Annotated in this window: 38 protein-coding genes and 1 pseudogene; 26 read left to right on the top strand and 13 right to left on the bottom strand. The window is 66.8% G+C overall.

Features of this window, described 5'->3' with window-relative positions; translation table 11 throughout:
- A partial coding sequence (locus tag E6J58_22855; GenBank protein ID TMB32423.1) for a hypothetical protein occupies positions 1–210 on the bottom strand: 210 nt, incomplete at its 3' end.
- Between the two features lie 172 nt (positions 211–382).
- On the opposite strand from E6J58_22855, the pseudogene E6J58_22860 reads away from it, so the two are divergent.
- The 18 genes and pseudogenes from E6J58_22860 to E6J58_22945 all read left to right on the top strand — a co-directional run bounded on the left by E6J58_22860 (position 383) and on the right by E6J58_22945 (position 18,330).
- Positions 383–2,313: pseudogene (locus E6J58_22860) on the top strand (cytochrome c oxidase subunit I).
- Complete coding sequence (locus tag E6J58_22865; GenBank protein TMB32424.1) at positions 2,310–2,909, top strand: heme-copper oxidase subunit III; 600 nt, start codon at positions 2,310–2,312, stop codon at positions 2,907–2,909. The pseudogene E6J58_22860 and the gene E6J58_22865 overlap by 4 nt, the downstream one beginning before the upstream one ends.
- A complete protein-coding gene (locus tag E6J58_22870; protein TMB32425.1) occupies positions 2,906–3,256 on the top strand; it encodes a hypothetical protein in 351 nt (116 codons plus the stop codon). Before E6J58_22865 ends, E6J58_22870 begins: the two co-directional genes overlap by 4 nt.
- On the top strand, positions 3,253–3,618 hold the full coding sequence (locus E6J58_22875; GenBank protein ID TMB32426.1) for a c-type cytochrome: 366 nt from the start codon (positions 3,253–3,255) through the stop codon (positions 3,616–3,618). Before E6J58_22870 ends, E6J58_22875 begins: the two co-directional genes overlap by 4 nt.
- A gap of 10 nt (positions 3,619–3,628) precedes the next feature.
- Entirely contained in the window at positions 3,629–5,470 is a 1,842-nt protein-coding gene (locus tag E6J58_22880) for a PQQ-dependent dehydrogenase, methanol/ethanol family (protein TMB32427.1), read from the top strand.
- Positions 5,467–5,904: a c-type cytochrome gene (locus E6J58_22885; GenBank protein ID TMB32428.1), complete on the top strand. Its 438-nt coding sequence runs from the start codon at positions 5,467–5,469 to the stop codon at positions 5,902–5,904. The genes E6J58_22880 and E6J58_22885 overlap by 4 nt, the downstream gene beginning before the upstream one ends.
- Positions 5,901–6,893, top strand: coding sequence for a cytochrome c oxidase subunit II (gene coxB, locus E6J58_22890; protein TMB32429.1), 993 nt, complete (start codon positions 5,901–5,903; stop codon positions 6,891–6,893). The genes E6J58_22885 and coxB overlap by 4 nt, the downstream gene beginning before the upstream one ends.
- Positions 6,890–7,666 carry a heme-binding protein gene (locus E6J58_22895; protein TMB32430.1) on the top strand — a complete coding sequence of 259 codons (777 nt, stop codon included), beginning with the start codon at positions 6,890–6,892 and terminating at the stop codon, positions 7,664–7,666. The genes coxB and E6J58_22895 overlap by 4 nt, the downstream gene beginning before the upstream one ends.
- A 1-nt stretch (position 7,667) precedes the next feature.
- Positions 7,668–8,411, top strand: coding sequence for a quinoprotein dehydrogenase-associated putative ABC transporter substrate-binding protein (locus E6J58_22900; protein TMB32431.1), 744 nt, complete (start codon positions 7,668–7,670; stop codon positions 8,409–8,411).
- Between the two features lie 156 nt (positions 8,412–8,567).
- Positions 8,568–9,587 (top strand): hypothetical protein, encoded by a 1,020-nt coding sequence (locus tag E6J58_22905; GenBank protein ID TMB32432.1) that lies wholly within the window; start codon positions 8,568–8,570, stop codon positions 9,585–9,587.
- Positions 9,588–9,698: 111 nt separating this feature from the next.
- On the top strand, positions 9,699–10,421 hold the full coding sequence (locus E6J58_22910; protein TMB32433.1) for a FadR family transcriptional regulator: 723 nt from the start codon (positions 9,699–9,701) through the stop codon (positions 10,419–10,421).
- Entirely contained in the window at positions 10,421–11,599 is a 1,179-nt protein-coding gene (locus E6J58_22915; GenBank protein ID TMB32434.1) for a (4Fe-4S)-binding protein, read from the top strand. Before E6J58_22910 ends, E6J58_22915 begins: the two co-directional genes overlap by 1 nt.
- A gap of 12 nt (positions 11,600–11,611) precedes the next feature.
- The gene (locus E6J58_22920) at positions 11,612–12,844 is read left to right on the top strand and encodes a pyruvate ferredoxin oxidoreductase (protein ID TMB32435.1); all 1,233 of its coding nucleotides are present in this window, start codon (positions 11,612–11,614) and stop codon (positions 12,842–12,844) included.
- Between the two features lie 104 nt (positions 12,845–12,948).
- Positions 12,949–13,845, top strand: a complete 897-nt coding sequence (locus E6J58_22925; protein ID TMB32436.1) for a pyruvate synthase — start codon at positions 12,949–12,951, stop codon at positions 13,843–13,845.
- Positions 13,846–14,027: 182 nt separating this feature from the next.
- Entirely contained in the window at positions 14,028–15,008 is a 981-nt protein-coding gene (locus E6J58_22930) for a tripartite tricarboxylate transporter substrate binding protein (GenBank protein ID TMB32437.1), read from the top strand.
- 17 nt (positions 15,009–15,025) lie between these two features.
- Positions 15,026–15,493, top strand: a complete 468-nt coding sequence (locus tag E6J58_22935; protein TMB32438.1) for a tripartite tricarboxylate transporter TctB family protein — start codon at positions 15,026–15,028, stop codon at positions 15,491–15,493.
- Positions 15,494–15,523: 30 nt separating this feature from the next.
- Positions 15,524–17,107 (top strand): tripartite tricarboxylate transporter permease, encoded by a 1,584-nt coding sequence (locus E6J58_22940; protein TMB32457.1) that lies wholly within the window; start codon positions 15,524–15,526, stop codon positions 17,105–17,107.
- Positions 17,104–18,330 (top strand): sodium:calcium antiporter, encoded by a 1,227-nt coding sequence (locus E6J58_22945; protein ID TMB32439.1) that lies wholly within the window; start codon positions 17,104–17,106, stop codon positions 18,328–18,330. The genes E6J58_22940 and E6J58_22945 overlap by 4 nt, the downstream gene beginning before the upstream one ends.
- Before the next feature lie 2 nt (positions 18,331–18,332).
- Here E6J58_22945 and E6J58_22950 read toward each other — a convergent pair whose 3' ends face one another.
- On the bottom strand, positions 18,333–19,658 hold the full coding sequence (locus E6J58_22950) for a sodium:proton antiporter (protein ID TMB32440.1): 1,326 nt from the start codon (positions 19,656–19,658) through the stop codon (positions 18,333–18,335).
- Positions 19,659–19,751: 93 nt separating this feature from the next.
- On the opposite strand from E6J58_22950, the gene E6J58_22955 reads away from it, so the two are divergent.
- The 3 genes from E6J58_22955 to E6J58_22965 are packed head-to-tail and all read left to right on the top strand — an operon-like array spanning position 19,752 to position 25,033.
- On the top strand, positions 19,752–21,788 hold the full coding sequence (locus E6J58_22955) for a M13 family metallopeptidase (protein ID TMB32441.1): 2,037 nt from the start codon (positions 19,752–19,754) through the stop codon (positions 21,786–21,788).
- Between the two features lie 40 nt (positions 21,789–21,828).
- Positions 21,829–23,727 carry a hypothetical protein gene (locus E6J58_22960; protein ID TMB32442.1) on the top strand — a complete coding sequence of 633 codons (1,899 nt, stop codon included), beginning with the start codon at positions 21,829–21,831 and terminating at the stop codon, positions 23,725–23,727.
- Between the two features lie 13 nt (positions 23,728–23,740).
- Complete coding sequence (locus E6J58_22965; protein ID TMB32443.1) at positions 23,741–25,033, top strand: M48 family metallopeptidase; 1,293 nt, start codon at positions 23,741–23,743, stop codon at positions 25,031–25,033.
- On the opposite strand, the gene E6J58_22970 is transcribed toward E6J58_22965, so the two are convergent.
- The 10 genes from E6J58_22970 to E6J58_23015 form a co-directional block, all read right to left on the bottom strand.
- Entirely contained in the window at positions 25,011–27,404 is a 2,394-nt protein-coding gene (locus E6J58_22970) for a hypothetical protein (GenBank protein TMB32444.1), read from the bottom strand. The two genes, E6J58_22965 and E6J58_22970, sit on opposite strands and share 23 nt — an antisense overlap.
- A gap of 278 nt (positions 27,405–27,682) precedes the next feature.
- Positions 27,683–28,387: an ABC transporter ATP-binding protein gene (locus tag E6J58_22975; protein ID TMB32458.1), complete on the bottom strand. Its 705-nt coding sequence runs from the start codon at positions 28,385–28,387 to the stop codon at positions 27,683–27,685.
- A 5-nt stretch (positions 28,388–28,392) separates the two neighbouring features.
- On the bottom strand, positions 28,393–29,115 hold the full coding sequence (locus E6J58_22980) for an ABC transporter ATP-binding protein (protein ID TMB32459.1): 723 nt from the start codon (positions 29,113–29,115) through the stop codon (positions 28,393–28,395).
- A 5-nt stretch (positions 29,116–29,120) separates the two neighbouring features.
- Positions 29,121–30,080, bottom strand: a complete 960-nt coding sequence (locus E6J58_22985) for a branched-chain amino acid ABC transporter permease (GenBank protein TMB32445.1) — start codon at positions 30,078–30,080, stop codon at positions 29,121–29,123.
- On the bottom strand, positions 30,077–30,943 hold the full coding sequence (locus E6J58_22990; protein ID TMB32446.1) for a branched-chain amino acid ABC transporter permease: 867 nt from the start codon (positions 30,941–30,943) through the stop codon (positions 30,077–30,079). Before E6J58_22990 ends, E6J58_22985 begins: the two co-directional genes overlap by 4 nt.
- Positions 30,944–31,981 carry a DUF561 domain-containing protein gene (locus E6J58_22995; GenBank protein TMB32460.1) on the bottom strand — a complete coding sequence of 346 codons (1,038 nt, stop codon included), beginning with the start codon at positions 31,979–31,981 and terminating at the stop codon, positions 30,944–30,946. It abuts the gene before it with no gap.
- A gap of 37 nt (positions 31,982–32,018) precedes the next feature.
- Positions 32,019–33,647, bottom strand: coding sequence for an MFS transporter (locus tag E6J58_23000; GenBank protein TMB32447.1), 1,629 nt, complete (start codon positions 33,645–33,647; stop codon positions 32,019–32,021).
- 150 nt (positions 33,648–33,797) lie between these two features.
- Entirely contained in the window at positions 33,798–34,562 is a 765-nt protein-coding gene (locus E6J58_23005; protein TMB32448.1) for an ABC transporter ATP-binding protein, read from the bottom strand.
- Positions 34,555–35,310: an ABC transporter permease gene (locus E6J58_23010; protein TMB32449.1), complete on the bottom strand. Its 756-nt coding sequence runs from the start codon at positions 35,308–35,310 to the stop codon at positions 34,555–34,557. The genes E6J58_23005 and E6J58_23010 overlap by 8 nt, the downstream gene beginning before the upstream one ends.
- The gene (locus E6J58_23015; GenBank protein TMB32450.1) at positions 35,307–36,257 is read right to left on the bottom strand and encodes a transporter substrate-binding domain-containing protein; all 951 of its coding nucleotides are present in this window, start codon (positions 36,255–36,257) and stop codon (positions 35,307–35,309) included. The genes E6J58_23010 and E6J58_23015 overlap by 4 nt, the downstream gene beginning before the upstream one ends.
- Before the next feature lie 73 nt (positions 36,258–36,330).
- On the opposite strand from E6J58_23015, the gene E6J58_23020 reads away from it, so the two are divergent.
- From E6J58_23020 to E6J58_23040, 5 genes are read left to right on the top strand one after another with little or no spacing between them, the layout of a single operon-like run.
- Complete coding sequence (locus tag E6J58_23020; GenBank protein ID TMB32451.1) at positions 36,331–37,605, top strand: hypothetical protein; 1,275 nt, start codon at positions 36,331–36,333, stop codon at positions 37,603–37,605.
- Complete coding sequence (locus tag E6J58_23025) at positions 37,605–38,480, top strand: branched-chain amino acid ABC transporter permease (GenBank protein TMB32452.1); 876 nt, start codon at positions 37,605–37,607, stop codon at positions 38,478–38,480. Before E6J58_23020 ends, E6J58_23025 begins: the two co-directional genes overlap by 1 nt.
- Positions 38,477–39,502: a branched-chain amino acid ABC transporter permease gene (locus tag E6J58_23030; GenBank protein ID TMB32453.1), complete on the top strand. Its 1,026-nt coding sequence runs from the start codon at positions 38,477–38,479 to the stop codon at positions 39,500–39,502. Before E6J58_23025 ends, E6J58_23030 begins: the two co-directional genes overlap by 4 nt.
- Entirely contained in the window at positions 39,499–40,227 is a 729-nt protein-coding gene (locus E6J58_23035; GenBank protein ID TMB32454.1) for an ABC transporter ATP-binding protein, read from the top strand. Before E6J58_23030 ends, E6J58_23035 begins: the two co-directional genes overlap by 4 nt.
- Positions 40,220–40,924: an ABC transporter ATP-binding protein gene (locus E6J58_23040; protein TMB32455.1), complete on the top strand. Its 705-nt coding sequence runs from the start codon at positions 40,220–40,222 to the stop codon at positions 40,922–40,924. The genes E6J58_23035 and E6J58_23040 overlap by 8 nt, the downstream gene beginning before the upstream one ends.
- Here E6J58_23040 and E6J58_23045 read toward each other — a convergent pair.
- Positions 40,909–41,325, bottom strand: a complete 417-nt coding sequence (locus tag E6J58_23045) for a tetratricopeptide repeat protein (protein TMB32456.1) — start codon at positions 41,323–41,325, stop codon at positions 40,909–40,911. The genes E6J58_23040 and E6J58_23045 overlap by 16 nt on opposite strands.
- Positions 41,326–41,402: the final 77 nt, after the last annotated feature.

The following is a 41,402-nucleotide window of genomic DNA, read 5'->3' on the forward strand; positions in this document are numbered from 1 at the left end:
CCGGACGTCCAGCCCCTCGCCCCCGCGGAACACCGCGGGTCCCATCTGATCGAAGAAGATGAAGGGACCGACCATGCGCCGCCGCATCGAGGGGAGCGCCCGCCGGACCGTGAAGCCGCCCAGATCTCGCGTGCGCGGAAGGATCACCGTCTCGACCGGCGAGGCGGCATCGCGATCCACAAACGGTTCGTCGGGCATCGTCCAGCTCATCGAAAGCCTCCCCCGCAACGATGCCGATGCGCCCGCGGCGTTGCTGTCGGCGTTCTGGCCACTGCCTACGTATTCTGACGCAGGTAGCGGCCCGCGGAGAATGTTTGAGCACAAACGATCTGCGCGATCTGTCGCTTGTGGCGTGCGAGTTGCCATTGCTCTCCTCGGGCGCATGAGCCGACCCGCGCGACGGCAGGAGGCCTTGCCGGCCGAAGGCAGCCCGAAAAGCTCGGACGAGGAGCTGGAAGCGAGCCTCGAGAAGATCTGGGAAGCGCCGCATACGCTGTTCGGATGGCTGGGGACCGTCGACCACAAGCGGATCGGCATGCGGTACCTCGTCACCGCCATGGTCTTCCTGGTCGTCGGCGGCGTCGAAGCGCTGGTGATGCGCATCCAGCTGTCTGGTCCCGAGCGCGACGTGCTCTCGCCGGAGGCATACGGCCAGTACTTCACCATGCACGGCGCGACGATGCTCCTCTGGTATGCCGCGCCCGTTCTCTCCGGTTTCGGCAACTATCTCGTGCCGCTCCTGATCGGCTCGCGGGACATGTCGTTCCCCAGGCTGAACGCCTTCAGCTACTGGGCGTTCCTGCTCTCCGGGCTGCTGCTCTACGCCAGCGTCTTCATCGGGCAGGCGCCCGACACAGGGTGGTTCTCCTACGTTCCGCTCAGCAACCGGCGCTACGATCCCTCGTACAACCTGGACTTGCCATCAACTTCGTAACCACCATCTTCAAGCATCGGGCGCCGGGGATGAGCATCTCGCGCATGCCGCTGTTTCTGTACAGCACGGGGACGACGGCGTTTCTCTCCATCCTCGCCATGCCGGCCTTGGCGGTGGCGTGCGTATTTCTCGAGCTCGACCGGCAGTGGAACTTCCATTTCTTCGACGTGCGCGCCGGCGGCGATACCGTCCTCTGGCAGCACCTCTTCTGGTTCTTCGGCCATCCCTGGGTCTACATCGTCTTCCTCCCCTCTACGGGGATGATCTCGATGGTGCTGCCGGTCTTCGCCCGCCGTCCCATCGTCGCCTATCCCTGGGTCGCGGCTTCCACCGTGCTCACCGGCATCGTGGGGATGGGCGTCTGGGTCCACCACATGTTCGCCATCGGAATGAACCAGATGGCGATGAGCTTCTTCGCCGCCGCCAGCATGACCATCTCGCTTTTCTCCACCATCCAGATCTTCGCCTGGATCGCCACGCTCTGGGCCGGACGGCCGGTGCGCACAACCTCGCTGCTGTTCGCGCTCGGGTTCATCGCCACGTTCGTGATGGGCGGACTCTCCGGAGTGGTCACCGCGGTGATCCCGTTGGACTGGCAGGTGCACGACACCTACTTCGTCGTCGCGCACCTCCATTACGTGTTGATCGGCGCGAACGTCTTTCCGGTCTTCGCCGCCTTCTACTACTGGCTACCGAAGATCACCGGCCGGATGCTCGGCGAGCGCTTGGGCAAATGGAGCTTCTGGGTGATGTTCGCCGGGTTCAACGTCGGATTCTTCCCCATGCACATGAGCGGCCTGCTCGGGATGCGGCGTCGCATGTACACGTTCGAGGCGGCCGATGGGATCACCGGCCTCAATGCCGTCACCACCGCAGGCGCATTCGTGCTCGGGCTGGGAATCCTCCTCAGCTTGATCAACTTCTTCCTCTCGCTGCGCGGCGGCCGGACTGCGGGAAACAATCCCTGGAACGCGGACTCGCTGGAGTGGGCGACGACCTCTCCGCCGAAGGCGCACGCGTTCACGCATCTGCCGACCGTCGCGACACTGCATCCGCTTTGGGACGATCACGACGAGTTCCACGACCCGGAGGGTGCGCGCGTCCTCGATCACGGGCGCCAGACGCTCTCCACCACCCCGTTCGAGGCGGAGGCCGAGTCGGTGTCGAGCGGCGAGCCGGAGAGCGTGATGCCGCTCTTGATGGCGCTGGCGCTGACTGCGACGCTTCTGGCGGTGCTCGCCCAGTCGCTGCGTCTGGCCGGTGCGTTCACCACCGTCGCAACGGTGGTCGCCGCGCTCTGGATGTGGCCGCGCCACGCGGAGACCGCCGAGCATCCGGACACCCACGAACAGCGACGCAAGGTGGAGCAGGCGAGATGAGCACTACTGCTTTGCGTGCGCATGCGCTGCCGCTCGACGACAGCCGCGGCACGCTGGGAATGTGGCTATTCATCGCCAGCGAAGCGCTGGTATTTGTCTGCCTCTTCTTCGCCTACTTCTACGTCGGGCACCGGCATCCCGAGTGGCCACTCGAGCCTCCCAAGCTGATGAAGGCGATGGTGATGCTCGTCATCCTGCTGGCGAGCAGCGCGGTCCTCTATGCGGCCGAGCACCGGCTGAAGAAGGGCGACGCCGCTTCTACGCGTGGGCTGCTCGCGGTCACCATCGTGCTGGGGTTCGTCTTCGTCGGCGTGCAGGTCAGCGAATACCGCGAGCGCCTGCAGGAGCTAAGCCCGGTGCAGAACGCGTACGGCTCCGTCTTCTACACGCTGACCAGCTTCCACGGCGCGCATCTGGCGATCGGGCTCTCGATGCTGCTCTTCGCGCTGCTGCTGCCCAGGCTCGACCCCCGGGAGCACACGCCGCACCGGCCACTGCACAACGTGGCGCTCTACTGGCATTTCGTCGACGTGGTGTGGGTCCTCATCGTGGCGCTCATCTACGTGCTTCCTCATTTCACCCGGTCGATCCGATGACGACCCGCACCCGCCTCACGCTCGCTGTCGCGCTGCCGCCTCTTGTCTGGGCGGCGCAGGGGCTCTTCGGCTGGTTCGCCGCCTCCCACGCGTGTCCCGGCACGGCACAGCCGTGGTCGCTGTCCACCGCGCGCTGGACGGTCGCATTCGCCACGCTGATCGCGCTGGCGGTGAGCGTACCGGGGTTGACCGTCGCGGTCCGGCGGCGGCATGGCGGCAACGGAGATCCGGAGCGCATCCATTACCTGTCGATGGTCGGGCTCGTAGTCGGCTCGACCCTCATCCTGGGCGTGCTCCTCGCCGGGCTGCCGGCGCTGATGCTAAGCGCTTGCGGAGAAATGCGATGAAGCGCGCGGCGCTCTTGCTGCTGGTTGCCGGCGGCTGCCGGGGCAGCTTCGGTACTCCGCCGTACGCGCCAGTCGAAACCGGTGGCGATCCGCAACGCGGCGAACAGGCCATCGTCGATCGACACTGCGGCGCCTGCCACGCCATTCCCGGAATCCGCGGCGCAAGGGGAGTGGTGGCGGCGCCGCTGACGCAGTTTGCCCTGCGCACGTACATCGCCGGCCAGGTTCCGAATACGCCGGACAACCTCGTCCGCTGGATCCGGAACCCACACCAGATCGACCCGGGCAACGCGATGCCCGCGCTGGGGCTCGACGAGAACGAGGCGCGCGACGTGGCGGCGTACCTCTACACGCTGCGGTAACGGAGGACCGATGCGCATCCGATGTGTGCTGCTGCTCGCGCTGCTCGCGCTTGGATGTCGCAAGGAGGAGAAATCCCTGCGTACCGAGCGGGAAGGGCCGGTGACGACGCTCTCGGTGCAGGGTGCGAAGCCGAACGTCCGGCTGATCGCCCCGCTGGCGAACGGCGAGTGGCGGATTCCCGCCGGCGACTACGCGCATACGCGCTTCAGTCCCCTCGCGCAGATCGATGCCGGGAACGTCGGCAACCTCAAGATGATCACCGCGCTGCAGACCGGAGTGCCGCGCGGCCACGAAGGATCGCCGCTGGTGGTCGGGCACACGATGTACGCGGTCACGCCGTTCCCCAACAACCTGATCGCCGTGGATCTGACGAAGCCGGGCGGCCAGCTCAAATTCCTCTACGAGCCGCACCCTGATCCGCGGGCGGTGGGTATCGCCTGCTGCGACCTCGTCAACCGTGGGGCGTCGTACGGCGAGGGAAAGATCGTCTACAATCTGCTCGACGCGACGACGGTGGCGGTCGATGCGCAGACGGGCAAGGAAGTCTGGCGCACGCGGGTGGGCAACATCGACATCGGCGAGACCACCACCATGGCGGCGCTGGTGGTCAAGGACAAGGTGCTGGTCGGGTCCAGCGGCGGCGAGCTGGGCGTGCGCGGATGGATTGCTGCGCTCGACCTGAAGACGGGGAAGGAGCGCTGGCGCGCCTACAATACCGGCCCCGACAAGGACGTCCTCATCGGCGCAAGCTTCAAGCCGTTTTACGCCAAGGACCGGGGCAATGACCTGGGCGCGACTTCCTGGACCGGCGACCAGTGGAAGCTCGGCGGAAGCAACGTCTGGGGATGGATCTCCTACGATCCGGAGCTGAACCTGATCTTCTACGGCACCGGGAATCCCGGCGTCTGGAACCCGGACCTGCGACCCGGCGACAACAAGTGGTCCTGCACGCTTTTCGCCCGCAATCCCGACACCGGCGAGGCGCGCTGGGCATACCAGGTCACCGCGCACGATCACTGGGACTACGACGAGATCATGGAGAGCGTCCTCGTCGACCTGGAATGGCGCGGGAAGATGCGCAAGCTGGTGCTGTATCCTGGACGCACCGGATACATGTACGTGCTCGACCGCGAGACCGGCGAGTTGCTCTCGGCGGAGCCGTTCCAGCCGGTGAACTGGGCCACCGGCTACGATCTTTCGACCGGCAAAGCGCGCGAGGTCGAGTCGAAGCACACGAAGATGGGAGAGGTGGTGGAGGACATCTGCCCGTCCTCGACCGGCGGCAAGGAATTCATTCCTTCGGCGTTCTCGCCACGCACGGGCCTGCTCTACATCCCGGCGCACAACACCTGCATGAACTACGAAGGGGTCGAGGCGAATTACATCGCCGGCACGCCGTATCTGGGCGCGAGCGTGAAGATGTATCCCGGTCCGGGCGGGTATCAAGGCGAGCTCGTCGCCTGGGATCCGCTGAAGGCCAGGAAGATCTGGGGGATCCGCGACGAGAAGCTGCCCATCTACAGCGGCGTGCTGGCGACGGGCGGCGATCTCGTCTTCTTCGGGACGATGGACGGCTGGTTCGAGGCCGCCGACGCGCGCACCGGCACCGTCCTCTGGAAGCAGCAGACCGGCTCCGGGATCGTCGGCAACCCGATGACGTACGTCGGTCCGGACAAGAAGCAGTACGTCGCCGTCTATTCCGGCGTCGGCGGCTGGATGGGAGCGGTGGCGCAGCCGGACATCTCGGCGGACGACCCCTACGCCGCGCTCGGCGTCGTCGGGGCGATGAAGGAGATCAAGAAGATGACCGCGCCGGGCGGGACCCTTTACGTGTTCGGGCTGTCACCATGAAGTCGGCGCTGCGCGCGTGGATGGTTGTGGCGGCGTCGTGCGCCTGCGCCAGGCCGCCCGACACGGCCCCGGACGGGCAGCGGTCCGTCGTACGTCAGGCAGTCGGACCCATTCCTGGCGTGGGCGATCTTCCGGTGGCGAAAAACCCGCGCGGCATGGATCGCAACGTGCTTCAGGAAGGCCGGCGGCTCTTCCGCCAGTACAACTGCGAGGGGTGCCACGGCGGCCACGCCGGCGGCGGCATGGGTCCGAGCCTGCGTGACGAGATCTGGCTGTATGGGAACACGCCCGGGAAGATCTTCAACTCCATCGCCGAGGGGCGTGCGCACGGGATGCCGGCTTGGGGGACGCGGCTTCCCGACCGCGACATCTGGGCGCTCACCTCGTACATCCAGTCGCTGCGCACGCGCGACGAGCCGGAGCCGCCGAGATGAGACGCGCTCCGTTCCTGGTGGTGCTCGCAAGCGGCTGCGCGTCGGACCTCGACGCCCTTTCGCCGGCCGGACCGGCGGCGCGGAAGCTCGCGGACCTGGGCTCGCCGGTGCTCGTGTTCTTCATCATCATCTCGGCGGTGATGTGGGCCCTCCTCATCTGGGTGGCCCTTCGCAAGACCGGGACGCTGGCCGAGCACGCCGCGCCCGACGCGGGCGGGGGCAAAGGCTGGGTCGCATATGGCGGCTTCGTCGTCCCTGGCGCCGCCTTCACGGCGGTATTCATCGCAACGCTTCGGACGATGAACGCCTTTCCCGTCGATCATCAGCAGCATGCGGCGCCCGAGATCCGGGTCGTGGGGCATCAGTGGTGGTGGGAGATGCACTACCTCTCGAAAGACCTGAACCAGGTGTTCGTCACCGCCAACGAGATCCATATCCCCGCCGGCCGGCCGGTGGATCTCGAGCTGCTCTCGTACGACGTCATCCACTCGCTCTGGGCGCCGCGTCTGCACGGGAAGGTCGATCTGATTCCGGGGATGCGAAATTTCATCCGGCTCCAGGCGGACCAGCCGGGGCGCTATGCCGGAGCGTGCGCCGAGTTCTGCGGCTTGCAGCACGCGCACATGAAGTTCGTGGTGGTGGCGGACGCGCCGGAGGACTACGGCAAATGGCTCGCGCAGCAGCGCAAGCCCGCGCGGCAGCCGGATACGGAAGAGACGCGCAGGGGAAAGCAGATCTTCCTCGGCGGTCCCTGCGTGCTCTGCCATACCGTCCGCGGCACGGACGCGCGGGGAACGGTGGGACCCGACCTGACCCACCTGGCGACCCGGTCGACGATCGCAGCCTGGTTGCCGCGCGATCTGGCGAATCTGCACGCCTGGGTCGTCAATGCTCCCTCGCTGAAGCCGGGTGCGCAGATGCCGCCGCTCAACCAGTTCAGCGGACAGGAGCTGCACGACCTCGTGGCGTACCTCCAGATGCTCAAATGAGGAAAGGACGACCCATGATTTCCATTGTCGCGGCGCTGCTGATCGCGCAGGCAGGCGTTCCCCGGACGACAGAGGGCGCGGCGAAGGAAAAGCAGGATGTACCGGGGGAGCGCAGGGGAGGCGGATGCGCGGACGTTCCTTCGGCGGATGATCTGCGCAAGCTGCTCAAGGACGCACCCGCACAGGCGGAGGTGGGCGGAATGGCGTCGGGGAAGTTCGAGTGGGCGGCCGTCGTCGATCGGTCGGGTCAGGTCTGCGCGGTGGTCGTCTCCACCGACGATCCGACCGCCGCCTGGCCAGGAAGCCAGGCCATCGCCATCGCCAAGGCGTATACGGCCAACGCGTTCAGCACCGACTCGGTGCCGATGTCGACCGCGCGGCTGTACACCATGAGCCTGCCCGGCCATTCGCTGTGGGGTGCCGCGAACGGAAACCCGCTCAATTCCGAATGCCTGGTCAAGCCGGAGGATCACGGCAAGCAGAAGGGCAAGGTCTGCGGCGGCACCATTGCCTTCGGCGGCGGCGTTCCTCTCTACAAGGGCAACACCAAGGTCGGCGGCCTGGGCGCGAGCGGCGACACTCCCTGCGCCGATCACGAGATCGCCAAGCGCATCCGCGACAAGGCCGGTTTCAACCCCGCAGGCGGCGCCTTCGCCGACGACATCCAGTACACCAAGGCCGACAAGGAGAGCGTCTTCACTCACCCGCTCTGCATGCACACCTGGCGCAACGGAAAGAAGATCGGCGAGGAGCCTCCCGCGAAAGGCTACTGAGATGGCGCTCTTGCTCGCGCTGGTCCTGCGCGTCTGCGCGGACCCGAACAACATGCCTTTCTCCAACCGCGCCGGCGAGGGCTTCGAGAACGCGATGGCGCGGATGATGGCGCGGGAGCTGGGCGCGGAGCTTCGGTACACCTGGCTGCCGCAGCGGCGCGGCTTCGTCCGCAACACCATGGGCGCGGACAAGTGCGATGTGATGATGGAGGTTCCGGCGGGTTACGGGCGGACCCTGTCGACGAGGCCCTGGTACCGGTCGAGCTACGTGTTCGTGTACCGGAAGGATCGGGGGATCTCGCTGCACTCTTTCGACGACGAGTCGCTGCGCGCGCTCCGCATCGGGGTGCAGATGGTCGGCGATGACTACGCGAACACGCCACCTGCGCATGCGCTTGGCAAGCGGGGGCTGGCCAGGAACGTGGTCGGTTTCTCCGTCTATGGCGACTATTCGCAGCCGGCGCCGCTGACGCCCATCCTGGACGCGGTGCGTAAAGGCGACGTGGACGTGGCGGTGGTCTGGGGTCCGCTCGGTGGATGGTACGCGCGGACTGCGGACGTGCCGTTGGAGGTCGTGCCCGTATCGCCGGCGGATGATCCGCCCGTATCGTTTGTGTTCGACATCGCTGTCGGCGTGAAGAGGGGGGACGATCGGCTCCGCCGCCTCCTCGATGCGGCGCTTTCGCGTCGCAAACAAGAAATCGACGCAATTCTCGCGCGGTACGGGATCCCTCGCGTGCCCTGACCGGACCGACTCGCCCCGGGGTGAGTTGGGTTGGTGGACACTTGAACTCGCCCGGGGGCGAGTTGCGTAGTGAGCACTCGGACTCCCCCCGGGCGAGTTGGCCAAGGGCGTGGTTGGGAACAGAGGCCGCAAGTCCGAGGTTAAAGTGAACCCCGTGTGAACCCCGTGCCGCTCAAAACGATTGCGCTGCTCACCCTGCTCGTGTTCGGTTGCGCGACCGTGCGCGTTCCGGCCACTGCGCCCGCGGAGCCCGCGGACAGCGCCGGCGTGATCGCGCCGCCGATCGTCGACCTCTTTATCGAGAGCTCCGATCCGGTCCCGCCGGAGCTGGCGGCGAGCCTCGATGCGCAGGCCCGTGGGGCCTTGGCGACGGCGCTCTCCGCCAGGGAGATTGCCTCCGATGCCGCGGGGGCGACCGACGCGGTGCTGTTCGTCCGCGAGCGCGCCGTTGCGCTCACCGAGGCGCGTCACAGCCAGCAGACGTGGGCGAAAGTCGGCATCGTCGCCGGATTCGTAGTGGTCGTCGCCGCGGTGGTCATCCTTGCCGTGAGCGGGAGCAAGGGCTCGTCGTCGGTCGGCAAGGGCGCGAAGGCGCCGACGCCGAAGGCGGCGCCGGTCGCCGTGAAGCCCCGCGTCGTTCCGGTGTCGTCACCCAAGGTCGCGCCTCAGGTCGCGCGGGTGACGCCGCTGCCCAGGTCCCCGATGCCGAGGTATCCCGCGCCAGGCTACCCCGTGGCGAGGTACTACCGGCCTTCGCCGGTGTTCATCGGCTTCTACTTCGATTTCTGGATCCCTCCGCGGCCTCTCGTCCTTGCGCCGGAGCCCGTCGAAGACGCGTGGTATGCGGCCGACGCTCCGCCACCCCTCTCGCCGGATGCCCCATTTGACGACCCTGCGGATCTCTCCGAGCCGCCGCCGCCCGAGACCGAACCCCTCGCCGGCGTCGCCCTGCAGCTCCCTCCGCTCGCGCAAGCGGTGAACTTCCCGGTCGAGGATCGTGGGTTCTTCGAAGGTCCGAAGACGTCCGTGCAGCTCGACCTGCTCGACCGGGCCACCGGTCGGCTGCTCTGGTCGAAAGCAGTGACCGCCGACGAGGATCCCGCAGACGTGAAGGCCGTGGCGAAGCTGCTCGACAATGCGTTCGCGGGACAGACCTGGGCGCGCCGCAGCCGCTGACTGAGCCGCATCGGTGAATTGAGACGAAGGGCCGCCCCCTTCGCTTTTGCCGCGATTCGTCTTGACAAGGCTCCAATGGTCTGATGATCAGACCCCCTGAAGGTCAGACCAATGCCTCCGCCCCGTGACTCCTCCAGCGCGCACCAGTTCGAGACGGTCCGCAAGGTCCGCCGCTACGAGCAGGTGGCCGAGCAGATCCGCCGGCTGATCTCGGAGGGTGCGCTGAAGCCCGGCGATCTGCTCCCGCCGGAGCGCGACCTGGCCGTCCGCCTCGGCGTAGGGCGCAGCTCGGTCCGGGACGCGGTGCGGACGCTGGAGGTGATGGGCATCCTCGAACCGCGGCAGGGCCACGGCACGGTGGTGCGCGATCTCTCCACCGACTCGCTGGTGGTGCCTCTCGCCAGCGTCCTCACCCGCAAGCGCGAGATGGTCGCGGAGCTCCTCGACGTCCGGCGAATCATCGAGCCGGCGCTGGCTGCGCGCGCCGCCCGCAACGCCAGCGAGGACGAGGTCGAGGAGCTGGCGGAGATCCTCCGCCGCCAGGAGGAGAAGATGCGCCGCGGCGAGCCCGCCATGGAGGAGGACTCGCAGTTCCACTACGCGCTGGCGCTCGCCGCCCGCAACAGCGTCCTGCACCGCGTCCTCGACGTGCTGATGGACCTCTTGCGCGAGAGCCGCGCCCGGTCGCTGCAGGTCCCCGGGCGCCTCGAACGCTCGTACGCGGGCCACCGGCGCATCCTGCGCGCCATCAAGCGCCGAGATCCGGCGGCGGCGGAGAAGGCAGTCAAGCAGCACTTGAGCGAGATCGAGGCAATCCTGATGCGTCAGATTTGATGGAGGTGGAGATGGGCCGTCTTTTCGCAGTGGAGATCGTCTACCGGGGCATCTTCCAGAAGAAGCTCGCCGCGAACATCAGCCGCGCCATCGTGCTCGCGGCGCACAAGGAAGGAAAGCCGGGCATCTCGTTCGGGCGCTACGGCGACAGCCCCGAGCGCAACGGAATCCCCGCCAAGTATTTCGCCATCGTGGCCAGCGACGAGCTCACGCTGGAGGAGGGCAAGGCGAAATACGAGCCGAAGGAGGTGGACATCAGCATTTGCGTCGATGACACCCTCTTCAAGGGCGTGGAGTCGTGGGCCTGGTACGGTCTGCAGCCCATCAACAAGCTGCTCAAGCCCGGCGGGACGCTGATCGTCACCTCGCTCAAGGAACCGGAGCAGCTGATCCCGCTCGCCCACCGCAAGGAGACCCCGTACAACCTCGCCGTCCTCAAGGGTACGCCGAGCTTCTCCGGGCTCTGGGTCTACAAGGACGACCACACCGACGTGCGCGTCCTCGGCGTGATGGCCCGGGTGCTTCCGGAGCTGTTCAGCCTCGGTTCGGTGCAGGAGACCATCCGCGAGGAATGGAAGAACGAGCTGAAGGCCACCTCCGCGCTTCGCGCCTTCGAGCGCGTCAGCACCGTCACGGTCAACCCCAACCAGGGCAACCCGGAGGAACCCTACAAGTTCGACATGCCGAAATGGACCGAGATGCGCGAGGGAATCGCCATTCCCGGAATCCCCCTCGGCGGCCAGATGAAGGATCCGGTCACGGGCGAGGAAGGCGGGTGGCGTCCCGGCCGCAACACCACCTTCAAGAAGTGGGCGACCCGCACCATGCGTCCGGTGGTCGACTTCGAGAAGTGCATCAAGTGCACGCTGTGCTGGTTGCAGTGCCCGGACAGCGTCTTCGACGTCACCCCCGACGGGCTCTATGACGCGAACCTCGAAGCCTGCTGCGGCTGCGGCGTCTGCGAGGCGGTCTGCCCGGTAGAGAAGTGCGTCACGATGGTGAACGAGACGCAATTCACGGACAACGCCAGCCAGTGGGAGGCGTGGCGCACTGACAAGCCCGCCTACGAAGCGCACCTCGCCGAGTGGATCAAGGATCGGCCGGAACGGTCGCACGGCTTCCGCTTCCGCGGCCAGTACCAGCAAGAACTTCCCAACGAGTTCGCCCGGCAGGGCTGAGAGAGGGCTGCCATGGCTGAAGTGATTGCCCATACCCCCGAGCAGAAGCCCGCAACGGACCAGACCTCGCTGATCACCGGCAGCGAGGCGATCGCCGTCGCCTGCAAGCTGGCTGACGTCGACGTGATCACCGGATATCCGATCCGGCCCTACGACACCGTGATGCAGTACATCGCCAAGCTCGTCTCCAACGGCGAGATGGACTGCGAGTACATCATCGCCGAGGGCGAGCACTCGCAGTTCGAGATCGTCAAGCACGCCAGCGCCTGCGGCGCGCGCGTGTTCTGCGGCTCGTCGGGCGTGGGCTGGATGTACGCGATGGAGGCGCTCACCGTCACGCCGGCCTTGCGCATCCCGATGGTGGCGATGGTCGGCAACCGCGCCCTCGACGATCCCGGCGCCTTCGGCGTCGAACACAACGACGCCCTCGCCGTCCGCGACCTGGGCTGGCAACTGGTCTGGGTGGACAACGCGCAGGAGGCGCTGGACACGGCCTTGATCGCCTACAAGGTGGCCGAGGACCGCCGCGTCTTCCTCCCCTGCGCCATCTCCTGCGACGGCGCCTTCCTCACCCACTCGCAGGCGATCGTGAAGATTCCCTCGCAGGCGAAGGTTGACCAGTTCCTGCCAAGATACGATCGCGGTGACCTGCTCTTGCATCCGGACAATCCGATCACCGTCGCGCCGCAGGCCAACGAGGACTGGCTGATGGAGATCCGGCGCCAGACGGCGGCGGGGATGGAGCGCTCTCCGCAAGTCATCCGCGAAGCGTACACGCAGTTCACGAAGATCTTCGGGCGCGACTACGGCAATCCGTTCTTCGAGGAGTACATGACCGACGACGCCGACGTGGTGATCGTCGGGATGGGCACCTTGTCGAACCCGGTGCGCGTCGCGATCCGCGAGATGCGGAAAGACGGCAAGAAGGTCGGCTTCGTCCGCGTCCGCTGGTTCCGCCCCTTCCCCGCCGAGGAGCTGGCGAAGTCGCTAACGCGGTTCAAGGCGGTGGGGATCATCGACCGCGACTTCTCGCTCGGCGCGCCGCACTCCAGCGGCGTGCTGGCGACGGAAGTGCGCGCCGCGCTGTACCCGGTGGCGAACCGCCCGCCGCTGCTCGCGTTCATCTGCGGCCTGGGAGGCCGCGAGGTGACGCTGCCCGACGTGAAGAACATGACCGACAAAGTCTACGCCGCCGCGGCCGGCAAGCCGCAGCCCTTGACGCAGTGGATCGGCCTGCGGGAGTGACGGGAGAAAACCATGGCCATCAATGAGCGCGAGCTTGCGGACCTCGTCAACCTGCGCCCCACCCAACACACCGGACCTGTCAGGGGTGCGAGTCGGCGCTGGTGATGAAGATGATGGTGAAGGCGGCGGGCCCGCGCACCATCGTGCTCGGCAGCACCGGATGCATGTACGTCGCCAACACCACCTACTACTCGACGAGCTGGGTGGTGCCCTGGATGCACACGCAGCTCGGCTCCAGCGGCTCCGCCGCGCTCGGCGCCGCCGCGGCGCTGAAGGCGCTGATGCGCAAGGGCAAGATGAAGGAGGAGCCCATCAACGTCATCGCCTTCTGTGGCGACGGCGGCGGAGCGGACATGGGCCTTGCCGCCATCTCCGCCACGCTCACGCATCCCGACTACAACTGCCTGATCCTCATGTACGACAACGAGTCGTACGCCAACACGGACATCCAGCTTAGCGGCTCGACTCCCTGGGGCGCGCACACCACCTTCAGCCCGCCGGGCACCAAGAAGCGGATCATGCACCACCGCTGGAAGAAGAACATGGCGGGGATGATGGCGGCCGGCCACCCGGAGTGCCGCTACGTGGCGACGGTGGACATGTCCTATCCCGTGCTGGCGATGAACTCGGTGCGCAAGGCGCTCTCCATCGGTGGACCGACCTTCATCCACTCGCTCGATCCGTGCCCCAAGGGCTGGGACTACGATCCGATGCAGTCGCACGAGCTGGGTGAGCTGGCCGTGCTGAGCGGCGTGTGGCCGCTCTACGAGGTGGAGAACGGCGTGCTGCGGCTCGTGGGCAAGACGCGCGACCTCGCCGACGGAAGGCTGAAGCGCGTGCCGGTACGCGACTACCTGAACCGGCAAGGGCGCTTCGCGCACTTCACCGACGACGACATCGAGTACTTCCAGTCCAAGATCGACCAGATGTGGACCAAGTGGCTCGTGCCCGGAGTGATTCCCTTCCGCATGCAGGTGGAAGAGGATCGTCCGCCAGCCTGACCTTCAGGAAACGGGTCGTCGGTCGGAAGAGTCCGGCCGGCGACCCGCCGTCGGGGTGAAACCCCCTCCGACTTGACCGCGACCTTCGGCTTGTGCCTCCAATAGGACCATCGTCCGTCAGGACCATCGTCCCTCAGACGCTGGTCGCGCGCGTCCTGCAGAAAAAATCCGGGGAGGACACCATGAGGCAGCTGGGCTGGATGGGAAGGTCTCTCTTTCTCCTCGCCGTGGCGGTGGTGCTCGTTCCCCGGAGGGCTGCCGCCGCATGGCAGCCGACGAAACCGGTCGAGTTCGTCATCCCCGCGGGCACCGGGGGAGGGGCCGATCTGATGGCCCGGTTCGTCACCGCCATCATCCAGAAGGAGAATCTCGCCCCAGTGACCTTTCTCCCCACGAACAAGTCCGGAGGCGCGGGCGCGGAAGCTTTCCTCTACGTGAAGGAGAGCAAGGGCAATCCGCACGTCATCGTCATCACCCTCTCCAACCTCTTCACCACGCCGCTGCACACCGGGGTCCCATTCAACTGGAAGGACCTGACGCCGGTCTCCATGCTGGCGCTCGATTACTTCATCCTCTGGGTGAACGGCGAGACGCCGTACAAGACCGCGACGGACTACATCAACGCGGCGAAGGCCGGACAATTCAAGATGGGCGGCACGGGGGCGGCCCAGGAGGACCAGATCCTCACCATCCAGCTGGAGCAGAATTTCGGAATCAAGCTGATCTATGTGCCGTTCAAGGGCGGCGGCGAGGTCTGCACCAACCTGGTCGGCAAGCACGTCGACTCCACCGTCAACAACCCCTCCGAGTGCGTCGGCAACTGGAAAGCGAACCGCGTGCGCCCGCTGGCGGTGCTGGACAGCTCGCGGATCAAGCTTCCCGATTGGGACAAGATCCCCACCATGAAGGAAGCTACGGGCAAGGACGTCGCGTATCTCATGTTGCGCGGGATCTTCACCGCGCCCGGCGTCTCCAAAGACGTGCAGGACTACTACGTCGGACTGATGAAGAAGGTGACCCAGTCGGCGGACTGGAAGAAATACATTTCCGACAACGCCTTGAAGGACGACTTCATGTCCGGCCCCGAGTTCGTCAAGTGGCTCGAGCAAGCCGAGATCCTGCACAAGGATCTGATGAGCAAGGGCGGCCTGCTGAAAAAATAGCCGGGGAGGTCCTCGCCATGCGGACGGGACAGATCCTGATGGCGCTTGGCATCATCGCCTTCGCCGTCGCGGTGATGGTGCAGGCGGTCGATGTCGGATCGAGGTGGGTCGACGGTCAGGCAGGGGCGGGGTTCTTCCCCTTCTGGCTGGGAGTGCTGCTCGCGGTCTGCGGCGTGATCGCGCTCGTCCAGGCGGTGCGGACGTCGCCGGGAGCGGCGAAGTTCTTCCACGACCGGACCGGCGTGATGTCGGTGGTGAAGGTAACGGTGACCGCCGCCGGCATGCTCGTCCTCACCTACCTGGTCGGCTTCCGCCTGGCGTCGATCGCCTACCTCTTCGTGTACCTCCGCTTCATCGGCAAGCACCGCTGGCCGGCGGTCATCGCGATGAGCCTGCTCATCCCCATCAGCGGCTACTATCTCTTCGAGCGCGTTCTCCAGGTCGCTCTTCCCCGTGGGATCATCGAGATCCCCTACCTCGACTGAGAGTGGACCGTGGGGACGACCCTTCATGATTTGAGCTACGGCCTCGGGGTTGCAGTACACCCGGTCAACCTGCTCGCCGGCGCGCTGGGAGTGATCGTCGGGACCACTATCGGCGTGATCCCCGCGCTGGGCCCCACGCAAGGGGCGGCGCTGCTCCTGCCCATCGTCTTCCGCCTTCCACCCGCCACCGGGTTGATCTTTCTCTCCGGCCTCTACATGGGGGCGATCTACGGCGGCTCGGTGACCTCCATCCTCTTCAACATCCCCGGCACCCCGATGTCGGTCGCCAGCGCCTTCGACGGGTATCCGATGGCGCTGAAAGGGCACGGCTCCCGCGCTCTCGCCGGGTCGGCGTTGTCCGCGTTCATCGCCGGAACGGCGTGCATCGTCCTCTTCACCTTCTTCGCCCGGCCGCTGGCCGAATACGCCCTTACCTGGGGACCCCCGGAATACTTCTCGGTGATGCTCCTCGCCTATGCCGCGTTGGCCGGGCTCGAAGGCGGGAGCCTGGTCAAGAGCAGCATTTCCGTGCTCATCGGACTGATCCTCACCGGCGTCGGCGTCGACATCATCACCGGCATGCCGCGCATCACCTTCGGGTCCACCAACCTGCTGGCGGGCGTGAAGTTCCTGGTGGTGGTGGTGGGCATGTTCGGCATCGGCGAGCTCCTCCGCGCGGCGGAGGAGAACATCATGACGAAGTCGGCGGTGAAGGCGAAGGTCCGGATTGCGGACATCGTCGGCGCCCTGAGGGAGATGGCGGGGTACTGGAAGACGTTCCTCCGCTCCACGCTGATTGGGTTCTGGATCGGCGTCCTTCCCGGCACCGGCGCTACCCCGGCCTCGTTCGTCGGCTACGGGCTGGCGAAGCGCTTTTCGAAGAACCCGGAGAAGTTCGGCACCGGCGCGCTGGAGGGCGTGGTCGCGCCCGAGTCAGCCGCGTCTTCCGCTGAGGTAGGCTCGTTGCTCCCGCTGGTGACCCTCGGCATTCCCGGCTCGCCGACGGCGGCGGTGATCCTCGGCGCGCTGATGATCTGGGGCCTGCAGCCCGGGCCTTTGCTGATGATCGATCACCCGGAGATCGTCTGGGGCTTCATCGCCAGCATGTACATCGCGGCGACGCTCTCGATGATCCTCAACCTGTTCGCAATCCCGCTCTGGACCCAGATCCTCAAGATCCCTTTCACCGTCCAGGTCCCGCTGATCGTGTTCCTCTGTTACATCGGCGGGTACACCGAGAACAACACGCTCTTCACCATGTGGATGGTGCTGGTCTTCGGCGTGATCGGATTCCTGTTCAAGAAGTTCGGATACCCCCTCTCGCCGCTGGTGGTCGCCATCGTGCTGGGCGACGACACAGAGTCTTCGTTCCGCCGCAGCCTGATCCTCTCCAGCGGAAACCCGTCCATTTTCTTCACCCGACCCGTATCGCTCGTTCTGCTGCTGCTCGCGCTCGCGCTCTTCCTCTTCCCGCTCGTCTCGCCGGCGATGAAGAAATTCCGCAAGCGGCCGGCCGCGAGCGCGCGCATCGCGAAAGAAAGCGAGGCGGCGTCACCGGCGCCGCCGCTGCCTGAAAACGTCCAGGTCGACGGGTCCAAGGTGGAAGGAGGATGAGCTTTGCCAGGCGCACGAGACACATCCTCTGGCTCCTCGCAGCCAGTCTTGTCGCCCTGCAATGGATCGTCGTGCGGCTTGCCGGCGTGCAACTCCCGCATCTCTGGGTAGCGATTCTCTCCGGCGTCGGCATCTTCGGGGCAGCGGTCCTCCTCTCCTGGGCAGCGGAGGTCGCGCAGGTCGACATCCCGCAGAGCCTGGCGCTCGCGTTCCTGGCGCTGATTGCCGTGCTGCCCGAGTACGCGGTCGACATGTATTTCGCCTGGCAAGCGGGAAAGGACCCCACGTACACGCAGTACGCCACCGCAAACATGACCGGCGCGAACCGGCTGCTGATCGGCTTCGGCTGGGCGGCAGTGGTGGTGTGCTACTGGCTCAAGACTCGAAAGAAAGCGGTGGAGCTGGAGCCGTCGCATTCCATGGAGATTTCGTACCTGACGCTGGCGACGGCGTACTCCTTCGTCATCCCGCTCAAGGGCACGCTCTCCCTGATCGACACGGCGGTGCTGCTCGCCATCTTCGGGTTCTACGTCGTCTCCGCGTCCCGCGCGGGAATGTCGGAGCCCGAGCTGGGAGGGCCGTCCGAGCTGCTGGGCGAGCTACCCAAGTTCCAACGCCGGTCCGCGACGGTCGCCTTGTTCGCGATCGCGGGTTTGACCATCGGCCTGGCCGCAGAGCCGTTCGCGGAGAGTCTCCTGGCGACGGGCCGGGCCTACGGGGTGGAGGAGTTCATCCTCGTCCAGTGGATCGCTCCCCTGGCTTCCGAATCGCCGGAGTTCATCGTCGCCATTCTCTTTGCGCTGCGCGGCAATCCAGGCGCGAGCATCGGTACGTTGATCTCCTCGAAGGTGAACCAGTGGACGCTGCTCATCGGAATGCTTCCCCTTGCATACTCCGCCTCCTCCGGCCAAGCCACGGCGATGTCCCTCGATCGCCGGCAGGTCGAGGAGGTCCTCCTCACCGCGGCGCAGTCGCTGTTCGGCGTGGCGGTGATCGCGAATTTGCGCTTCTCGCTGATCGAGGCGCTGGTGATCGCGGTCCTCTTCGGAAGCCAGCTCTTCTTTCCCTCGCCCGCCGTGCGGTACGTCTATTCGTTCGGATATATCGCCCTCACCCTGATGTTCCTGATCACGAACCGGGATAACCGCCGCGGGTTCTTCGACGTCCGTCGCCTCCGTCCTGGTCATGCGACGAATGGCCCTGCGCTGACCTCGCGCTCCTGACCTCAGAGCAGGAACACCCAGGTCAAGACGACGAACAGCGGAATCAGGATGGCCACGCTGTAGGCCATGTATCCGAAGAAGCCCGGCATCCGGACCCCGCCCTGCTCGGCGATGGCCTTGACCATGAAGTTCGGGCCGTTGCCGATGTACGTGTTGGCGCCCATGAAGACCGAGCCGATGGAGATGGCCTCGAGCAGCGCGGCGCCGCGCTCGCTGAGCAGCAGCTCGCCCAGGTTTTCCGAGTTGGTGCCTACGGTGCCGCTCGCCGCGGAAGCGAAGGTCAGATAGGTAGGCGCATTGTCGAGAAAGGAGGAGAGCGTGCCGCTGGCCCAGAAATACTGCCAGGGGTGCTGGAGCCCGAGCTCGCTGCCTCTGGCGTTGAGGATGGCGAGAGCGGGGATCATGGTGGCGAAGATGCCCGCGAACAGCGCCGCCACTTCCAGGATGGGGCCCCAGGCGAAGCCGTTCTCGCCGCGCAGGCCTTTGGGGGTGGTCCACAGGGAGAGCGCCGCCATGGCCAGCATGCCCGCGTCCTGGAACAACGGGTGCAAGCGCAGGGTGCCGGACGCCAGCAGCACCGCCGCTACGCCTCCCAGATAGAGCAGGTTTCTCTTCCCGGCGATGCTCAGGGGAACCTGGTGCTTGACTGCGATCCGATCCAGGTCGCCGGGCCGGGCAAGGTCCTCCTGGCGGAAGATCGTCGAGTCCACGATGTAGAAGAGGACGAGCAGGATGCCGTTGACGAACATCCATTCCCGCCAGAGCCGCAACGTCCAGGTGAAGGGAACGCCGCGGAGGAAGCCGAGGAAGAGCGGAGGGTCGCCCATCGGCGTCAGCAAGCCGCCGCCGTTCGCGACCACGAAGATGAAGAAGACGAAGACGTGCGCCTTCCGCAGGCGGATGGAGTTGGCGCGCAACAGCGGCCGGATGAGCAGCATCGACGCGCCCGTCGTCCCGATCACCGAGGCGAGCACGGCTCCGATGGCGATCAGCACGGCGTTGAGGCCTGGAGTTCCGGCGAGGGTGCCCCGGACGACGATCCCTCCGGAGATGACGAAGAGGGCTCCGAGCAGGACGATGAAGGCCACGTACTCGCTGGCGGCATGCACCACTGCCGTGGGGTCGAGCGTGGCCGTCCAGATCGCCACGGGCACGCCGAGCACGGCGCTGAGGACCGCCTTGTTGAGGTTGGACTCCCAGAGCTTCCCGGCCGCCAGCGGCAGCACCGCGATGCAAACGAGCATGGCAGCGAAAGGGACCACGCTCCAGAGCGGAAGGAGGGTCCCGAGGTGCGGTGCGTTGGGGGTCGCTGCCAGGAGGCCGTGCACCGGGGCAACCTAGACGGCGCTTTCGCTGCAGTCCACAGCAGCTCCAGCGGTTCTCGTATTGAAATCTTCCGCTGCGAGGAGCGTATTGGGGCAATGAGTCCTGCCCGCGTTGCGCTGCTCGCGGCGGCCGCGGCCGCCTGCGCTAGCCAGAAGGGTCCGACGGCGCCACCTCCGGCGCAGCAGCACGGCGTGGAGCTCTCGGACATCGACCGCGGCGCCAACCCCTGTACGGACTTCTTCCAGTTCGCCAATGGGGCCTGGCGCAAGGCGAATCCGATTCCTGCCTCGATGCAGCGCTGGAGCCGCCGCTGGCAGGCGGGCGAGAAGAACAAGGAGCGTCTCAAGGACATCCTCGAGGAGATCTCGAGGCGGTCCGACTGGCCAGGCGGAAGCGTCGAGCGGATCGTCGGCGACGATTACGCCTCCTGCATGGACGAGGCGCGCGCGGAAGCATCGGGGATTGCCCCCTTGGCCCCGATGCTTGCGGAGATCGACGGAATCCGGTCGCAGGCGGATCTGCAGCGCGCGATCCGCCACCTGCAAACCGCGCTGGTCTTCGCGCCCTTCGCGCTCGGCGCGCAGCCCGACCAGCACGACCCGACGCGGACGACCGCGGACATTGGAGCGGCCGGGCTTGGCTTGCCCGATCGCGACTACTATCTGAAGCCTGAGCCGCGCTTCGCGGACGCGCGCGAGAAGTACCGCCTGCACGTGCAGCGCATGTTCGAGCTGGCGGGGGCGGCCGGAGCGAAGGAAGCCGCGGACGTCGTCTTCGCCTTCGAGAAACGGCTGGCGGAAGCCTCGCTGGACAACGTCGCGCTCCGCGATCCGAACAACCTCGATCATCCGACCTCGTTCGAGAAGCTCCGCGCCCTGACCCCGCACTTCGACTGGTCGGCGCTGTACGACGAGGCGAAGCTGCCGCAGGGAGAGCTGAACGTGGAGCAGCCGGCTTTCCTTGCCCAGTTCGAGAAGGAGCTGGCGCAGACGCCGCTGCCGGCCTGGCGCACCTATCTGCGCTGGCAGCTGCTCGCTTCGGCCGCGCCGTGGCTCTCGAAGGCTTTCGTCGAGGAGTCGTTCGCGTTCGATCAGAAGTACCTCGCTGGCGTGGCCGAGCTGAAGCCGCGCTGGAAGCGGTGCGCCGAATCCGCGGACTTCCGGCTCGGGGAGGCGCTGGGACGCAAATACGTCGAGCGCTACTTTCCTCCCGCGGCCAAGGGCAGGGTGCAGGAGCTGGTGCGCAACGAGCTCGCGGCGATGAAGGACATCATCGAGGGCCTGGGCTGGATGGGGCCGGAGACGAAACGGCGGGCGCTGGAGAAGCTCGCCACCTTCAACCCGAAGATCGGATATCCGGACAAGTGGAAGGACTATTCGGGCGTGCGCATCCGCCGTGATGCGCCAGTCTGGGAGAACGTGCTGGAGGGTCGGAAGTTCGTCGTCGACGACTTCCGCTCGACCATCGGGAAGCCCACGGATCGAGGGCGCTGGGGCATGACTCCGCCCACCTCCGATGCGTACTACAACCCGCTGCTCAACGAGATCGTCTTTCCGGCGGGCATCCTCCAGCCGCCGGCCTTCGATCTCGAGGCTACCGACGCCGTCAACTATGGCGCCATCGGCGTCGTGATCGGCCACGAGATCAGCCATGGTTTCGACGATCAGGGGGCGCAGTTCGACGCCTCCGGGCGGCTGCACAACTGGTGGACCGCGGCGGATCTCGAGTCCTTCCGCCAGCGCGGCCAGTGCGTGGTGAACCAGTTCGAGGGCTTCTACATCGAGCCTGCCATCCATCACAACGGGCGCCTGGTCCTTGGCGAATCGATCGGCGATCTCGCCGGCGCGCGCATCGCGTTCGCCGCGTTCCAGAAGGCGCTGGGCCAGCATCCGCAACCGGTCCGCGACGGGTTCACGCCCGAGCAGCAGTTCTTCATCGCCTGGGGACAATTCCGCGGCGACGAGACGCGGCCCGAGACGCAGCGCTTGATGGTCCAGGGCGATCCGCACCCCATCGCCAAATACCGGGTGATCGGACCTCTCTCGAATCTGCCGTCGTTCCAGCAGGCCTTTTCTTGCCGTTCGGGCGACGCCATGGTGCGGCCGGCAGCGGAGCGCTGCGAAGTCTGGTGAGTTGCGGGAAGTCGCGGCGGGTCCCATTTGAACTGGCAAGGTGCGAGCCGTCCGCGATCGAAGCCCCCGCTCGCTTGCCTTCGGAGCGGCGCGCGGAGTCGTCCTGGCGCTCGCCTGCGCATGGGGTTTGTGGCTGCTCGCTGCGCAGGTGTTCCTCTGGACGCCGCTCCTCCGCCACCTGATCAATGCGCACACGCCGAAGGTCCACCTCGAGTACCGGTCGGCATGGTCCTGGTGGCCCGGGAGCGTGCATGCGCGCGGCCTGGTGCTGACCGGGCAGGACCGTGCGGTGCAGTGGCGTCTTGCTCTCGATGAGGTGACGAGCTCGATCGCCATCGGGCAGCTTCAGTCGCGGCTCTTTCATGCCACCGCCGTGCACGTTCGCGGGGTCGAGTTCGCACTCCGGCGCCGTCTGCGTCCCGTCGAGATGACGCTGGGTCGCCTGCGCGGCCTTCCGGTGATCGCCGGTCTCGAGGAGCTGCCGCTCCGCGAAGAGGGACCCAACGACGAGCTTCCCGACTGGCGTTACCGGTTGTTCACCGTCTGGCTGGAGGACATCGCGGCTTCCGAAGTGCGCCAGATCTGGATCGATCAATGGCGCGTAGACGGAGCAGCGGAGCTCGCCGGTGCCTTCTACCTGAAACCGCTCCGGGAGGTCCTCGTCGCTCCCGGCGAGGCGCGCCTGCACGGCGTCGCGGTCAGCGGCGCGGGAGCTCCGGTCGCCGGACGAGTCGAGGGGAAGCTGCTGGTGACCCTCAGCAAGTTCGATCCACGGCAGCTGACGATGGAGCGGTTCTTTCACGCCGCCAATGCGGACGCGGATCTGCGGGGGCGGATCGCCGGCATCGATGTTCTCGGCGGCATCGGCGGCGCCGGTCCGGCGCACTTGTCCGCGCGCATGCGGAAGGGGCGGATCGAGACGGGGGATGCGTCGTTCGATGCCGGTCCTCTGGCTGTTCGCGGTGTACGCGCCGCGGGCGCGACGGTGCGATTCGCTTCCGGTGACCGGATGCGCGCAACGCTCTCCGTACAGCGCGCGCGGCTGCAACAGCGGATCCTCCGGGCGCGGACCGTGGAGACCACGGTCGCCGGCGCTCCGATTGATTTCGCCGCGCTCAGGCCTCCGGGTTGGTTCGCGTTCGACGTCCGCGGAGGACGTGTCGACGATGCCCGCCGCCTCGGAGGCCGGCTGTTCGGAAACGAGCGGGTCAGGGCAGGGAGAGGATCGTTCTCCGCACACCTCGCGGGTCCGCTCCATCGGCTCGCCGGACACGCGCGCGTGGCGCTCTCGCAACTCCAGATTTCCGCCCGCGGCCTGCAGATCCGGGGAGAGTCACGGGCCGACCTGCGCATCGCAGGTCTGGACCCCTGGCGCGGCGCCGATCTCGCGGGCACGCGCGTGTCCGTGGACGCTGGCCGCCTCGTTCCCGACGAGGAGATCGGACCCGGATGGTGGGGCCGGGCCGTGCTCACGACGGCGCGGCTGCGCTTCCACCCCTTGCGCGTCGATGCGGCAGTGGAGGCGCAATGCCGCGACGCGCGCCCCATCGTCGGCGTTTACGCGCATCTGAAGGATCTGCCTGGGTTCCTCAACAGCCTGTTCGGAATGGACGGCCTGTCCGTGCGCGCGTCAGCGCAGGGCGGGCGGGGCTGGTTCCTGCTGCCGCTGCTCGCCGCGGAGGGCAATGGTGCGTCGATCCGGGCCACGTTGCGCCAGGACGTGAGAGGGCAGCGTGGGGCGGCGCTGCTCACCGCGCACGGCATTCCCGTCGCCCTCGATCTCGACGGCGGAGGCAGCAGTCTGCACCTCTTCGGTCCGGGCGACTTCTTCGCCGACCGCGAGCGGGAGCTGCGCGCCGAGCCCGTCGTCCGGCCCGCGCCGCGGCTGGCTCGGCGCGCCACTCCTTTGGCCCGACGCCCGCTACCGCGCCCGCGCTGATACTGTTTGCCCGATGACGCCACTTCTCCTCGCCGCGATGCTGGCGGCCGCGCCCGCCGAGCTCGTCCCGCCCTCGCCTCCGCCCGCAGCGGCGAGCGGCGCTTCCGGGTCCATCGATCCCGCCGCCGCGACGCGGGCGTATCTCGACGAGCTACCGCCCGATCAGCGCGCCCGTTCCGACGCCTACTTCGAGGGCGGTTATTGGCTTCACCTGTGGACCTTTCTCTGGGCAGCCGCCATCTTCGTCGTGCTCCTTCATACCGGGCTCTCGGCGAAAATGCGGGATCTGGCTGTGCGGGCGACGAGGATTCGTGCGCTGCAGACGGCGCTCTACTGGACGCAGTTCGTCATCGCGGTGGCCGTCCTCTCCTTCCCTCTTTCGGTCTACAGCGATTTCGTCCGCGAGCACCGATACGGGCTCTCGAATCTGTCGTTCGCGGCGTGGATGGGTGAGGAGCTGAAGGGCCTGGCGATATCGATCGTGCTCGGGGGATTCGCCATGATGGCGCTCTACGCGATCGTGCGGAGGCTGCCGCGGACCTGGTGGATCTGGGGCGCCGCGGTCACCATCGCCTTCGCCGCGTTCGGCGCGCTGATCGCGCCCGTGCTGATCGTGCCGTTGTTCAACAATCCGAAGAAGCTGCAGGACGCGCGCGTGGTCGCGCCCATCCTCTCGATGGCGCGCGCGAACGGCATCCACACCGGCGAGGTCTGGGAGATCGACGCCTCGAAACAATCGAAGCGCGTCAGCGCAAACGTCAGCGGCCTCTTCGGTACCGAACGAATCACGCTCAACGACAACCTGCTCAATCGCGCCTCGCTGCCGGAGATCGAGGCCGTGATGGGCCATGAGATGGGGCACTACGTCCTCAACCACATCCACAAGGGGCTGATGGAGATCGGGATCGTGATCGTGGTCGGTTACGCGCTGATCGCCTGGCTCTTCGAGCGCCTCCGCCGCCGGTACGAGGCGCGGTGGCGAGTCCAGGACGTCGGCGACCTCGCCGGCCTCCCTCTGGCCGCGTTGCTCTTGTCGACGTATCTGTTCCTGCTCACTCCGGTGCTGCACTCCATCGTCCGCGGGCAGGAGTACGAGGCGGATATCTTCGGGCTGAACGCGGCGGGCAAACCGGACGGCTTCGCCCAGACGGCGCTCAAGCTGTCGGAGTATCGGAAGCTGGATCCGGGTCCGCTCGAGGAGTTGTTCTTCTACGACCATCCCAGCGGCCGCACCCGCATCTTCGCGGCCATGCGCTGGAAGGCGGAGCACCCGGAGACCTGGGCTACCGCCGGCGCCAGCAAATGACGTGAAGAGCGGAGCCGCGCTTTCGCCGGATCGCGGTCAGAAGGCCGAGCAGACCGACGGCCTCCCATCCGCCGCCGGCAGCGGAGCATCCGCACCCCCCCTGGTTCTGGACGCGGAGCGGAAGCGGGCTCGGGCCGCCGCCCTCGGTGGACCAGGTGATCTCGGCCGGCGGCGACTCCTGCGCGCGAAGATGGAAGAGTGCGACGTGCGCGGTGGACGGCGCGGTCGCGCTGATCGCGAGCGCCGCGTTCGCCAGACGAGCTCCCGCAGCGGCCGAGATCAGCAAGTCTGCGCTGCCGCCGGCGACGATTTGCGCCGGCTCGAAACGAGCCGTGGCGCCGCCGGGCAGTCCCGACGCCGAGAAGGTGATCGGCTCGGCGGATCCGAAGAGCGGCCGAGTCCCGACGCGCATGCGGGCGGTGGCACCGGCAGCGACGGTGATCGTGTCGGCTTCGAGATCCATCGCGAAATCGGCATCGACCAAGTCCAGCGCGCCCCCGCTCGTTGACGCGGTTCCGTCGGCGGCGACGGCTCGGACTGCATATCCCTGACCCCGCCCGACCTCGGCGTCCACCGCTGCGCTGAGCGTCAGGGTCGCCGTCTCGCCCGGGGAGACGGTCGCGGGCTCGATTCGCGCGTCCACGCCGGGCGGCAATTCCACGACCGACAGCGAGAGCACCTTCGTCGCCGCTGCCAGCCGCAGCGCCGCCGTGTCCAGTGGGAAGGAGAGCGTCCTCCCGCGCCCCAGCACCTCTGCCCCTCGCCGGGGCCACACGGCGAAATCGGGCGACGAGGCGCAGCCCGGGAGCTGGAAGCTGAAGATGCGCGTGCGCCAGTTGAACACGCCGTCCGCGGGAATGTACTCGTTGGTGTACCAGAAGGTGCACTCGTCGCCGGGGTCGACGGACATGCTGCTGTAGTCGCCCCAGCGCAGCGACGACGACTGCGACCCGCCGCTGCTCGCGGCAACGGCTTCTCCCTGAGCCATCTCTCCGGGCGGATCCGAGGCGAGGTGACCGGTGTACGCGATGGACGGCATGGTGTCGGCGCTGGAAAGGCTGAATCCCAGGCCGATGTTGCCGGCGCGATCGCTGGCGGCGCTGGCCATCCAACGGTAGCCGTCGTCCGGCGCATATGTCCCTTGCTGCGCGAGCGCGGGGATCCCTCCCGGGTCCTGGATCTCGTACCAACGGACGCCGACTGCGTCCCGCACGGAGACCGAATGGTTCACGACCAGCGACCGGCGGCCTCCGAAATTTCGATACGCCGCCCGGAACATCATCCGGTCGCCGAGGGCGTCGAGCCTGGAAGAGCCGGCACCGGGTTGCGGGATGCAAGCGCTGCCCCGGGAAGCGATGCACGCTTCCGCGAAGGGAGCGACGGGAAGCGTCGCGCGCTCGACGAAGCTATTGAGCGGCTCGCTCCAGTCGGCGTGGAACCGGTAGAGGGCGAGCGCGTTGCCGACGAAACCGACGGCCGTGTTCGGTTCGTCCTGTGCCGGCGGGAGGATGCCGTCGAGATCCGCCGGAGTGATCCCGCTCGATGGGTCGTCGATGGGAATGCACTGCTGCGCCGCCGGCTCCGCCGCCAGCATCTTCAGGCGGTCGAAGACGCAGTAGACGATCCCGCGGAACTCGCCTCCGCCGGAGCTCGCAAAGGTGTTGTAGGTCGCGTAGTACCCGTCGGACCAGACGCCGAGCTTCGGGTAGTCGTGGAACTCGGCGTACGAGTAGTCGTAGCGCGCCCACTGACCCATTGGATCTCCGTCGCGCGAGACGGCGAGGCACACGTGGTAGGGGCGGTCCCCCTCGCGCGTGTTCGCGAGCTGCGAGATCAACCAGCGGTCGGCGAGCGGGTCGTAGAGGACGATCCCGTCGCCGTCGCCCCGGGCCTCGCACGCACCACCGAAGCCCGCGAACAGCGTCCGCGTGGAGATGGGTCCGAGCAGAGCACGGCCGTCTTTTGCGAACATGGCGATGCTTGCGTTGACGATCTGCACGAAGTGGAGGGGCCCGACGTCGCCTTGCGGATCGGGCGGTACGCCCTTGACGTCGAATGCCCGGGAGCTGGCGCCGAGAAAGCCGCTGCCGATGCCGTCGAAGGTGATCGCAGTCCGGGGAAGCAGCAGCGGGGCAACGCTGTCCTGGAGCACCGGATCGCGGGAAGGTGGCGCTGCCTGCATCTCGTGCGGCACCGGCCGCGGGCCCAGCTCGATCTCTTCGTCGTTGTCTTCCGCGGGGGCCGCCGCGAGCAGCGTCAGGGGAGCGGAGATGTCATGATGCTCGGCCCGCAACAGCGTCCCACGCGAGCGTGGCGCGGCGAGCGCGCTCCCGGCGAGGCACAGCAGCAGCGCAGCGGCGGCCCGGGGCATCGCGGTACGCTAGGGGCGGGCGATGGCAAACGGCGCCCCCCGCGCTGCCGATCTGACCGAAAGAAGCGAAAACCGGCCGGTTTCCCGCCTCTGCTACCTGTGCACTTCCACACGCAACTCGCCGCGGGGCGAGTTTGAATGTTCGGTTCTGAACTCGCCCCGGGACGAGTTGGAGTGTTGGCTTTTGAACTCGCCCCGGTGCAAGCTCCCGCCTAGCCCGGCGCGGGGTCGCGCCGGCTGTCCCGCAGGGCCGCGGTGGTCCGCGCGCTGCCAAGGGACTAGGCGCCGAGGAACGCCGCCTTGACTTCGTCGTTGGCGAGCAGATTTGCGCCCGTCCCCGACAGCGCGATCTTTCCCGTCTCCAGCACGTACCCGCGCGCCGCGATGCGCAACGACTGGTACACGTTCTGCTCGACCAGCAGCACGGAGGTGCCTTGCGCATTGATCTGCGCGATGGTGTCGAAAATCGTCCGTACCAGGAGCGGCGAGAGACCCAGCGACGGCTCGTCGAGCAGCAGCAGGCGCGGCTTCGCCATCAGGCCGCGGGCGATGGCGAGCATCTGCTGCTCGCCGCCCGAGAGCGTGCCTGCGGCCTGGCCGATGCGCTCGCGGAGCCTTGGAAAGAGCGTCAAACCCCGCTCCAGGTTCTTCGAGCGGTCGCCGCGGGCGGTCCGGGTATAGCTGCCCATGCGCAAGTTCTCGAGCACCGTCATTTCCGGGAAGACGCGGCGGCCTTCCGGCACCTGTACGAGGCCGAGCTCGACGACCTGGTGCGAGGAGAGCCGGGTGAGATCGTGACCGTCGAACACGATGCTCCCGGAGCGGGGACGGGCCAGGCGGGAGATGTTCCGCAGGGTGGTGCTCTTCCCCGCGCCGTTGCTGCCGACCAGCGTGACGATCTCGCCCGCGTTCACGCTCAGCGAGACGCCGCGCAGCACCTGCACGTCGCCGTAGGCGAAGTCGAGATCGCGCACCTCGAGCAGCACCGTCATGCCTTCGCGCCTCCGCTGTCGCCGAGGTAGGCAGCCATCACGCGCGGATCGTTGACGATCTGTTGGGGCGACCCCTCGGCGAGCTTCTCGCCGGAGTTGAGCACGACGATGCGGTCGCAGGTGCGCACGATGGCCTTCATGTCGTGCTCGATCACCACCTGGGTCAGCCCGTGCTTCTTCACGTCGAGGATCAACCTGATGATCTCCTCGCTCTCCCGCGCATTGAGGCCACCCATGACTTCGTCGAGCAGGATCATCCGGGGCTTCGTCGCCATGACGCGCGCCAGCTCCAGCTTCTTGCGCTCGCCGATGGGCAGACCTCCGGCGAGGACCTCCGTGCGCTTCTCCAGCCCGACCACGCGCAGCTGCTCGAGAGCAATCTTCTCCGCTTCCGCGACGGAGTTGGTGCGGCACAGCGCCCCGACTACGGTGTTCTCGAGCACGGTCAGTTTCGCCAGGGGCCGCACTTTTTGCCAGGTCCGCGCCATTCCAAGCTTGCACACCTTGTCGGGCGAGAAGCCGTTGATGCGCTGGCCGTCGAAGATCACTTCTCCGCGCGAGGGCGGGTAGAAGCCGGTGATGCAGTTGAACAGCGTGGTCTTGCCAGCACCATTGGGGCCGATCAGTCCAAGGACGATGCCGGGCTCGACGGAGAAGGAGACGTCCTGGTTTGCCTTCACGCCGCCGAAGAACCGGCTGACGTTCCGCACTTCGAGCAGCGCCGTCACCTCGCCGCCGCCTTCCTGCGCAGCCGGTGCGCGATGAAGCCGAGGAAACCGTCCGGCATGACGAGGATCACCACGATCACCAGGATCCCGTACACCAGCAGGTGCGCCTGCGCGATGGAGGCGCGGAGCGCCTCGGAGATCAGCACCAGAACCACCGCGCCGAGCACGGGCCCGGCCACGGTGCCGATGCCGCCGATGATGGCCGTCAGCACCATCTGGATGGAGACGTCGATCCCGAAGACCTGATTGGGCTCGATGAAGCCGACGTAGAACGCGGCGAAGCTGCCGACCAGCGCGGTGCAGGCCGCCGAGATACCCAGCGCGGCGTTCTTGACCATCGTGAGCGGGATGCCGAGGGAGTGGGCAGCATCCTGGTCCTCGCGGATGGCCTGCAGGTAGTACCCGAGCTTGCTCCGCTTCACCACGTAGTTGACGGCGATGGTGAAGACCGCCATCGCCAGTCCCATATAGAAGTACGGGGTCTTGCTGTTCCAGTCGGTGATCACGGTGCCGCCCAGCTTCAACGGCGGCAGGTCCGAGGCGAGGATTCCTTCGGCGCCGTTCGTGAGGTCCTTGGTGTTGAGCGCGAGCAGGCGGATGATCTCCGCGACCGCGATACTCGCCAGCACGAAGTAGGGCCCGCGCAGGCGGAAGGTGATCCAGCCCACCACCAGGGCGATGATCACGCTCAGCGCCACCGCCGCCCAGACGCCGAACCAGGGCGCGATCCCCTTGCGCTGCAGCAGGACGAACGCGGTGTAAGCGCCGAGTCCGTACCAGGCGGAGTGGCCGACGGAGTACTGACCCGCGAACCCGCCGATCACGTTCCAGCTCTCGCCGAGGGCGATGGCGATGAACAGCAGGATGAAGATGTGCAGAGCGTACGGGCTCTCGACCCAGATCGGGATCAGGGCCAGGACCACGGCAGCGGCTGCGCAGACGACGAGCGTCTTCACATGCGGCTCTTTCCGAGAAGGCCGGAAGGCTTGAGCAGCAGCACGAGGAGGAAGATGACGTAGACGCAGAGATCCTTCCACCCCGAGCCGATGTACGTCGCGGAGACCGACTCCGCCACGCCGATCAACACCCCGCCGAGCGTTGCCCCGATGATGCTGCCCATTCCGCCGAGCACGACGACCACGAACGCCTTCAGCGTGAACGCGCCGCCCACCTGCGGGTAGATGTAGTAGATGGGTGCGACCAGCGCGCCTGCCGCTCCGGCGAGCGCCGCGCCGAGCCCGAACGCCACGATGCCCATGGTGCGGACGTTCACGCCCATGAGCTGCGCGGCGTCCCGGTCCTGCGCAGTGGCGCGGATGGCGTGACCGATGTCCGTCTTGACCAGGAACCAGTACAGGGCGGCCGTGATCACCGCCGTGATCAGGAAGCAGTAGATCAGCGGCGTGGACAGGTGCATGGGCCCGAGCGCCACGCTCGACGATGAGTAGCTGGTGGAAAGGATCCGGTAATCGCTGGTGAAGGCGAGCATGGCCACGTTCGAGAGCACGAGGCCGATCCCGATGGTGAGCAGGATCTGGTTCTGCGGCAAGGCGTCGAGGACCCGGTTGATCAGCGAGCGCTGCAGGATGGCTCCGAGGAGGAAGAGGACGGGCATCGTCACCAGCACGGAGACGAACGGATCGACTCCCAGCAGCACGAAGACCCAGAACGTCGAGTACATTCCCACCATCACCAGCTCGCCCTGGGCGAAATTGATCACGCGCATCACGCCGAAGATCAGCGTGAGCCCGATGCCGGTGAGCGCGTAGACGCCCCCGATCAGGACGCCGCTGAAGATGGACTGCATCAACACTGCCATTCAGCGCTCCGGAGCGAGGCGCGCAAGGACCGCGTCTGCCTCGCGAATGATCTGCGCCACCAGCTCGGCGGCAGGAACCTCGCGCGCCAGGGCCGCCGCCTGGCCGGCCCAGAGCGAGAGCAGCCCGGAGTCGCCGCGCTGGGTCGACGCGGCGCGCATGTCCCGCGTGAGCGAATTCTGTACTTGGTAGGGTGCGAGCGGCGCGCCGGCCATCTCGCGGGTGAATCGGTTGCCCAGCCCGCGCGCTGCGCGCCCGGAGAACGCTCGCGTGATCACGGTGGCGTCGTCGCGGGCTTCGCGCAGAGCGGCCCGGTAGGGCGCGCTCGTCCCCGCCTCGGGACAGCGGAGGAATGCCGTGCCCAAGGACACGGCGCTGGCGCCGAGAGCCAGGGCCGCGGCGAAGCCCCTTCCGTCCATGATCCCGCCGGCGGCGATCACGGGGACACGCACCGCATCGACGATCTGCGGGACCAGCGCCATCGTCCCGATCAACGGCGGCTCCACGTCCCGATCGAAGGTGCCGCGATGACCTCCTGCCTCCGCTCCCTGGGCGCAGACGAAGTCCACTCCTGCCTGTTCCAGCGCCCGCGCCTCGGCGACCGTGGTCGCTGTGCCCATCGTTGCCACTCCTGCTTTCCTGCAGGCGTCGAGCATCTCGGGGGGCGGGATGCCGAAAGTGAAGCTGAACACCGGCACGCGCTCCTCGATCAGCACCGGAAATACGTCCTTCAGTAGCACCGGCGCCGGCGGAGCGGGCGGTGGAAGGTCCAACTCGGTACGAAAGCGCGCGAGCACCCTTTGGGCAGCCGCCAGCGTCGCGTCGTCCGCCGGGACGCCGTCGTCCGCAAAGAGGTTGATCGCGAACGGCCGTGACGTCGCTGCCCGGATCGCGCGGATCACCTCGCGCGCCCTCTCGGGCGCGAGATAGGCCGCACCATACGATCCGAGCCCACCCGCTTCGCTCACCGCCGCGCAGAGGGCAGGCGTGGAAGGACCGCCCGCCATCGGCGCAAGGACGAACGGATGCTGGATGCCCATCCGCGTGGTGAAAGCAGTGGGCCGCACGTCCGGCGGCCTAGGTGAACACCTGGTCCCGGATCTGCACGTGCTTCGGCTCGCGGACGAAGAGCGCGCCGATCACCACGGTCATGATCGACACGATGATCGGGTACCAAAGGCCGGCGTAGATGTTGCCGGCCTTGGCGACGATGGCGGTCGCGAGCAGAGGGAGCATGCCGCCGAACCAGCCGTTGCCGATGTGGTAGGGCAAGGACATCGACGTGTACCGGATCTGCGTCGGGAACAGCTCCACCAGGAACGCGGCGATGGGGCCGTACACCATGGTCACGTAGATGACCATGATGACCAGCAGGAGCTCGGCCATCACCCAGTTGACCTGGTTAGGGTCGGCCTTCGCCGGATAGCCGGTGGAGGTCAGCGCGGCCTTGTACTTGGCCTCGTCCCAACCGCGCAGCTCGGTGTTGCCGATCTTCATCACCACCGCTTCGCCGGCCATCGCCGGGTGCGAGTTGAAGGAGAGCCCGGCCTTGCCCAGGAAGTCTTTGGCCCTGTCGCAAGGCGTCTGCTTCGACCAGGGGCCGATGAAGATGTGGAAATTGCATTCGGAGGCGTAGATGTCGATCGGCACCTTCTCCTGGTACGCCTCGAGCGCCGGGTTCACGTAGTGCGTGAGGCCCTTGAAGAGCGGGAAGTACGTCACTGCCGCGATCAGGCATCCGGCGAGGATGATCTTGAGCCGGCCGATCCTGTCGGAGAGAGCCCCGAAGACGAGGAAGAAGGGCGTGCCGATGAGCAACGAGAGCCCGACGAGCCAGTACGTCTTGATGAAGTCGAGCTTCAGGTAGATGAGGAGGAAGAACAGCGCGTAGAACTGGCCAGTGTACCAGACCACGCCCTGGCCGGCCGTCGCCCCGAACAGAGCCAGCCCGACGAACTTGTTGTTCGGATACTTGAAGAAGCTGTCGTGGATGGGGGACTTGGACCGCTTGCCCGAGCTCTTCATGCGCTGGAAGACCGGCGACTCCTGCAGCTTGAGCCGGATGTAGATGGAGATCAGCAGCAGGGGGATCGAGACCCAGAACGCGATGCGCCAGCCCCAGTTCGAGAACGTGCCCGCCGCCATCGTCGAGCGGCAGATGCCGATCACGAACAGCGCCAGGAACATCCCCAGCGTCGCCGTGGTCTGGATCCAGGCCGTGTTGTAGCCGCGCTTGGTATCCGGCGAGTGCTCCGCCACGTAAGTGGCCGCGCCGCCGTACTCGCCGCCGAGCGCGAGGCCCTGCGCGAGGCGGAGACCGACCAGGATCAGCGGAGCCGCGAAGCCGATGCTGGCGTAGGTCGGCAGGAAGCCGACCAGCACGGTCGCCATGCCCATCACCACGATGGTGACGAGGAAGGTGTATTTGCGCCCGACGAGGTCGCCGATGCGCCCGAAGATCAGGGCGCCGAAGGGACGCACGAGAAAGCCGGCCGCGTACGCGCCGAACGCGCCGAGCAGCGCGGCTGTCTGGTTGCCCGGAGGGAAGAAGAGAGCCGCGAAGAAGGGGGCGAGAATCGCGTAGAGATAGAAATCGTACCATTCGAAAACGGTTCCAACGGACGACGCGATGATGACCCGTCGTTCTGCTGCTGCGTCGACGCTGGTAGCTGCTCCGACAGGCACTGCTTCGGTGGCCGAGCTCATGCGTCCTCCTCCTCCGGATTCTGCGTCGCAAACAGGGGGTCCCGAAGGACCAAAAGGGGTTTGCTACGGCCGCAACAGGAGAGAACAGCGCTTGCAAAATCGTGCAGGCTCTGTAGCACGAGCTTAGAAAATTTTTCAAATGCAAGCGACTCAGGTCTGTTCGTCGCGCTCGTGGCGCCGTTGTTCCTCGCGGACCATCTGCGTGACTGCCCGGAGGGCAGCCGAGAATGCGGGCGACGCCTCGTCGCGCGGCCTGGGCAGCGTGACCTGCACGATTTCTTTCACGGTTCCGGGACGATACGTCATCACCACCACGCGGTCGGCGAGCAGAAGGGACTCTTCGATGCCGTGCGTCACGAACACGATGGTCTGCTTCAACTCTGTCCAAATGCGTAGCAATTCGTCTTGCATTGAACGCCGCGTCAGCGCGTCGAGCGCGCCGAACGGCTCGTCCATCAACAACATCGGCGCATCGAGCGCGAGCGCGCGGGCGAGCGCGACCCGTTGTCGCATTCCTCCCGAAAGGTCCTTCGGAAAGCGGTCGCCAAAGCCGCGCAGCGCCAGCTTTCCCAACAGCGCGTCGGCCTTCTCCCGCGCTCCGGGATCGCCGCGGATCTGCAGCCCGAACGCGACGTTCTCCCGGACCGTCATCCAGGGAAAGAGCGCGTATTCCTGGAACACCATGGCGCGGGCGGGCTCGGGCTCCTGGACCGGCTTACCAAAGGCAAGGATCTCCCCCGAGCTGGGCCGCGTGAATCCGGCGATGGCGTTGAGCAGGGTGGATTTGCCGCAGCCCGAGGGCCCGAGCAGGCAGACGAACTCACCCGCCGCCACCTCGAGGTCGATCCGGTCCAAGGCGACGATGCCGCCGAACTCCTTGCGCACGCTCCGCACCTGGATGGCGGCCTCAGGCATGCTCGAGCCCGCGGTGCCAGCGGAGCAGGCGATCGTTGATCCGCGCCATCACGGTGTCGATGCCGAGGCCGATCACGCCGATGGAGATCATCCCGGCGAGGATCTTGTCGCTCCAGAAATACTCGCGGGCTTCGAGGATCCGGTATCCAAGGCCACTGTTGACGGCGATCATCTCCGCCACGATCACCACGATGAACGCCACGCCGACCCCGACGCGCATTCCGGCGAGGATGGAGGGCATCGCTGCGGGGAAGAGGACGCGCCAAAAGAGTGTCCGCCCAGGTGCCCCGAGGTTCTGCGCCGCGCGGACGTAGATCGCGTCCACGTTGCGGACGCCGGCGATGGTGTTCATCAGCACTGGAAAGAACGCGCCGAGCGAGATGAGGAAGAAGGCGGGCGGGTTCCCCAGCCCGAACCAGAGAATGGCAAGAGGGATGTAGGCGATGGGCGGGATGGGGCGGAGCAGTTGCACCAGCGGGTTGAACACTTCATAGACGCGGTCGCGCGCTCCCATCCAGAGGCCGAGCGGCAGCGCAAGGCCGGCGCCGATGGCGAAGCCGACCGCGACGCGCAAGAGCGTCGCGGCGGCATCCCGCGGCAGCTCGCCGGTGACCAGGTACTCCCACCACTTGCGGGCCACCTGCGACGGCGGCGGAAGGATGGCCGGGCTCACGTGCGCGAGACGGCACACCAGCTCCCAGATGACGAGCGCGGCGGCGATGATCGCGATGGAGCGCAGCGCCTTCATTTCACGGCGAGGGCGCGCTTGGCTTCCAGCAGCAGATCGAGGCGGACGAATTCGGTCGCCTTCGGCGTCTTTGCCATCTTCCCCACGCCGTACTTCGACATCAGATCGGCGGTGATCTGCACCTGCCCGGCGCTGATGTCGTAGGTGAAGGCGGCGTTCTCCAGCGCGTCCTTGTACTCCTCGGCGGTGAGCTGCCCGCGGAACATCTTCTCGCGCACGTACTTCTCCGCCTCCTGGGGATTGTCGATGAACTCCTTGGTGGCCTCGACGAAGCACTTCATCGTCCGCAGCGCGACGTCGCGGTTGGCGTAGAGCTTCTCGGTCATCACCAGCGCGCGGACCGGCTCTCCGAGCGGCGTGTCGTACGGCTTCACCAGCTCGACCGCGTAACCCTGCCGGATGGCCTGCGAGGATTGGGGCTCGCTCTGGCTGATCGCGTCGAGCTGCCCCGACTGCAGCGCCTGGTTCAAGTCGGCGTAGGCGAGGAACATGATGCGCACGTCCTTGCCGGACTGGTCGCTCCAGCTCAGCCCCACCTTGGCCAGCTCGGCGTAGAGGAGCAGCTCCTGCGCTCCTCCGCGGGCGGTGCCCACCTTCTTTCCCTTCAGGTCGGCGAGCTTGGTGACTCCACCATCCTTGCGCACGATGATCCGCGCTCCGCCCTTGGCGAACCCGGCGACCACGAACACCGGCGCGCCGGAGGCCCGCCCGGCAATGGCTCCGTCGAGCGCGCTGGCGGCGAGGTCGATCTCGCCGGCGAGGATGCCGGGCACGATGTCGAGCCCTTTGGCAAACATCCGCTCGTCGAGGCGGATGCCGTGCTTGGGACAGACTTCCTTCATGTGCGAGACGGCGCCGTAGTGCGCGAATTTGAGGTTACCGAGACGGACGACGTCCTCGGCGCGGACAGCGAACGACAGAGTCAGAGCGAGGAGGAGGGGGCGCATGGCGGCGCACTGTACACTCTCCGCCGTTACCCGACTTGAACAATGCAAAAAGAAGTGGTTTTGGTAGCGCGCCATGCGACCTACCAATCTCGTTTGCGGCCTCTGCGCGCTGGCGCTCGGCGCGTGCAAGCAGTCCTCGACTGACCAGGCGAAGCAGCCCGCCCAAGGAGGATCGGCGGCGGCGACGGCACCCTCGGGCTCCGAAATTCTCATCGGGGCCACCCTTCCATTGACGGGCTCGGAGGCGCGGGTCGGGGGCTTCTACAAGGAAGGCTACGAGCTCGCTTTCGAAGAGGCGAATCAGAACGGCGGCGTGTCCGTCGGCGGCAAGAAGATGCCGGTGAAGCTGATGCTGCTCGACGACACCAGCACCCAGGCCACTGCCGCGTCGCTCGCCGATCGCCTGATCAACAGCGACAAGGCGCAGTTCCTGCTCGGCACCTACGCCAGCCACCTGGTGGAGGCGCAAAGCGTCGTGGCCGAGCAGAACCACGTCCCCTACGTCAACGGCGGTGGTGGTGCGAGGGAGATCTACAAGCACGGTTACAAGTACGTGTTCGGGCTGCTGGCGCCAGTGCAGCTGCTGTCCACCGCGCTGATGGAGTGGGCAGACGCGCAACAGAAGGCCGGCAAATTGCCAAATCCGTCCAAGATCGCGGTGCTCTGGGAGAACACCGCACACGGCAAGGACTTCCGCGCCGGCGTCAACGACTACGTTGGCCAGCACAAGGACGGTTACAAGATCCTCGTCGACGAATCGTTCGAGCTGAACGGCAAGGACTTTTCCGGCCTGCTCGGCAAGGTGAAGAACGCGGGCGTCGACCTGTTCCTCTCCGACGCGCACCTGGCCGACTACATCACCATGCAGCGCCAGTACGTCACACAGGGCATGTGCCACAAGGTGCAAAGCTACGGGGCGCGCGGGAGCGAGAAGCAAGCCGCCGAAGCGCTCGGAGCGGACAACGTCCGATACATCCTCTCGGCGGTGTGGTGGAACGCCCAGCTCGGCACGCAGGGCATCACCAAGAAGTTCGTCGACGCGTTCAAGGCCAAGCACAAGCGTGACCCGGAGTGGTACCAGGCGATGGGGTACGAGAGCGCGCGTGCGCTCTTCCTCGGAATCGAGAAGGCGGGGACCTTGGACCGCGACAAGGTGCGCGACGCGCTGGCGGCTCTCGACGTCGAATCGATCGTGCCGGGCGGCAAGCTGCAGTTCAAGCAGGAGAACGGGCAGCAGGCGATGTTCCCGTTCGTCGTGCAGCAGAACCAGCCGGACGGGACAGCGCCGATCGTCTGGCCGAAGGAGGCGGCCAAGACCCCCGGTACGCCGAACCCGAGCTGTAAGTAATGGGCCACATCGTTGATCTGGCCATTTCCGCGGTGCTCCTCGCGGGGCTGTACGCCACCATGGCGTATGGGCTGGGCATCATCTATGGCGTGCTCCGGATCGTGAACCTGAACCATGGCGGAATGATCATGGTCGGGGCGTATGCCGGGTGGTGGCTGCACACGCAGTTGGGAATCGATCCGTATCTGTCGCTGATTCCGGTGACAGGGCTGGCGTTCCTCGCCGGCGTGGTGCTCTATCGCGTCCTGGTCAGGCGCCTTCCCCGCGGCGCGGCCGGCGGCGTGCAGTCGCTCTTGCTCCTCTTCGGGGTCTGGCTGGTGCTCCGCAACGCCGCGTATCTATTATTCACCGGCAACGACCAGACCATCCGCACGGAATACTCGACGCGGGCCCTGTCGATTGCAGGCGCCTTTCTTTCCGTGAACCGGCTGGCGGTGTTCGCCCTTGCGCTCCTCGTCTTGCTGGCCTTGCACGTCCTGCTCACGAAGACGTACCTGGGAAAGGCCATCCGCGCGGTGGCGCAGAACCCGGACAGCTGCACGCTCGTGGGAGTGCCCGTGGAGCGGATCTACGCGCTCACCTTCGGTCTGGGAACCGGGCTTGCCGCCCTCGCGGGGCTGCTCGCCGCGACGCTGTTCTCCTTCAATCCTGATTTCGGCGCGACGGAGCTGCTCAAGTCGTTCGTGGTCGTCGTGCTCGGCGGTCTCGGCAGCGTGGCGGGGACGGCGATTGCGGCGCTGATCCTGGCGGTGGTGGAGGTGTTCGCGATTCTGGTCCTGCCGGCGTACTTGACCGCGGCCGTCGGATTCGTGCTGCTCGTCCTCGTGCTCGTGATCCGTCCCGGCGGTCTGTTCGGCCAGCGCGTGCTCGGATGAAACTCATCGTGCCGCCCTGGGTGCGGCCGCGGGCCGTCATCGCGCTTGCGATCGCTACTGCCATCCTCGCGATCGCGCCGCTGCTCCACGGCAACAGGTACTGGCACAACCAGCTCACCGAAACCCTCGCCGCCATCGCCACTGCTCTCGCCTGGAACTGGCTCGGCGGCTACCTGGGTCAGGTGAGCTTCGGTCACGCCGCGATGATCGGCGTCGGTGGATTCGTCGCCGGCCGGCTGCAACTCGCCCTTGGAGTGCCGATGCTCGCCGCGTGGGTGATCGCGGGCGTCATCGCCGGGCTGTACGCGCTGGTCTGGGGACATCCGACGCTCCGTCTCCGCGGGCCCTACTTCTCCATCGCGACCATCGGCGTGGGAGAAGCGACACGCCTCATCTGCACGTATTGGGTCTGGCTGACCGGCGGGTCCTCGGGCATGTCGTTGCCGGTGCAGGCGAACCTCAAGTACCAGCTGTACTGGTACGCGCTCGCCCTGGCCGTGATCGCGCTCGCGGCTTCGTACGTGCTGCGGCGTTCGCCTCTCGGCCTCTCGCTGCTGGCGATCAAGAGCGACGTGGACGCCGCGGGCGACGTAGGGGTGTCGTCGGTCAGGCTGCAGGACCTGGTGCTCTTCCTCTCCGGCCTGACGATGGGCGTGTGCGGCGGCTTCTACGCCTCGTACTACAGCTTCATCGAGCCCAACGACATGTTCGGCTTTTTGCGGAGCATCTCGTTCGTGCTCATGGGGGTGATCGGCGGCATCGGCACCATCGGTGGACCGGCGATTGGCGCGGTAGTGTTCGTCCTGCTCCGGAACAACCTCATCGCCTCGTTTCCGCAGCTCTACCTGGGATTGTACGGGCTGCTGCTGATCTTCGTGATCCTCTTCGAGCCGCTCGGCCTCACCGGGTTGTTCCTGCGTATCTTCCACCGCGTGCGGCCGGACCTCGCGGTCGGCGGTCCCGTGGAGGAAGCGCCCGTCGCTGCGACCGGCGCCACGGCGGCGCCGCGGGAGGCGAAATGACGGCGGTCCTGCGCGCGGACGGTCTGTCGAAGCGATTCGGCGGCCTGAAGGCGAACGACAACGTCTCGCTGTCGCTGCAGAAGGGACAGATCCTGGGTTTGATCGGTCCGAACGGGGCGGGAAAGACCACCTGCTTCTCGATGCTCGCAGGGTCCATTCCGCCGACTTCGGGACGCGTCTTCCTCGAGGAAGAGGAGATCACGGGCCGTCCGGCGTTCCTCGTCGCCCGCACCGGGGTCGTCCGCACACACCAGATCGTGCGTCCCTTCGCGAATCTCACCTTGCTCGAGAACTGCACGGTGGCCGCCGCCCAGTGTTCCGGCAGGGACGACGCAGGCTCCCGCGAGCTGGCGAACGAGATGTTGCAGTTCGTCGGCATCGACAAGCGGCGCAACGAGTATCCGGCCCGCTTGACGCTGGCAGGACGCAAGAAGCTGGAGATGGCGCGGGCGCTGTCGTGCGCGCCAAAAGTATTGCTGCTCGACGAAGTGATCGCCGGAGTGAACCCGGTGGAGGCGCGGGACATGGTCACCCTCATCCGGCGCGTCCGCGACGAGCGCGGGATCTCCGTCCTGATGATCGAGCACGTGATGGCCGCGGTGATGAGCCTTTGCGAGCACGTCGTGGTGCTCGACGCGGGCAAGCTGATTGCCGCGGGAGCGCCGAAGGAGATCGTGCAGAACCCGGCGGTGGTCGAGGCGTACCTGGGGAAGAAGCATGCTTGAGGTGCGCGGGATCAGCGCCGGGTACGGCGACGTGCAGGTGCTGTTCTCGCTTTCGCTGAGCGTGAACGAGAAAGAGATCGTCACGCTGCTGGGCAGCAACGGCGCGGGGAAGACGACCACGCTGCGCTGCATCTGCGGCGTGGTGCCCCCGCGCAACGGGGAGGTGCTGTTCAAGGGTGAGTCGCTGGTCCGTGCTCCCGCCGCGGAGCGCGCCGGAATGGGAATTGCGCTGGTGCCCGAAGGGCGCGAGCTGTGGCCGCAGCTCACCGTGCGCGAGAACCTGGAGCTCGGCGCCTATCATGGGCGCGCCCGGGCGCGCTCGAAGCAGAACCTCGATCGCGTGAACACCCTCTTTCCCCGACTCCTCGAGCGCAAGTCGCAGGTCGCCGGCAGCCTCTCCGGCGGCGAGCAGCAGATGTGCGCCATCGCCCGCGCGCTGATGTCGGAGCCGTCGCTGCTCCTGCTCGACGAGCCCTCGCTCGGGCTCGCGCCCATCGTCGTGGATCAGATGTTCGACGTCATCCGGCAGCTGCACGCGTCGGGAATGACCATCCTGCTGGTGGAGCAGAACCTGGCGGCGGCGCTGGAGATCGCGACGCGCGGGTACGTGATCGAGACCGGCCAGGTGAAGCTGCAGGGGAGCGCGGAGGAGCTGCGCAGCGACCCGAAGATCCGCTCCGCCTATCTGGGACTGTGAGCCGCATCGATGTCGCGGGCAAGCTGACCTGCTTCGCTCATCGCTGTGAGCACCTCTTCGTCGGATGGGTGATCGACTTTGAGGTTCCGCACCAGGGCGAGCGCGCGCGCGCGGGAGGCCGCGTCCTTGCGAGCGGTGACGAGAAGGCGTGCGAGCTGCGCGGCGGCGACTTGATCGTCGGGTCGGAGCCGGAGCGCCGTATCGAAGGAACGGATCGCCGCCTCGCGATCGCCGAGCGATAGCCAGGCCCGCCCCTGCAAGAGGTGCAGGTCGGGGTCCGCCGGAAATCGTGCGATTCCATCGGCCGCAGTAGAGATCGCCTCGCTGGCGCGGTCGACGAGGAGGAAGAACGTGGCCGCCTCCCGATAGGGGAGGGACGACGCCGGGAGGAGGCTGAACATCCTGCGGATCGTCTGCTCCGCCTGCCGGGGCTGTGAAGCCTCGAGCCACGCCCGTGCGGCAATCGGGAGAGGATACG

This window comes from Deltaproteobacteria bacterium (assembly GCA_005879535.1).
Lineage (GTDB): Bacteria > Myxococcota > Myxococcia > Myxococcales > 40CM-4-68-19 > 40CM-4-68-19.

Coding starts and splice junctions, on each gene's coding strand:
- E6J58_22865 (TMB32424.1), top strand. CDS start 2,310: ATGAGCACTACTGCTTTGCGTGCGCATGCGCTGCCGCTCGACGACAGC.
- E6J58_22870 (TMB32425.1), top strand. CDS start 2,906: ATGACGACCCGCACCCGCCTCACGCTCGCTGTCGCGCTGCCGCCTCTT.
- E6J58_22875 (TMB32426.1), top strand. CDS start 3,253: ATGAAGCGCGCGGCGCTCTTGCTGCTGGTTGCCGGCGGCTGCCGGGGC.
- E6J58_22880 (TMB32427.1), top strand. CDS start 3,629: ATGCGCATCCGATGTGTGCTGCTGCTCGCGCTGCTCGCGCTTGGATGT.
- E6J58_22885 (TMB32428.1), top strand. CDS start 5,467: ATGAAGTCGGCGCTGCGCGCGTGGATGGTTGTGGCGGCGTCGTGCGCC.
- coxB (TMB32429.1), top strand. CDS start 5,901: ATGAGACGCGCTCCGTTCCTGGTGGTGCTCGCAAGCGGCTGCGCGTCG.
- E6J58_22895 (TMB32430.1), top strand. CDS start 6,890: ATGAGGAAAGGACGACCCATGATTTCCATTGTCGCGGCGCTGCTGATC.
- E6J58_22900 (TMB32431.1), top strand. CDS start 7,668: ATGGCGCTCTTGCTCGCGCTGGTCCTGCGCGTCTGCGCGGACCCGAAC.
- E6J58_22910 (TMB32433.1), top strand. CDS start 9,699: ATGCCTCCGCCCCGTGACTCCTCCAGCGCGCACCAGTTCGAGACGGTC.
- E6J58_22915 (TMB32434.1), top strand. CDS start 10,421: ATGGAGGTGGAGATGGGCCGTCTTTTCGCAGTGGAGATCGTCTACCGG.
- E6J58_22920 (TMB32435.1), top strand. CDS start 11,612: ATGGCTGAAGTGATTGCCCATACCCCCGAGCAGAAGCCCGCAACGGAC.
- E6J58_22925 (TMB32436.1), top strand. CDS start 12,949: ATGAAGATGATGGTGAAGGCGGCGGGCCCGCGCACCATCGTGCTCGGC.
- E6J58_22930 (TMB32437.1), top strand. CDS start 14,028: ATGAGGCAGCTGGGCTGGATGGGAAGGTCTCTCTTTCTCCTCGCCGTG.
- E6J58_22935 (TMB32438.1), top strand. CDS start 15,026: ATGCGGACGGGACAGATCCTGATGGCGCTTGGCATCATCGCCTTCGCC.
- E6J58_22945 (TMB32439.1), top strand. CDS start 17,104: ATGAGCTTTGCCAGGCGCACGAGACACATCCTCTGGCTCCTCGCAGCC.
- E6J58_22955 (TMB32441.1), top strand. CDS start 19,752: ATGAGTCCTGCCCGCGTTGCGCTGCTCGCGGCGGCCGCGGCCGCCTGC.
- E6J58_22965 (TMB32443.1), top strand. CDS start 23,741: ATGACGCCACTTCTCCTCGCCGCGATGCTGGCGGCCGCGCCCGCCGAG.
- E6J58_22970 (TMB32444.1), bottom strand. CDS start 27,404: ATGCCCCGGGCCGCCGCTGCGCTGCTGCTGTGCCTCGCCGGGAGCGCG.
- E6J58_22990 (TMB32446.1), bottom strand. CDS start 30,943: ATGGCAGTGTTGATGCAGTCCATCTTCAGCGGCGTCCTGATCGGGGGC.
- E6J58_22995 (TMB32460.1), bottom strand. CDS start 31,981: ATGGGCATCCAGCATCCGTTCGTCCTTGCGCCGATGGCGGGCGGTCCT.
- E6J58_23000 (TMB32447.1), bottom strand. CDS start 33,647: ATGAGCTCGGCCACCGAAGCAGTGCCTGTCGGAGCAGCTACCAGCGTC.
- E6J58_23005 (TMB32448.1), bottom strand. CDS start 34,562: ATGCCTGAGGCCGCCATCCAGGTGCGGAGCGTGCGCAAGGAGTTCGGC.
- E6J58_23010 (TMB32449.1), bottom strand. CDS start 35,310: ATGAAGGCGCTGCGCTCCATCGCGATCATCGCCGCCGCGCTCGTCATC.
- E6J58_23015 (TMB32450.1), bottom strand. CDS start 36,257: ATGCGCCCCCTCCTCCTCGCTCTGACTCTGTCGTTCGCTGTCCGCGCC.
- E6J58_23020 (TMB32451.1), top strand. CDS start 36,331: ATGCGACCTACCAATCTCGTTTGCGGCCTCTGCGCGCTGGCGCTCGGC.
- E6J58_23025 (TMB32452.1), top strand. CDS start 37,605: ATGGGCCACATCGTTGATCTGGCCATTTCCGCGGTGCTCCTCGCGGGG.
- E6J58_23030 (TMB32453.1), top strand. CDS start 38,477: ATGAAACTCATCGTGCCGCCCTGGGTGCGGCCGCGGGCCGTCATCGCG.
- E6J58_23035 (TMB32454.1), top strand. CDS start 39,499: ATGACGGCGGTCCTGCGCGCGGACGGTCTGTCGAAGCGATTCGGCGGC.
- E6J58_23040 (TMB32455.1), top strand. CDS start 40,220: ATGCTTGAGGTGCGCGGGATCAGCGCCGGGTACGGCGACGTGCAGGTG.
- E6J58_23045 (TMB32456.1), bottom strand. CDS start 41,325: ATGTTCAGCCTCCTCCCGGCGTCGTCCCTCCCCTATCGGGAGGCGGCC.